This is a genomic window from Streptomyces sp. NPDC107454, from assembly GCF_055582885.1.
Genome location: NZ_JBVJPA010000017.1, coordinates 165802 through 221528, shown reverse-complemented (window position 1 = coordinate 221528; position 55727 = coordinate 165802). Strand labels below are relative to the sequence as shown.

Here is a 55727-nt window from a genome sequence, read left to right as displayed (position 1 = left end):
CGGGAAAGACCAGGGGCGGAGGAGTCACGTAGGCGGCGCGACACTTGCCTGCCGGGCACCCTCTGCCCTGGAGAGGTACACCCGTCGTTGTGGCAACTCGATGTCCGTGACGACGACGGCGATCTCCTCACCGGCCTCGAAGCCTTCTGACCGATCAGTCGCAGGCCGGCCGTGGCCCTCTCTGAAGGGGACCAGCCCAACGACTCCGTCCTCAAGGTTGACGAAGGCGCCGAAGGAAAGCACCTTTTCGACCGTCCCGCGCAGTTCCCGGCCCGCCCCGGTGTGGTCGGCGAAGGCCCGGAAGGGGTCGGGCTGCAGTGCGCGCAAGGACAGCCTGGCTTCCGCGTTGTGGGTGTCGAACTGGAGGAACTCGCACGCAACACGCTGTCCGACCTGAACGACATCGTTGGGAGCGTCGTTGTGCCGCCAGGACAGTTCGGGGATCGTGATGAACCCGACGCCGGGAAACGCGGGATGGTCGGGGCCGCCGTCCAGAGCCACGAAGACCCCATACCGTTCAATCGCCGCGACGGTGCCGGTCAGGATCTCGCCGCGGTGCAGTGACTCCAGGAACGTCCAGAGTTCCGGGCTCTCAGACTGCCAATCCATGTCGGCCACCCTGGCACACGACGCCGTGCGTTGCCCATGCCCCGATCCGCGGCGACCAGTCCATTTGAACTGACTCCCGCGACCACACGCTGTGTGAGCCGCCGACACGGCCCAGTCGGTGTGTCTGCACCGGGTGTTCTCGATGCAGCCTGCTCAGGTGGGCTTCACGAAGAACCGTCCGAGTTCCTTGAACGGGCGGCGGGATCAGCGGGGGGCAGCTGGTGCCACCAGTGACCGCATCCGCTGGAGCAGAAGCGCTCGCGGCGCCGGGCGTCCGCAATTGCGAGCAGCGCGATCAGCAGGCGGAACGCCTTACGGCGTTCGTCGACTGGGGTGAGGGCGGCGATCTTCCCCAGTTGCTGGTCGATCCGGCCGCGGGTGATCAGTACCGCAGGGGTGTGCGTCGGGCGTAGTCCGGCACGGCGGATGCTCTCCGGTCCGTCCTCGTCGACAGCGCGAGCCTGGACGCAGTGATGGCGCAGGAAAAGCAGCACCTCGGACTGTTCCTCCGGGCCGAGACCGTCGAACCACTCGATGCCTTGTGGCATCGGGCGCAGTCCCTGGGCGAGTTCGTTGAGTATGACGTCGCGTCCCATCACGACGGGCTCCCGTTGGACAGGCGGCGCTGCGCCGCGGTGATCAGGATTCTGAGCAGGACCGCCGGATCGGCCGCGGCATCGGCGTCGTCGGCCCAGCGGGTGACCTGCAGCGGGTGCGCCTGGTCGAGGGAGACACCGTCACGGGCCAGGACGAAGGCCGGCGCCGGCAGTCCTCACCCGGCGCGGGTCCTCAGGCCAGAGACAATTGACCGAGCGGCCGACCGCGGTCGGCCTGCGCCTCCAGCAGAGCGGCCACGTCCGGCCCCCTCGTGAAGACGGGGCCGTCCCAGTATGCCGGAACCACCACAGGCGTGAGGCACACATCGGTGCCGTGGACGCGCGCGGTGTCGAGGAGGGTCTGCAGCAGTTGCACACCGCCAGGTCGAGCGCGCCGAGGCATGCATGCCACGTCTCGGTCTCAGGGTCGTACGAGGCGATCGGGCGGAGCCTGTCGAGTTGCTGCTGCCCTTGAGGATCGGCGGCCGACGCTGTCCGGATGGTGGCCTCCAACACCCATGCATTGTCAATGGAGTTCGGCGAACTGGTCATGCAAAGGACGGCATACGTCGCCACTGACAGCTCACCCGAACAGACCGCCCGCCGCCACGTCGTACGAGACCGGTATGGGGGCTCAGGCTCGTACGAGCGGGCCAGCCGCGGCGAAGGCTCGGTGTGTGTGGACCGACGTCAGAGCCACATGAGGTCGGACACCGCGATCACGTCAGTGCGGCACAGCCGTAGCAGTTTCCTCACGGTCATCCTCTTCTTCATCGCCCCTCGAAGTCGGGCACGGTGATCTGCCGGACCTGAAGGCCGGCGGCCCCGGCCACCACCCGCCCCAAGTTCCGTTGCAGGGCCGGGGCCCGGGCGAGCGGGTACGACGGAGGCCTCCTGGAGGGTGGGCCGCGTGATGAGGCCCGGGACGCGGCGCATACGTACATCTCCTTGCGACACCCAGGGCAGGCCGCACCATGCAAGGGACGCCTCCCTCGGCGTCGGACCTTCCTGTCCGCGAGGGCGCGCGATCCCCTCGTGCTGAAGAACGACCGAAGGGGTGGCCACCGCTCCCGGGCCACTCGATCAACGACGGCCGGTCGCCCGGCACGGCCTCGGGCCCGCCGACCACCGGGTTCGAAGAACCGCCGTCCGGCCACTCGTCATGACGTGGGCAGAGTCCTCGCAACCGGTGAGGCATACAGCCGTCCCGCCCACCACGAAGTCGTCACGAAGCCCTGCCGACGGCACCGGCACCGACCGCGCCGAGCAGCAGCCCGTACCCTCCCGAGCTCAGGCCCAGAGAACGGCTCGCGACCAGGGGAAACAGCGACCGCAGCGCGGCGCCGCCGGGTATGAACAGCACCGTACGCAGCAGGACTCGACGGACCTGGGTCGGCAGCCTCTTCCAGAGCGTGAGAACGGCGGCGACGCCGAGGTAGGACGCGGCGTTGAAGGCGAAGACCCAGCCCGCGCCCACTGCCGCGATCACCGCTCCGCCGACTGCCGGGCCGAGGAGCGCAGGCCAGGTTCATGTTCACGGCGCCGAGCGCGGCCGCCTGTCCCAACTGGCGGCGTTCCACGAGCTCCGGCTGGATCGCCTGCCAGGCCGGGGCCATCGGAGCAGTGCCGCATCCCCGCAGGAGGGTGAGGCCGAGCAGCAGTTGGAACGTGAGCTCGTCCGTGAACGCCGGCACGGTCAGAACGGTGCATACGGCGAGCACGGCGAACTGCGCGGACAGCAGCAGGGGTGCCCATGCCGATCCATGACGTAGCGGCACACGTCCTCGAAGAGGGCGAGAGCCTCGGCGAGTTGCAAGGGCGCTCCCCCGACCCACCGCTCGGCAGCAACCTGAAACAGGCGACGTACCCCACCGTCGAGGGAACGTAACCCGCGGTCGCACTCCGTCGCAGCGTTCACGGAACCGGCCTCGGCGGCCGCCTGGAAGGACAAACCCTCCTGGGCGCTCGTGGTCGGCGCATACCAGGCGATCGACCCCGAGGTGCAGCGTTTCGGTGCGAAGCAGGCCGGGGCCACGACCGTCGAGATCGAGGACCCCGCATCGGGCCTTGTCACCGGCGCCGCACAGTGACCACGAGGACCAAGGCCGCCAGGAGCGCACCGGTGAGGAGCGCGGGTGCCGGGGACCAGGCGGCCGCCAGGACACCGACCGCGACGGCGGGAAACGGGATCCGCTCGGCCACGCTCTTTTGGTGTGGCCGCAGGTGCACCACCCAGACGGTGATCAGGAAGACGGCCGCCGGAACAGTGACCGCGGCGCCGGCGGCGGTCGCCGAGGCCCCGGTGCGACGCGTGACGTGGTCGGCGTACGCGGCCAGACCGGCGCCCTCGGCGGTCGCCGAGGTGAAGACGAGGTAGTGGCCGTAGGCCCAGAGGAATCTGCTGCGGTGGGCCTGGTGCGTCGTGGCGAGCAGGGTGTGTGCGGGTCTGGCGAAATACAGCCACCACATGGCGTAGGCCATGAGCAGGCCGCCTGCCGCCAGCGCGTACAGCGAACCGGTGCCGTGGTGCCGGTCGAAGGCGCTGCGGACGGCGACGGTGGCGGCGGCAACGGACTCGCCGAGGACGATCAGGGTGAACAGTTCGTAGCGCTCGGCGATGTGGTGCGGATGCCAGGGCGTCATCCCGGCCGACTGCGCCCAGACCGGAACGGACACCTCGGCCACGATCATCACCACGATGCCGGTCAGCCGCACCGGCACCGGGACGAAGAGCAGCCCCACCCAGCCGAGCTGACACACCGTCACCCCGGTGGCGAAGCGCAGCGCGGTCCTCCGCCGAGGGGGATCGGACAGCGCGGCGCGCAGCCAGAGCGCGGCCAACGCCGTCCGCAGTACGACGTACCCGAGCGTGATGACGTGCAGATCCCCGTCCTCGAACGCGCGGCCCACGCCGGCGGCGAGGACGAGCGAACCCGTGATCTGCACCAGCACCGTCAGCCGATAGGGGACGTCGTCCGGGTCGTAGGCGGAGGCGAACCAGGTGAAGTTCATCCACGCCCACCAGATGGTGAAGAAGACCAGTGCGAAGTGCAGCGCACCGCCGGCGTAGTCCCCCTCCGTCAGCGCCCCGTGCAGGCTCGTGGACGCCTGCGCCACCGCAATGACGAAGCAGAGGTCGAAGAAGAGTTCCAGCGAGGTGACGGACCGGTGCGGCTCGCCGGGGTTGCGGCCCACCATGGTGCGCCACCGCCTGGCACCGGGGTCCGCCTGCATGGTCGGGGCGCGGTTCAGCGGAGGGCTCCGAGGGCCGCCTCGATCGTCCGGTGGAAGGTGGGATAGGTGTAGATCATGTGCTGAAGCCGGTCGACGGGCACCTCGGCATGGACGGCCACGTTCAGTCCGTACAGCACCTCTCCGCCCACCGGCCCCGCGGAGGTCGCACCGATCAGCACGCCCCGGTCGGCGTCCTCGACGAGCTTGATGAACCCCTCGTTGCCCGGTCCGTGGATCCAGCCGCGTGTGGAGGAAGCGACGGTCACCACGCTGGTGCGCAGGCGCAGTCCCTTCTCTCGCGCCTGACGCTCGGTCAGACCCACGGCGCCGATCTCCGGATCGGTGAAGGTGACGCGGGGCAGCGCCCGGTAGTCGGCGTCGGGCCCGGGCTGCCCGAGGATGTCCCGGACGGCGATCTCCGCCTGGTACATCGACACATGGGTGAAGGCTCCCCGCCCGGTGATGTCGCCGACCGCCCACAACCCCTCCCCGGCCCGCATCTGCGCGTCCGTGGATATGACTCCCGCGGTCGGATCGAGCCCCACCGTGCCGACCGCCAGCGAGGTCAGGTCGGCGTGGCGTCCGGTGGCGACCAGAAGCCGTTCGGCACTCAGCGGTTGCTCGTTGCCCTCAAGACGCACGGTGAACTCGGTACCGTCGTGGCTGACCTGCCGCGCCCGCGCACCTGTGAAGACGGTGACACCGTCCGCGCGCAGCGCGTCCGCGGCCAGCTCCCCCGCTTCGGGCTCCTCCTGCGACAGCAGCCGGTCCTGCCCCTCGACCAGCGTGACCGCGCACTTGAAGCGGGCGAAGACCTGAGCGAGTTCGACGCCGATGGCACCCCCGCCGAGCACGAGCATGGACGCGGGCAGGTCCTTGGCCGCCATGGCGTCCCGGTTGGTCCAGTACGGGGTTCCCTCCAGTCCCGGCACCGGTGGGATCCGGGGCCGGGTGCCGGTGGCCAGTACGACACCGCGCCGGGTCTCGAAGGTGCGGTCACCGACCGTCACGCGGCGCGGCCCGGCGAGGCGACCCGTTCCCCGGACGAGCCGGCCGCCCTTCGCCGCGAAGCGGTCCGCGGCCACCTGGTCGTTCCAGTCGTCGGTGGCCTCGTCGCGGATACGTCCGGCGACCCTGGTCCAGTCCGGAGTCACGACCGCCTCGCCGGCGAGGGCGGTGACCCGGCCCGCCTCGGCGAGCAGGTTCCCGGCCCGGATCATCATCTTGCTGGGCACGCATCCCCAGTACGGACACTCGCCGCCGACGAGTTCCGCCTCGACCCCCAGCACTTCCAGTCCCGCTTCGGCCAGCGTGCCCGCGACGTACTCGCCGCCCGGCCCCAGGCCTACGACCACCACATCCGCCTGCTCGTTCGCGCTCATGCCTCTCCTCGTTCCGCCGGCTCTCCGGACACGGACTGTTCCGCTGACGCTAGAGCCGCCGGACCGCGGCCGAGGTCCACCAGCGCACGGAGGCTTGCCTGTGAGTGAACGCCGAGGACCGGCACCGAACACAGTGCGCCGGCGGGCACCACCGCATGCGCTGCTGGTCAAGCCGCCCCCCGACCGGGCACCTAGCGTCATCGGGACGCACAGCACGGCACCGCAGGAGGCAGATCACGACCACCAACTCCCCATCCGCGCACGGCAGCCGGCCCTGGCTGCGCCAGAAGGGCGAGGTGATCCAGGAGTCCGGGACCGTCAAGCAGTTCCCGGTCGCGCTGTCCTATGAGGCGCGGATGTACTCCTGCCAGCGCCTGAACAAGGTCCTGGCGGACACGCAGATCCTTTACGGCCTCTACAAGAAGCACCACTGGCTGATGCGCGGAGCGACCTTCTACCAGCTGCACCTGGTCCTGGACAAGCATGCGGGAGATCAGCTCGAAATCATCGACACCATCGCCGAACGCGTCCAGTCGCTGGGCGGGGTGGCGGTGCGAGATCCCCGGCACGCCGCCGAGATCGCCTTCGCACCGAACGGAGCGCTGCCGGGCCGGGGCGGATGATGGATCCACGGCAGAGGGAGGCCGTCGTCGCGGTGGCGGACGCGGGCGGTTTCACGGCGGCGAAAAGCCGGCTTCACACCCCTGTTCGACCGCACCACGCACCCCGTCGCTCTCGCCCCGGCCGGTGGGGCGTTCGTCCCGTCCGCACGCGCGGCACCCCTGGCCGCCGAGCCGGCACGGGAAGCGGTCGATGCCGTACAGGGGCAGCTGCGCGGGCGGAGCGAACCGGCAGATCTTCAGGAAGCCAGCCCACAACCCCGAATGTCACGCTCCGCAGGAGGTAAAGGGTAAAGATAATCTGACATACCTGATCAGCCTTCTGGTCCGAGCGGAAGGGCTTTTTGACCAGCGCCACAGCGCGCGTGCCGGGCTGGAGATCACTGGAGGATTCCGTGCGGTCGACGCCTGCGGCATTCACGGCGGTAAAGCGGCCGACCACCCATTCGTGCTGGTGGGCCAGGGCCGCAGCCACCCCCTCATCGCGCTGGGCGTAGGACGCCACCACCAGCCAGAACCGTCACCATGTTCACCGGCCTCCCGTGGACAGCTCGCAGCAGCGTGCGCAGGTTGGCCGCGGGGTCGTCCTCGTCCCAGTCGTACGGCCTCCGAGGTGGCGGGGGCAGCCCGCCCGAACCTTGCGCATCTGCTTGCCGACTCTTCGTGACCAGCGCCATTCGACGGCACCTCTCCGTGCGGTGGCCAACCGAAGTGAGCAGCGCGCCTCTGCACATCACTATGGAAGTGGCGCGTGTGCCCGTGCCGAAGCGGAGGTGTGCCATGTCGACCCGCGCAGTCCTCGTGCGTATCGCTGACGATGGGCGAATTCTCGAGTGGTCTGCCCAGGCCGGAGAACTGCTGGGCTGGTCCCAGGCGGATGCCGAGGGGCGCACCGTGGCCGGCCTGGTGCGGCAGGGCGCCGCTGGGTCCGGGGCCGTGGGGACACTGGCGGCTCTGACGGCTCTGGGAGAGGTGTCGGTACGACCCGTGCTCTCCGGTCCTTCGCTGACCTGGGAGGTACGCGAAGCAGAAGGCTCTGGTTCGACCGAGCGGGAGCTCGCCGTCTTGCAGACGTTGTTCGCTGACGCACCCATGGACTTGTACGTTCTGGACTGCGACCTACGCATCGTCAGGTCCCGGGCCGGTACGCCCGAGGCACGGCCGACCGTGAAGGAGACGCAGGCCGGCCTGGATTTCGCTTCGGTCCTCGGGCTTGAGGATCCAGCGAATGAGCGTGCGGTGGCGCGGCTGGTTCTTGCGAGCGGCGAGCCGGCGCTCCAGCGTGTCGTGCGGTCCACAGGATCGGAAGGCACGGGTCATCCCGTGGTCTACTCCCTGTCGTACCTCCGCGTCGAAGGACGTGACGGCCGAACTCAGGGCCTGGTCGCCTCGGCGCTGGACGTGACGGACCGCGCGCGGACGTTGCACCGGTTGGAGGTCTTGGAGAGGGTCCGCACAACCGTCGGGGACCGACTCGACGTCATGTCCGTGTGCCAGGAGTTGGTCGAAGCTGTCGTACCGGTGTTCTCAGGCATTGTGGTGGTCGAGGTCATCGAGGACGTATTCCGGGGCGAGGAGCCGCCGTTGGCTCCGGTGGACCATGACGTGCCTTTGCGGCGCGCCGCATTCAAAGGGCTGGTGTCGGCACACACGGTGGGCGACGTTCGCAGGCTCCCGGACGGCACGCCGTTCTCGCGCGTCCTCAACGACCTGCGTCCGCGGCTCCTCAGCGTGGCCGAAGACAGCCCCTGGCTATCGGCAGATCCGGCGCGGGCGAACGCCATCGTGCGGTCAGACGCGCACTCCCTGATCGTCGCCCCTCTCACCGTGCGCGGCCAAGCTCTGGGCGTGGTCAGCTTCTATCGGCACGGGGACGAGGAGCCCTTCGACGAGCACGACATCACGCTGACGACGGATGTCTGCGCGCACGCGGCCCTGTGTATCGACAACGCACGGCGCTACACGCGGGAACGGACCATCGCGGCAACGGTGAAGCGTCGGCTCCTGCCGCAGAAGTCGCCGGTTCCTTCCACCGTGGACGTGGCCACGATGCACATCCCCGGTCCGGGCGGCGGAGGCGCATGGTTCGACGCGATCGAACTGGCGGGCGGCCGCGTCGCGTTGGTACTCGGAGACGTGGCCGGACGAGGCGTGGCGACCGCTACCACCATGGGACAGCTCAGGACCGTCATCCACGCGCTGGCCGCACTCGACCTGGAGCCACAGGAACTGATGGCACGGCTGAGCGACACCGCCCAGCAACTGGCCGCAGAACGGGCAGCGCTGCCGGCGGGAGACCCTCTGAACCGTGAACCGCTCACGGCTGCGTGCCTGATCGCGATCTACGACTCGGTTGACCACACATGCACGCTCGTTCGCGCGGGACTCCCGCAGCCGTATCTCGTCCTTCCTGACGGCGAGTCGGAGACTGTGGCGACTCCGGGAGGTCCGGTGCTCGCCGGCACCGATCACGCCCCCTTCCCCGCCACTGAGATCACGATGCCGGCGGGGAGCACGCTTGCGGTCGGCAATGAGGACCTGTTGGCGAACTCGCCGACGCTGCGCGTACTGCTGCGGGAAGGAGCGACGCTACCCCTGGCCGAAGTCTGCGACACGCTCTCATACGCGCTGCGAGGCCGCCACGACACGGAGAAGATGCTGCTGCTGGCGCGTGCTCGAGGTCTGCCCCCGGACAGAGTGCTGACGGTTGCACTGGCCGAGGATCTGGCGGCCGTCCCAGTAGCCCGAAAGGCCGCACGCAGACAACTCGCCGCTTGGAAGATCAGCGAAGAGGAAGCCTTCACCACCGAACTCATCGTCAGTGAACTGGTTGCCAACGCGGTCCGGTACGGTGCCCCGCCGTACCGCCTGCGGCTTATCCTCGACGACCGTCTGACCTGCGAGATCCGTGACGCGGGGACAAGCGTCCCGCGCCTCAAGCATGCCCGCGCGATCGATGAAGGGGGCCGCGGCCTGTTCATCGTCGCAAGCATCGCCGACGCCTGGGGCGTCCGTTACCACGTCCAGGGCAAGACAGTGTGGGCGCAACAGGGCATGGTGACTGCGGAGCCGGCGTAGCGGGAGGAACGCGAGGGTGGACAATGGCCGACGGCGATACGCCCGCCAGTTGCCGCCGCAACGGCCAAACCACTGCGGCTCCGGTGGCGAGGGAGGACAGTGCCGGGGCGAAGGCCAGGATGGGCACCTGCTCGACATGACCGTCGGACAGGGCTGTCGCCCCTGGCCGACCGACGTCTGGCTCCTCGCGCTGACCTTGCCGGGCTCGCTGCCTTTCGGCACTCACCGTGAGGAACGGTTGTCCTGGGACGTCAGCAGGCTCGGTTGGGGGGGGGGACCCAGCACCTCCTCTTCAGCATGCGTGACGGCACCGCCCTGGTCGACGGCCTCATCGCCGCCTCCGCCCAGGACAACGGCTGGGCCGGTTTCATCCCCCACGTCGCCGTGCGGGACAGCGCCACGCTGACCCAACTCGCTCTCGGCGTCGAGGCACTGGGCGTCATCCCGAGTAAGGGCAGCAAGGACGCGGTGGAAGCCGTCGACGTACGGGAGTTCATGGCACGGGTCATGCACTTCGGTTGGCTGACCACGTCCGGTACACCGAATGGCGCCCCGCGCGGAGAGCCGGAGTCGGCGGAGCTTTCGTGGCCGGCGCAGGGGCCGCGGCCCATGGTGCACGACCGCGTCGTGACACTGCCCGTCGGGGACGGCGCTCCGTACGGCCGGGAGTGCCCCAAGGCCGGTGACGCAGAGCTGCTGGAGCAGCCGGCTCAGCGGACCGGCGGAGCTCAGTGCTGCGAGCAGGGAGCAGAGAGAGTACGGAGGGCACCGCCAAGGGGGCGGGTAGTGCGCGCCTTTCACCGGACACTGGTGCAACACGCCGCCTGGCTCTGCCTGATGCGGCTCGCTTCGGACAAGACGCGGTCGCACTACGGCGCGCTCGACGGGCCTGTCGCTGACCCGGCCGGCCCGGCATCCCTCACCTCACCCTCGTCCGGTTGATCACCGCGCTGCCGCCGCGGCCCTACGTCACAGTCTGCCGAGCATGGATCGCACTGTGTGGGCCCGTAACCTGGCCGGCATCCGGCCGATGACCGGCGTCGGGCCGATGTGCACGCTCGGTGGCCGCTACACCCGTTGCCGAAGGTTCCGGCGGCCAGGTACCCGTACGGGTGGCCGATGGTCCGGATATGACATATGGGGCATGTGTGCAAAAATGGTACGCGTGCCATTGAGTGCTGGCGGGAACTTCTTTGCTGAACCCTCGACTGGGAGGGTTCAGACAGGCGAGAGGAGTACATCATGATCGCCAAGCTGCTCGGCAGACTGTCCTTCACCCGCCACTACGGTGCGTACGGGGCCCATGAATGGGATGCGTACGCCGGCGACGACTCGGTCTGACCGCACTGTCGGCGGGCGCCTCCGCGTGCCCGCCGGCTCCCAGCCGCGCTGCCGACGATATCGACCTGGACAGGGACGAGAGTCAGGCACGATCTCATGGGCCGAATGAATGAGCCGCCGCGATTGCCGGATGGCAGCTTCGCGGCCTGGAGCCGCGACCGGCTTGCCCTGGCTCGCCGTGGCGCTGACGAGTGCGGGGACGTCTGGCAGCTGGAGCCGGGGGTCTACGTAGCCGCTACGGCCGAGCCGTGCGAAGCGGTCCTGCGCCGCGCGCAGGACTTCCCCAAGGCATCCTCACCTCTCTTCCCGCCGCTGAAGCGGTCGGGCGGAGCACCGACGTCCGAGGAGCGTGCGCGCGCTCATGCCGCCCGCATGCGTGGACTGCGCCCGCAGGCGGTTGCGGCCCGGATCGGTGAGATCGCACCCAGTGCCGCTCGATTCGCTGACGAGTGGCCCACGGGCCAGGACGTCGAGATTCTGCCCCCGGTCCGACACGCCCTGGCAGAGATCGGCGTGCGCTACCTCTTCTCCGAAGACGCTCCCACCCTGCTGCCCTTTGCCTCACAGCTCTTCCTGGCCCGGGAGGTGCTCGTACGCCCCTCGCGCTGGGTATGGCCGCGCTGGATCCCCACACCGGCACGGCGGTTCCGCACACGGCAGCAAGTCGCCTTCGTCAACGCATTGCGGCCCATCGTCCGCCGGCGCCGTTCATCGGGCCGGCTCGGTGACGACATGCTGGGACAGATGCTCCGGCCCTCCGCCCGCTACGGCCTGCTGCCGGAAGAGGCCATCATCGACACTCTCCCCGGGATCACCGTCGCCACCTTCGAGACGCCTTCCCGGGCGGCCGGATGGATCCTGCTCCACCTGGCCCGATACCCCCAGGCAGCGGGACGCGTCGCGGCCGAAGCCGCCTTGCTGCCCGCGGACCCGGCCGCGACGACCAGCACCCACCTCGACCGTCTGCAATACACCCAGGCCCTGGTGCGCGAGGTGCTGCGACTGCACCCCCCGAGCTGGCTACTGACCCGGCGCGCCACGCGAGAGACTCAGCTGGCCGGCTACACCATCGACGCCGGGTCCACCGTTCTCGTCTGCCCCTACACCGCCCAACGCGACGCACGGGAACACTCCGATCCGGACCGGTTCCAGCCCGAGCGCTGGCTCGATGATTCGGGCTCACCGGAGAAACCCGGGGTCTTCCTCTCCTTCGGCACCGGGCCGCACGGCTGCGAGGGAGCCGCTCTGGCCATGGCGATGCTGACGCTCCTGACTGCGCAGACCGCCCGCCGCTACCACTTGAGCGAGCCGCCCGGACCGGAGCCCAGCTATCAGGTCACCACCTTGGAAGGTCTCGCAACGGTCGGCTTGCGCCTGCGTGCCACTTTGCGCACCTGAGGGCAGGCCTGCTTGCGGTGACAGGCCGCCTCCACCCGCGAACAGCGAACGCTGATCAGGTTCGCGTGCCGTTCCGCACCCGCTTGGATGACCCGCTCATGGCCCCAGCTCATGATTCGCTCATCGCGTGTCGCTGGTCGAACTCGTTCGCGAGCATGCCCATCATGACGAGTTCGTGGTGCCGGCCGGCGAAGTAGACGTGTTCCCGCAAGCGCCCCTCCTCGGTGAAGCCGAGCCGACGGGTGAGCGCCAGCGATGCCTCGTTGTGGGCGAAGATCGCTCCCAGACACTTGTGATAGCGCCGCTCGGCAAACATGAAGCGCATCAGCAGCACTACGGCTTCTGACGCGTAGCCCTTGCGCCGGTGGTCAGCGCCGATCGTGACATCAAACTCGAACCAGCCTGAACGAGGGCCGGTGCGATGTGAGCCGACGGCGCCAACCAGCTCTCCCCTGGCCGTCGTTTCGACTGCCAACCGGAAGCGGTCGTCGTCGCACGTGGCAACGGCTTGCTCCTTCGCCCAGGCACGGTAGCTCTCGGCGGACCGCGGTAGATCCAGCCGGCCCACTCGCCGCGCGTCATCGTCGGCGAAGCGCGCGAACGCGGTCCAGTCGTCGGGCTCGACAGCGCGTAGGCGTACCCGTTCACCGGTCCAGGACGATGCCATGCCGTATTCGATCACGCTCCAGTACGCGCGAGACCGAGAGGCACGCCGAGGCAGGTGAGGTTCGCATGCGGTACGCCCGCACGGTCTGCCCGCGCTTACCACCGTGAACTGTCGGTTCATGAGAAGCCGGGGGCGGAGCCGGCGAAGAACCACAAGGCGGCTGTGTACCACATCAGTGCGATGGCGGCGACCAGGACGCCGCCGGCGGCCGGAAGCGCCCAACCGGGCAGTCGGCGGCTGCGTACCACCAGCACCTTGGCGACGAACGCGCCGTACAGGACGCAGCCCGTGATGGAGTGCACCGCCCCTCGGCTGCTCGTGAACTCAACGCCGTAGGCGGTGATGCAGTGGTAGGAGATGGGCAGCGAGAGCAGAAAGGCGAGGAGGCCGATGAGCCGGTGTGTGGGGTGCACCCGGTGCGGCGCGGCCCCCGCTCCCGGTAGACGCCGGTACATCCACAGCCCGAGCAGCAGTTGGACGATCGCGAGTGCCATCAGAGCGCTGCCCAGCTGCGCCTTGAGATCGTAGACACCGGCGCCGTGCCGCCCGAACAGACCGCTGGTGTAGTCGGGTGTGTGCGTGCGGCCGAACACATATACCCCCACCGCGACCGCGACCGGCAGCAAAGCAGCCAGGAAGACCGCCACCGTTCGTGCGGGCCGCCGCGTCCCCGCGCCCGTGTTCCCGGTCATCAGTCCCCGATCGATCGGGGTCGGCCTTGCTGCCGGACGCGTTGACGACGTACCGCTGTGTCGCCGGACGCCCTGGTTTCCTCAGTGTTGGTGTCACCGGCCGTCGTGTCGCCCGCGCACCAGTGCGTCCGCCTCTTGGCGTCGTCCAGGATCGCGCCGAGCTTGCTGAAGTGCACCGTGGCCGCGCCAGGGGCGGGGGCCGCGCTGTCGGGTGCGGCCGTGCCGATGGATACGGGGATGCCCGCCGCCAGCGCTCCAGAGGTGGGCCTGGCGCAGGCGGACGGGATCGTCCGGCTGGGACAGTCGCTTGCGGCAGCAAGCGGCATGACGAAAACCGCCGGCACTCTCGCCGCGGCCATTCCTTTCATGAGCGCTCCATGGTGTCGGACGGCGCATCCAGGCAGCCGCGGGATACGAGGCCGGCGGACCTCTTCTCCCAGTTGGCCCCGGGTGCTCCGGTCCTGTCCACTCCAACTGGTCCGCCCGGGCAGTCGCTGCTCCATTGATGCGGTCCCCGTTCACGCCGCTCACCGTCACGACCGGGGTGTGCCCGCGTCGGCTGTCGCTCTCCCTACCGTTGGCGGAGCGGGCCGGCTGTCACCGTCGGGATCCGGATCCGCGGTGCTCCACCGTCCCGCCAGTCCGCCGACGGACTCAACGCTCCCCACTCGGCTTCCCACTCCGCCTCCCCCTCGTGACGCTCGAAGCCCGGTAGGGCTCGAGCTCCTTGAGCTGTGCGTGGGTGTGCCGGGTTCGCCGGAGGCGCTCGGGAAGCGGCTTGCGGTAGTCGGGCAGAACGCGCTGAACGCGGAACGAGGTCTTCAGGAAGGCGCGGACCACCCACTCGCGGCGAGGACTGATCCAGCCGATCCGGTGGAGTCGGCAGACCCGCTCGCCGGCGAGGTAACGGGTCAGGTCGTTGCCGAACGCCCGTAAGGGGGCAGGGAACCAGCGCCTGGAGAAGAAGTCCATCATCGCGGTCGCCACGCGATGGCCGGAGTCCGTCTGCTCGTAAGGCCGGGACTCGAACTTCAGGGCGAACTCGATCATCGCGCTCCAGTCCACGGGAAACGCCTCGTCGGCCAAGGGGCCGGACTCGCGTTCCAGTGTGCGGAAGAGTGCCTGCGCCCAGCGGTGCCACGCGGCCTTCATGGGCTCACTCGTGCCGGGCAGGCCCAGCGAGGTCTGCAGACGGTCGCCGAACGTGGCCAGCAGCACCAGGGGGTAGACGAAGTCGTCGACATCGTCGAAGTTGCCGGGTAAGTGCGGGGTCCTGCGGGCGACGGACAGGTGGATGCGGTTCAGCCGCGCGGTGGCCCTGCGTCCCGCCGCGCTCGATACGCCGTCCACCATCCAGGCCATCAGGAAGTCGTTGCCGTCCTGGAAACGCCGGTGGGGCCTCGTCTCCAGCTTGGAGGTGTGGGCCAGGGTGGCGGATCCCCTACCGGCCTGCATCATGCGCATGGTCCCCGGATAGACCATCATCGCCAGGGCGAATTCCGGGACGCGGTGGCCGACGTAGAGCGAGATCATCCGCTCCCAGTCGGTCTCCGGGTCCATCCGGGCCAGTTCGCGGTCCACCCACCTGTATCCACGGCGCAACGTCGGTTCTCCCTGTCTCGAAGCCACGCGCTGGGCTGCCGTGGCCTCCACACGGAGCCTCGTCCCGTGGGATACGGAGCCCCATCCCGTGGGATGAGGACGCACCGCCCTCCGCCTCCCGATGCCGCCGCTCATAGTGATTTGCGTCATGCCGGTCCTGTCTTCGTCGCAGGGCCGAGCGTCATGCCTCCGGACTGGTGCGCGTGTGCCGGGTGCCGATGACGGCGAGCAGCTGAGGCCGCACCCGGTACCCGGCGAAGGGCAGCGCCGCCGTGCACCCTTCCGACCGCGCCCCACCCCTACGCCATCGCGCGCACCGCAGCCTCGGTCACGGTGGCCGCGGTCCGTACGGCGCTGGTGATGGCCTCGTCGGGGTCGAGCCCGCACAGGTCGGTGAGGGTGAAGAACGCCTCGGCGCTCACGACCACCGCGAGGTCCCGCTTGAGCTGGGCGAAGCCGTCCGGGTCCCTCGCGCCGAGCGTGTCCTCCAGAGGGAGGAGCGCATGGTCGATGAGGCCGAAGCGAATGCCCGGTCGCGTGGTCACCGTCTCGGGCCGGGTGATGGTGGCGGCGATCATCGCGCGTACCGAGCCCTGGCGGGCGAGGATGCCGCGGAGGAGGAACTCGCAGGCGAAGGTGACGCGTTCGACGGGGTCGGTGGAGTCCGCGACCGGCGCGAGCGCCTCGGCGGGGGGCGGCCAGGCGCCGGCCAGGGCCTCGCTGATCAGCGACGGCAGGTCGGGGAAGTACCGATAGGCGGTGGCCTCGGAGACGAGGGCCGCGCGGGCGATCGCGGGCATGGTCACCTCGGCGCCCGTGCCGGTGAGATCCCGGGCGGCCGCCACGATCGCCGTTCGCGTGCGCTGCTTCTGGTTGGTGCGGCCGGTGCCCGCCTGCGCCGTCATCGTGGGACTCCTCCTGTTGACTCATTCGCATTTTAGCAGCCACCCCTCGTCATGAGAGTTGACTTGCATTATGGCACTCGACTCCCTAATCTCATGAGAGTCAACTCTCACGAAGGAGAAGCGATGAGCACGGTTTCCGTGGTCGGCCCGGACGACGGCGAGACCATCCAGCTGGGCCCCACGAAGATGCGCATCCTCGAGGACGGCAGCACCACCGGGCACCGCCTCGGAATCGGGGAGATCACCATCGCCCCGCACACCCAGGGCCCGCCCCAGCACCGTCACGCCCAGCACGACGAGGGCTTCTACGTCGTCTCCGGCACCGTGCACTTCACCATCGGGGAAACGACCCACGTGGCCCCGGCCGGCACGCTCGCCATGATCCCGCCCGGCGCCCCGCACACCTTCGCCAACCTCGGCGACACGCCCGCGGTGATGCTCAACACCTTCACACCCGACCTGTACGTGCAGTACTTCCGCGACCTGCGGAACATGATCGCGGGCGGGCGGGAACTGACCCCGGAGTCGACCGTCGCGGTGATGAGCCGCTACGCCACCGTCCCCGCGACCGACTTCGCGTGACGGCAACTCCCCTCCCGACACAGCCCACTTGAGGAGCATCGCATGACCCGCAGCACCCACACGCTCACGCTCGACCAGGGCACCCTCGATGTCACCGTCGACCTCTTCGGGCAGGAGGGGCACCCCTTCCTGCTGCTGCACGGAGGCGGCGGCCCGCAGACCGTCACCCCGTTCGCCGGCCTGCTGGCCGAGCAGCGTCCGGCCAGGGTGATCACTCCTGTGCACCCCGGCTTCGACGGCACTGCCCGCCCCGAGTGGCTGACCGACGTCACGACCCTGGCCCAGGTCTATGCCCAGCTGCTCGACGAACTCGGCCTGCGGGACGTCGCCGTTGTCGGCAACTCGATCGGCGGCTGGATCGCCGCCGAACTCGCGACCCTGGGCAGCCCTCGGATCAGCAGCGTCACCCTCGTCAACGCCGTCGGCATCCCCGTCCCCGGCCACCCGATAGCCGACACCTTCTCCCTGACACCTGTCGAGCTGTCCCGCCTGTCCTTCCACGACCCCTCGAAGTTCCGCTTCGATCCCAGCAAGCTGACCGAGGCGCAGCGCGCGGTCATGGCCGCCAACCGTGCGACCCTGCAGCTGTATTCGGGGCCGCACGCCATGGCCGACCCCACCCTGACCGACCGCCTCGCCAAGATCACCCGTCCGACCCTGGTCGCGTGGGGCGCCAGTGATCAGGTCGTGGACGCCGGCTACGGACGCGCGTACGCACAGGCCATCCCCGACGCGGAGTTCCGGCTGCTGGAAGGCACCGGCCACATGCCCCAGACCGAGACGCCCGAGCAGTTCCTCCCGGTGCTCTGGGACTTCGCCGAGGCCCACGCCACCGACCGGCCGCGGCACTGACCCCGGGAAGGGCGGCCGACGTGTCTCAACCCGACCGCAGCAGACCCGCGTTGGTCCTGGCCGTCTGCTGTCTGAGCGTGCTCCTGGTCAGTCTCGACACCACCATCCTGAACGTCGCCCTGCCCTCGATACAGGAAGACCTGCACAGCTCCGTGTCGGGCCTGCAGTGGACCCTCGACGCCTACACCATCGTGCTGGCCTCGCTGCTGATCCTGGCCGGCTCCACGGCCGACCGCGTCGGGAGACGGCGCGTCTTCCTCCTCGGGCTCGTGTTGTTCACCGGCGGATCGGCGCTGTGCAGCCTGGCACCGTCGCTGGACCGGCTGATCGTGTTCCGCATGGCGCAGGCGGTGGGCGGCTGCATGCTCACCCCGGTCGCCATGGCCATCCTCGCCGACGCCTTCCCGCAACCACGGGAGCGGGCCAGGGCCATCGGCGTGTGGGGCGGGGTGGTGGGCATCAGCATGGCGGCCGGGCCGATCCTCGGCGGCGTACTGGTCCAGACGGCCGGATGGCGGTCGGTGTTCTGGCTGAACGTGCCGATCGGACTGGCCGCGCTCCTGCTCACCGCCCTGTTCGTCCCCGAGTCACGCGCGCCACGGCCCCGCCGGGTGGACCCGGTGGGCCAACTGCTGGTGATCGCCGCGCTCGGCACACTGACGTACGCCATCATCGAGGCACCGGGCCGGGGCTGGACCTCCCCCCGCCATCGTGATCTGTCTGATCACCGCGGTCGGCGCACTGGCCGCCTTCATCCCCTACGAGAAGCGACGCGACGAACCGCTGCTCGACCCGCGCCTCTTCCGCAGCGCGCCCTTCAGCGGGGCGACGGTGATGGCGGTGTGCGCCTTCACCGCACTCGGCGGCTTCCTGTTCGCCAACACCCTCTACCTGCAACAGGTGTTGGGGCTCAGCGCCCTGAGCACCGGGGTGCACCTGCTGCCGATGGCGGTGCTGTCACTGGTGTGCCCGCCCGTGGCCGGGCGGATCGTGGGCAGCCGCGGCCCGCGCGTCCCGCTGCTGCTCGCCGGGGCCGGCATCACCGCCGGCGGCCTGCTGGCCGGCGCCGCCACCCGCTCCGCCGAGCGCTCGGACATCCTGCTCTACGCGGCGTACGCACTGTTCGGACTGGGCTTCGGCTTCGTCAACGCGCCCATCACCCACACAGCGGTCTCGGGCCTGCCGCGCGCCCAAGCCGGGGTGGCCGCCGCGATCGCCGCGACCAGCCGTCAGGTCGGCGCCGCGCTGGGCATCGCGGTGACCGGCGCCGTGATCGCCGCCGGGGCACGCCCGGCCGCCTGGTGGATCATCGCCGGCTGCGGTCTGGCCGTCCTCGCCCTGGGCATCCTGACCACCGGCCCCTGGGCAGTCCGCACGGCCGCGGGAGACGATCCCTCCGAACGCGTCCGGGCACCGCGCGATCTCCTGGGCGCCCGTTGACACCCCCTGCACAGCTCATCGCGGTCAGTGACCTTCCCGCCGCGGTCTCGACGGAGAGACGGCCTGACATCCGGAGAGCACGCGCCGACAAAAGCCCTTAGTCGCACGCGAGTTGACGGCATATCGCCACAATGCCCTCCGCTATGCTCAGCCCGGAACACCGAGCGAACGAACGACGGCCGGCGGGCGCCCAGTCCACCGGGAAGGAAACGTGAGAGAGCGCGTGATACCCGGAGATGGCGATCACCAGGCGGCAACGCGTTCGGAACGAGGCTCAGGGCCGCTGATCGCCGGTCGGTATCTCCTTCACGACGTTCTCGGCAGAGGCGGGATGGGCACGGTCTGGCGCGCCCACGACCAGCTGCTGGACCGCCCGGTCGCGGCCAAGGAACTGCACATCCTCACCCAGGGCGACGAGGAGCAGCGCATACGGGTGCGCCGCGCGGTCCGTGAGGCGCGCGCGGTCGCCCGGGTGTCGCACCCCCATGTGGTGGGTGTCCACGACCTGGTCGAGTCCGAGGACCGGCTGTGGATCGTCATGGAACTCGTCGAGGGGCCCTCGCTGGCCCACCGGATCGCCGAGAGCGGGCCGCTCACGCCGCAGCGCACCGCCGCCCTGGGTGTGCAACTGCTCGACGCGCTGGAGGCCGTGCACGCGGCCGGCACCCTGCACCGTGATGTCAAGCCCGCCAACGTCCTGCTGCGCCGCGACGGCGACGCCGTCCTCACCGACTTCGGTATCGCGGCCCTGGACGACGGCGAGTTCCTGACGACCACCGGTGAACTGATCGGCTCCCTCGAGTACATGGCACCCGAGCGGGTGATGGGATCGCCGGTCGGTCCGGCCTCCGACCTGTGGTCCCTGGGCGCGACCCTCACCACGGTCTGCGGCGGGCAGTCCCCGTTCCGCAGACCGGCACGGCCCGCGACGCTGCACGCGGTGGCGTACGAGGAAGCCGTCCTGTCGGAGCGGCTCGGCCCACTTCGCCCGGTCGTCGAGGCACTGCTGCGCAAGTCCTCCGACGAGCGCCCCTCGGTGGCCACCGCGCGTTCCGCGCTGCGGCGCGTCGCGGCGGGAGAGGCGGACGCCGGGCCACTGCCCTCACCGACCGTGCGCGTGTTCCGGCCTTCTGCCGCGTCGGCCGACGCGGACACCCTGACCGGCGGCCAGGAGCGACTCGTCCCGGCCGGGGAGCCCGTACCGACGGCCCTGCACACCACGTCCCTCAAGCCCGCGCCCCGGGGGCCGTCCCGCCCGAGGGGCCCGAAGCGGCTGTGGTGGGCACTGGCCGGTACGGCGGTGCTGGCGGCGGGCGTCGGCGGCGGTCTCTTCCTCACCGGGGTGCTGCCGCTCGAGAAGGACCCCACGACGGCGACCATCCGTCAGGTCGTCCGGTCGACGACCGGCTGGCAGTCGGTGACCCGACTGACCGTCCAGCAGGGAGACCGGGTCACCGTACGGTTCGTTTCCGGGGAATGGACGGTCGACTACCGGAACAAGCCCGTGACCGGGCCGACCGGCTACGACGCGCTCACGGACCAGTCACTTGACGGGGCGAAGAGCTGCAAGATCAAGCCGGCGGCGCCGTTCGGCACCCTGCTGGCACGCCTCTCCGACAGTCAGGACGCCCCTGTCCACACCGTCGGGCGGAAACTGACCTTCCGGGCGGCTCAAGACGGCCCCCTGCAACTGGGGATCAACGACGCCGCCGGATCCTGCTCCGAGGACAACAGAGGCACGCTGACCGTAGAGGTGAGAGTCACGCACCAGCCTTGACGGGCGGCCGCCGTGCAACCTGTCTGCAACCAAGCCAGGAGTTGACTGGGCCGGACCGACCGACCCCCGCGCGAAGCGGTGGCACCGTTTCCGCGCATCAAGGCAGGGACACGCCATGGACCAGCAGAAGACGACGGACGCCGCGCCGCGCGTGGAGCTGACGCCCTCGGCCGCCGAGTTGCTGCGGCGGCTGCGGGCGGTCCACGGACCGTTGATGTTCCACCAGTCCGGCGGCTGCTGCGACGGCAGTGCGCCCATGTGCTACCCGGAGGGCGAGTTCCGCACCGGCGGCTCCGACGTGCTGCTTGCCGAGCTGGACGTCGAGGGGCTCGACGAGCCGGTGACGTTCTGGATGTCGAAGAGCCAGTACGAGCTGTGGAGCCACACACGACTGATCGTCGACGTCGTGGCGGGCCGCGGCAGCGGTTTCTCCCTGGAAGCACCCGAAGGAGTGCGTTTTCTCATCCGTTCCCGCGTCGTAGACGCCTAGGCCCCGCGCAGGTCGTCACAGTCTGCTGCAATCCCCCTGAGTCCCAAGACAGTTGACGAGACCTCAGGGGGCACCGTGACACCTCGCGACCGACGACTCAGAACAGCACTGACGGTTCTCACGGCATGGAGCGCGCTGGCCGGTGCGGCCCTGGTGGGGGCGGCACCGGCCAGCGGTGTGGAAGGCACCCACACCTGGAACGGCACGGTCGCGGACGCGAAGGCTCGCGCCGGCAAGGCCGTCGCCCCGGGCATCACGTACAGGGAGTTCGACCTCCCGGCCGCCCAGGGCGTGGCGCGCGCACACGTACTGAGCGTCGATCTGAGCAACCGTCATGTGCGCGTCGATCTCCTCCACTCCGCGGCCGTGGCCTCCCGGGCGGCCGTCTCCCGGCTGGCCGAGGCGCAGGGCGCCCTCGCCGGCGTCAACGGTGACTTCTTCGACATCTCCGAGGCCCAGCATCCTGGGGTCGAGGCCACGGGCGCGACCGTGGGTCCTGCGATCGCGAACGGCCGTACCCTGAAGGCGGCGGTCCCGGACGGGCAGCGCTTCGGCCCCGCCCTGCCGCCCGGCACCACCACGAAGAACGTGCTCGGCGTGGGCCTGGACGGCCGGGCGCGGCTGGACAGTCTGGCCCTCGACGGTTCCGTGCGCAGCTCCCCGGGGCGGTGGGCGCTCGGTGGGCTCAACCAGTACGCGCTGCCGCAGGGTTCGATCGGCGCGTTCACCTCGGCCTGGGGCGGTGTCTCGCGCAAGCGGGCCGTCTGCGGCACCGACATCGACCGCGCCGCGCCCTGCAGCGCGGACACCTACGAGGTGACGGTCCGCCGCGGCCGGGTCGTGTCGACGGCCACCGCACCCGGCGACGGTCCCATCGCGTCCGGTACCACCGTGCTGGTGGGGCGCGAGGCGGGCGCGCAGCAGTTGCGCGAACTGGTGAAGGGGCAGGCGGTCCGCATTCAGCACTGGCTCGTCGCGGCCGGCACCCGGATCCGGTACCGCTTCGCCATCGGCGGCTATCCGGTCCTCACCCACGGGCAGCCGCTGCCCGGTCTGAACAACACCACCTCGGCCGTACGGACCGCCGTGGGCATCGCGAACAAGGGGCGGCGTCTGCTTCTGCTCGCCCTCGACGGCGCCCCCGCCTACCGCGGCGGACTGACCATCGCGGAAGTGGCGCACACCATGCGGACGTTGGGCTCCGTCGACGCGTTCAGTCTGGACGGGGGCGGCTCCACGACCATGGTCGCGCGGATGCCGGGAGCGGGCGCGGTGAGCGTCCTCAACCACCCCTCCGGCGGCGCCGAACGCCCGGTCCCCAACGGCATCGGCGTGTTCTCGGGCAGCTGACACAGGGCCTGACAGGCACCTGGACCCGCACGTCAGGGGCGCAGGCTGCTCACGATGTCCGCCGTCGCGGTGAGCCCGTTCTGAATGGTCGGGCCCATGCTGGTGCTCGACAGATAGAAGCCGAGCAGTACGCAGACCACCGCGTGCGAGGGTTTCAGCGCGCCGTTGCGCAGGAAGACCACCGCGAGGATCAGGAGCAGTACCACCACAGAGATGGAAATGGCCATCGTCAACCTCCTCCGCCACGTCGACACCGCGGCTTTCGGCCGCAAGTGTCGCGTAGCGGAGGGTTCGTCCGGGCGGCTGACGTGTCCTCCGAACGTGTGATGTCTACGCCCACTCGCACACCAGCGCGTGCACCTGCTCGGGCGCGTCCGCTCGCGTGCGTCTTGCGCACACGCGTCTACTCGTGCGCGTCGAGGAAGGCTTCGAGCCCGGCGAGGTCGTCGGTGTTGAAGTAGTCGAGGTCGGCGGCCAGTAGTTCGCCCCACAGGGCCTCGCGCGCCGGGCCCGCCAGGTCGGGTGTGGCCCAGAACCGCACCTTCTGGTGGCGCCGGTGCGCCGCCGCGATGATGCCGCGCAGCTTCGCACGCTCGGCGTCGGGGAACGGACCGTCGCCCAGCCAGGTGAAGTTGAGCGTCCAGTTGTCCGAGATCAGCGGGATGAAGGAGGCCGGGGCCGCGCTGCCGAGGTCGGTGAGCCGGCCGTCGTAGAAGGCGCGCCGCACGCTCTGCGCCTCCATGGGCGTACGGGCGGCGCGGTCGCCGGAGATCACCGCGGTGATCGGCCCCGGGCGCACCCGGCCGTGCGCGTAGGTGGTGAACAGGTGCGGGTAGCGGCTCAGATGGCGGTCGAGTTCGAGGTACGTCGACGAGCCCTCGGTCTTGATGTCGATGAGGAGTTGCAGGGGCCCCCGGTATCCCCGGTAGACCGAGCCGTGGTTGGCCCTCACACGGGCGGCGAGGGGCGCGAGGTAGAGGGATTCGAGGGTGCGGGTCGGGTCGAGGTCGACCGGGTCGTGGGCGACGAGGAGTTGGTCGCCGACGAGGTAGATGTCGGCCTCGACGCTGCCGAAGCGGTGGTCGAGGGCGTCGAACAGGGGGCGCGGGTGCTCGTAGTCGTTGTGCGCGTGGGCACGCCACAGGGGGCGCGTGTGGTGCTTCTCCTCCCCCGCCAGTGCCCGCGAGGCGGGCAGGGCGACCGAGCCCGCTAGGGCGGCGCCGAGGGTGGTGAGGGCTCTGCGACGGGTGGTGAGGGCCATGCTCTGCCTCCCTGAGGGGTGCGCTACGGAACTCAGCGAGTATGCGGTCCTCGGAGGCCCAACAAACCTTGAGCTGAGGGGAGTTGGCCGGACTGCCGCTGTCCGTTCACTTCACCCGCGGTGCGCACACGCAGAGGCCCGCCCCTGGTGGGGCGGGCCTCTGGCGGATGTACGTCAGGGGGCTTGCAGGTCCACCAGTTCGGCCAGCGCGGCGCGGTGGGCTCCCGCCGTGCCGTACGCGATCGAGTCCGCCTTGGCCCGCTTCAGATAGAGGTGAACCGGGTGCTCCCAGGTCATCCCGATGCCCCCGTGCAGTTGGAGGGCCTCCTCGGCGGTGTGGACGGCGACGGGCGCCGCGTACGCCTGCGCGACGGCGACCGACACGTCGGTGTCCGCGCTGCCCGTCGCGAGCGCGTCGGCGGCACCGCGGGCGGCGGCGCGCGTGTTGACGACCTCCAGCCACAGCTGCGCGAGCCGGTGCTTGAGCGCCTGGAAGCCGCCGACGGGCCGGTTGAACTGCTTGCGTTCCTTGAGGTAGCGGACCGTCTCGGTCAAGCACCAGTCGGCGAGGCCGAGTTGCTCGGAGGCGAGCAGTCCTGCGCCGCTGCGCAGGGCCCGTCGTACGGCGGGTTCGGCGGCGCCGAGCCGACGTGCCCGCACCCCGTCGAAGGTGACCCTGGCGAGCGGCCGGGTGAGGTCGAGGGACACCTGCGGGGTGACCGTCACTGCGTCCCCGTCCACCGCGTACAGCCCGCCGTCGTCCGCCGGAACCAGCAGCACGTCGGCCACCGCCGCGTCCGCGATCCCCGTCAGCTCCCCGTGCAGGAAGCCGTTCTCGTTCCGTACGGCCCGGTGGGCGCCGCCGGGTGCCACGGACAGTGCGACGGCGAGCGCGCCGATCGTCCGTCCCGATGCCAGCGCCGTCAGCAGCGCGGCGGCCTCCTCGCCCTCGCAGGCCAGCAGCGCCTCGGTGGCGACGACGGCGCTGGTCAGATACGGCACCGGCGCGACCGCACGCCCCAACTCCTCCAGTACCACGGCGACTTCGCGGTGGGTGGCGCCCTGGCCGCCCAGCGACTCGGGTACGAGCAGGCCCGCCAGGCCCATCCCGTCCGAGAGCGCCTTCCACAGCTCGGGATCGTGCGGGGTGTCCGTCTCGGTGCGGGTGATGACGCCCGCCGTGTCGCAGTGGTCGGAGAGGAGGTCACGGACGGCGGCACGCAGCGCCTCTTCCTCCTCCGAGTACAGCAGATCGGGCTGGGCGCTCTGTGTCGTCGGCGCAGGCGTCGTTGTCGTCGTAGTCGTCGTTTTCATCGGGCGAGGTCCTTCCACGCGACGTCCTTGTCGGTGCGCGGCTCGGACGGCAGGCCCAGCACGCGTTCGGCGACGATGTTCAGCAGGACCTCGCTGGTCCCGCCCTCGATGCTGTTGCCCTTGGAGCGCAGATAGCGGTAGCCGGCGTCGCGGCCGGTGAAGTCGACCAGTTCCGGTCGGCGCATCGTCCAGTCGTCGTACAGCAGGCCCTCCTCGCCGAGGAGTTCGACCTCGAGGCCGCTGATCTCCTGGTTGAGGCGGGCGAAGCCCAGCTTCATCCCGGAGCCCTCGTGGCCGGGCTGGCCCGCGACGAGCTGCTGACGCAGCCGTTCGCCGGAGAGCCGGGCGACCTCGGCCTCCACCCACAGCTTCAGCAGCCGCTGGTGCACATCGTGGGTGCGCAGTTCGGGACGCTCGCGCCAGGTCCTGGAGACCGGGCCGATCATGCCGCCCTCGCGGGGGATGCGCATACCGCCGATGGAGACGCGCTCGTTCATGAGCGTGGTCTGCGCGACCCGCCAGCCGTCGCCGACCTCACCCAGCCGGTGCGCGTCGGGAATGCGGACGTCGGTGAGGAAGACCTCGTTGAACTCGGCCTCGCCGGTGATCTGGCGCAGCGGCCGCACCTCGACGCCCGGGTCGGTCATGTCGCAGATGAAGTACGTGATGCCGCGGTGCTTGGGCACGTCCGGGTCGGTGCGGGCGATGAGGATGGCCCAGCGGGCGACGTGGGCGCTGGAGGTCCACACCTTCTGCCCGTTGACCACCCAGCCGTCGCCCTCCCGGACGGCACGCGTACCGAGCGCGGCCAGGTCGGACCCGGCGCCGGGCTCGCTGAAGAGCTGGCACCAGACCTCCTCGCCGACCCACAACGGCCGCAGGAAGTCCCGCTTCTGTTCCTCCGTGCCGAAGCCGAGGATGGTCGGCGCGGCCATGCCGAGGCCGATGCCGATGCGCCGCGGGTCGTTGTCGGGGGCGCCGGCGGCCTCCAGTTCGGCGTCCACGACGGCCTGGAGGGTGCGCGGGGCGCCGAGCCCGCCGAGGCCCTCGGGGTAGTGCACCCAGGCGAGTCCGGCGTCGAAACGGGCCTTGAGGAAGTCGAGGCGGTCCGTGGTCGCGGGCGGGTGCGCCGCCAGCAACTCCTTCGTACGGGTGCGCAGTTCGGCTGCGTCGGTCATGCGGCTGCTCCGTTCTCGAGAGAGGGCACCACGACGACCCGGCCGGTGGTGACACCGTCGCCGACCCGCTGCACGGCGGCCGCACCGCCGCCCAGCGGCACGCGCTCGCTGACCAGGGGCTTGATGGCGCCGCGCGCGGCCAGCTCGGTGAGCTGCTCGTGGCAGTGCTGGATCAGCTTGGGGTTCTTGGTGCCGTACAGGCCCCAGTGCAGGCCGAGGATCGCGTAGTTCTTCACCAGGGCGTGGTTGAGCGCCGGGCTGGGGATCGAGCCGCTGGCGAAGCCCACGACGACGATCCGGCCCTCGAAGGCGACGACCTTGGTGGACTGGGTGTACGCCTCACCGCCGACGGGGTCGTAGATCACGTCGGCACCCCGGCCGCCGGTGGCTTCCTTCACGGCGGCGATGACGTCCTGGGTACGCCGGTCGATGACGACGTCGCAGCCCAGCTCGCGCGCCACGGCCACCTTGTCGGCGCCGCCGACCACACCGATGACGGTGGCGCCCGCCGCCTTGCCCAGCTGCACGGCCGCGCTGCCGACCCCTCCGGCGGCGGCGTGGACGAGCAGCGTCTCGCCGGCTTCGAGACGGGCCCGGCGGTGCAGACCGAACCACCCCGTCTGGTAGCCGATGTGCAGGGCCGCGGCCTCGGCGTCGTCGAGGGTGTCGGGCGCGGGCAGCAGGGCGGCCACGTCCGCGACGGCGTACTCGGCGAGACCGCCGTGCGGCAGCGCGGGGTTGGCCAGCACGCGGCGTCCGTCCTCGGTCTCACCGCAGATCTCCACACCGGGCGTGAACGGCAGTGGCGGCCTGACCTGGTAGTGCCCGCGGCACATCAGCACGTCCGGGAAGTTGATGTTCGCCGCGCGCACCTTGAGCAGGACCTGCCCCTCACCGGGCACCGGTCGCTCCACTTCCTGGAGCTGCATCACCTGGCTCGGTTCGCCGAGCTGGTGCACTTGCCATGCCTGCATGCGGGGCCTCCACGGGACTGCTCTGTCTGACCGGGCTCGATCGCATACTAAGCGGTCGCTTGCCGATCAGGGAACAGTCTTGTGCGTCACGCCCTCACGGGCGGGCCGGACGCGCCCTCACATGCATCCGCTCCCCCTGTGGCCCGAACAGGCTCAGGAACTCCACGGGCCCCTCCCCCGTCGACCCGAACCAGTGCGGCACCCGCGTGTCGAACTCGGCGGCCTCCCCCGGACCGAGCACCACATCATGATCGGCCAGCACGAGCCGCAGCCGCCCCGACATCACGTACAGCCACTCATAGCCCTCGTGGGTCCGGGGTTCCGGTTCGAGCTTGCGCTGCGGTTCGAGCACCTTGTACGCCTGGAGTCCGCCGGGCTGCCGGGTGAGCGGCCAGTGGGTGCGGCCGCCGCGCACGATCGGCTGGGCGCGGACGCGCGGGTCACGCACAGGGGGCGCGCCGACCAGCTCGTCCAGCGGTACCTCGTGGGCCCGGGCGATCGGCAGCAGGAGCTCCAGACTGGGCTTGCGCAGCCCCGACTCCAGCCGCGACAGCGTGCTCACGGAGATGCCGGTCGCCTCGGACAGACCGGCGAGTGTCGCGCCCCGCTCCTTGCGGATGCGCCGCAGCCTCGGCCCGACCTCGGCCAGCACCTCGTCCGTCCGCGCCTCGTCATCCATGCCCTTGCTCATGCCCATATTGCAGATTCGGCAAAGCAGTTTGTCAATGCCGCACCGGTCGGGCGACCGTCTGCGGTGGAGGTGGTCACCATGACCGACATGACCGAGAGGTACGAGGCCGTCGTCGTCGGAGGCGGCGCGGCCGGCCTGTCCGCCGCACTGGTCCTCGGCCGGGCGCGGCGCCGCACGCTCGTCGTCGACGCGGGCGAGCCGCGCAACGCGCCCGCCGCGCATCTGCAGGGCTATCTGACCCGGGACGGCATGCCGCCCGCCGAGTTCCTCGCCGCGGGGCGCGAGGAGATCGCGCGGTACGGCGTCGAGCTGGTCCGGGACCGGGCCGTGGACGTGTCCCGGCAGGACAGCGGCGAGTTCCTCGTGACGCTCGCGGCCGGACCGACCGTGCACGCGCGGCGGCTGATCCTCGCCACCGGACTGGCGGACGAGCTCCCGACGGTCACGGGCGTCGCCGAGCGCTTCGGGCGGGACGTGCTGCACTGCCCGTACTGCCACGGCTGGGAGGTCCGCGACCGGTCCTTCGGGGTGCTGGCCGCCACGCCGATGAGCGTCCACCAGGCGTTGATGGTCTCCCAGTGGTCGAAGGACGTCACCCTCTTCCTGCACACGGTCGCCGAGGGGGAGCTGACGGCCGACGACACGCGACGGCTCGCCGCCGCCGGGGTCGTCGTGGTGCCCGGTGAGGTCGCGGGGCTCGTCGTCGAGGCCGACCGGCTCACGGGGGTCCGGCTCACGGACGGCACCGTCCACGACCGCTCGACGCTCTTCGTGGCGCCGCGCGCGGTCCCCCGCAACGACCTGTTCGAGCGGCTGGGCGCCGAACTGCGCGAGACCCCGTTCGGCACGTACCCGGTGGTCGACGAGACGGGCCTGACGACCGTGCCCGGCGTCTGGGCTGCGGGCAACGCGGTGGGCTTCGCCGAGCAGGTCGTGAACGCCGCGGGCGCGGGCTACCGGGCGGCGGCCACGCTCAACGGCGAGCTGCTCTTCGCCGACCTCGACGCCGCCTGAGCGCTCCGCCGGAAGGGCCGGGACGCGCCGTCGATCGTCTGCGGCGCCATCGTGGCTGGCCGCGCAGTTCCCCGCGCCCCTTCAGGCCCCGGAGCTGACCGCCCGGGTGTGGACGGCGTCCCTCCGTAGCACCATGGCTCCATGCTGCTCGCCCGGCTCGCCCATGTGTCCCGGGAGGTCGCCGCCACCTCGGCGCGGTCCCGGAAGACCGCTCTGCTCGCCGAGCTGTTCCGGGACGCCGACGCGGACGACGTGCCGATCGTGATCCCGTATCTGGCGGGCCGTCTCCCACAGGGGCGGCTCGGCATCGGCTGGAAGCTGCTGAGCGGGCCTGTGCCGCCCGCGCCCGAGCCCTCGCTCACGGTGCGGGACGTGGACGCCCGGCTGACGGCGGTCGGCGCGGTCACGGGCGCCGGTTCGCAGGCGGAGCGCAGGCGGCTGATGGACGAGCTGCGGGCGGCGGCCACCGAGGACGAGCAGCGGTTCCTGTTCGGGCTGCTCACCGGTGAGGTGCGGCAGGGCGCGCTGGACGCGGTCGCGGTCGAGGGGCTCGCCGAGGCGACCGGCGCGCCCGCCGCGGACGTACGGCGGGCGGTGATGCTCGCCGGATCGCTGCAGACGGTGGCGCAGGCGCTGCTGACGGACGGCCCGGGGGCCCTGGACGACTTCCGGCTCACGGTGGGCCGCCCGGTGCTGCCCATGCTCGCCCACAGCGCCACGTCCGTGTCCGAGGCCGTGGAGAAGCTGGGCGCGTGTGCCGTCGAGGAGAAGCTCGACGGCATCCGCGTACAGCTGCACCGCGACGGCGACGACGTACGGATCTACACCCGCACCCTCGACGACATCACCGACCGGCTGCCCGAGCTCACCTCCGCCGCGATGGAGTTGAAGGGCACCCGGTTCATCCTGGACGGCGAGGTGATCGCGCTGGACGAGGACGGGCGGCCGCGCTCCTTCCAGGAGACGGCCGGGCGGGTGGGCTCGCGGGTGGATGTGGCCACGGCCGCGAAGAGCGTGCCCGTCTCCCCCGTCTTCTTCGACGCGCTGTCGGTCGACGGGCTGGATCTGCTGGATCTGCCGTTCGCCGAACGGCACGCGGAGCTGGCGCGGCTGGTGCCCGAGCCGATGCGGGTGCGGCGCGCCCTCGCCCACGGGCCCGAGGACATCCCCCCGGCACAACGATTCCTCGCCGAGACGCTGGAGCGCGGTCACGAAGGCGTGGTGGTGAAGGCCCTGGACGCCCCCTACAGCGCCGGCCGGCGCGGGGCGTCGTGGCTGAAGGTCAAACCCGTGCACACCCTCGACCTGGTGGTCCTGGCGGCCGAGTGGGGCCACGGACGGCGCACCGGCAAGCTCTCCAACCTGCACCTCGGGGCCCGCGCCGCGGACGGTTCCTTCGCGATGCTCGGCAAGACCTTCAAGGGCATGACGGACGCGATGCTGGCCTGGCAGACCGAGCGCCTCCAGGAGCTGGCCGTCGAGGACAGCGGCCACGTGGTCACCGTACGGCCCGAACTCGTCGTGGAGATCGCCTACGACGGTCTGCAGAAGTCCACCCGCTACCCGGCCGGAGTCACCCTGCGCTTCGCCCGCGTGGTGCGCTATCGCGAGGACAAGACGCCCGCGGAGGCCGACACGGTCGAGACCCTGCTCGCCGCGCACCCGGAGGTGGCCCCGTGACGGAGAAGCGCAGTGCGGGACTGCTGCTGTACCGGCGCACCGACGACGGCCCGGAGGTGCTGCTCGGCCACATGGGCGGCCCGTTCTTCGCACGGCGGGACGCCGGGGCGTGGACCGTGCCCAAGGGCGAGTACGAGCCCGACGAGACCGCCTGGGACGCGGCGCGCAGGGAGTTCCAGGAGGAGCTGGGGCTGCCGCCGCCCGACGGCGAGGCCGTCCCGCTCGGCGAGGTCAGACAGAAGAACGGCAAGGTCGTCACGGCCTGGGCGATCGAGGCGGACCTCGACCCGGCGAGCGTGGTCCCGGGCACCTTCGAGATGGAGTGGCCGCCGAAGTCGGGGCGGCGCCAGGAGTTCCCCGAGCTGGACCGGGTGGAATGGTTCGGCCTGGACCGGGCCGCGGAGCTGATCGTGCCGGCGCAGACGGCGTTTCTCGACCGGCTGGCGGAGCACTCGGACTGAGCGCGCCCTCCGCGTTGCGCCGCACCGCGCCGCGCGGGAGGGTCGGAAAACAGCCCGCTCCCAGAGAACAGCCCGCTACAGGTTCCAGAGAACAGCCCGCTTCAGGAGGTCGGCCATGCCCATCGCGACGGTGAACCCGGCGAACGGCGAGACGCTCAAGACGTACGACGCGCTCGGCGCCGAGGAGATCGAGCGCAGGCTCGCCACGGCCGAGACCACGTTCCGCGACTATCGCACCACGTCCTTCGCCGAGCGTGCACGGCTGCTGCACAGGGCGGCCGACCTCCTCGACGAGGAGCGGGACGACATCGGCCGGGTGATGACCACGGAGATGGGCAAGCCGGTCAAGCAGGCCCGCGCGGAGGCCGCCAAGTGCGCGAAGTCGATGCGCTGGTACGCCGACCACGCCGAGGAGCTGCTCGCCGACGAGAAGCCCGCCGACTCTGACGCCAAGGACTCCGGCGCCTCCCGCGTCCTGGTGCGCTACCGGCCGCTGGGCCCGGTGCTGGCCGTCATGCCGTGGAACTTCCCGCTCTGGCAGGTGGTCAGGTTCGCGGCGCCCGCCCTGATGGCGGGCAACGTCGGCCTGCTCAAGCACGCCTCGAACGTGCCGCAGACCGCCCTCTACCTGGAGGACCTGTTCCGCCGGGCGGGCTTCCCCGAGGGCTGTTTCCAGACGCTGCTGATCGGCTCGGGCGCCGTGGAGGGCATCCTGCGTGATCCCCGGGTCAAGGCGGCGACGCTGACCGGGAGTGAACCGGCGGGGCGCGCGGTGGCCTCGGTCGCCGGGGACGAGGTCAAGAAGACGGTGCTGGAGCTGGGCGGCAGCGACCCGTTCGTCGTCATGCCGTCCGCCGACGTGGACCGGGCGGCGAGGACCGCGGTGACGGCCCGGGTGCAGAACAACGGGCAGTCGTGCATCGCCGCCAAGCGGTTCATCGTGCACACGGACGTGTTCGACGCCTTCGCCGAGCGCTTCACGGCGGGCATGAAGGCGCTGAAGGTCGGCGATCCGCTGGACGAGGACACCGACATCGGCCCGCTCTCCACCGAACAGGGCCGCGGTGACCTGGAGGAACTCGTCGACGACGCAGTGGAGAACGGCGCGACCGTGCTCTGCGGCGGCGAGCGCCCCGAAGGCTTCACGGAGCACGGCTGGTACTACGCGCCGACCATCCTCACCGACATCACCCCCGAGATGCGCGTCCACCAGGAGGAGACCTTCGGGCCGGTCGCCACGCTCTACCGCGCCGCCGATCTGGACGAGGCGGTGGCGCTCGCGAACGACACGCCGTTCGGGCTGAGTTCGAACGTCTGGACGAACGACGAAACCGAGGCGGACCGGTTCGTACGCGACCTGGAGGCGGGCGGCGTGTTCTTCAACGGGATGACCGCCTCCCACCCGGCCTTCCCGTTCGGCGGGGTCGATCGGTCCGGCTACGGGCGTGAACTGTCGGGACACGGAATCCGCGAGTTCTGCAACATCACCACCGTATGGCACGGAGCGTAAGCGTTCCGCAGCTACCATCCCCCTGTGAACCGCGAAGTGACCCTGCCTCTGATCGTCGACGACCGCGGCACGTTGCAGGTGGCGGCCGCCGACGTCAGCAAACTGCTGCGCACGGTGGGCGGCCGGTGGCTGCACCTGGTGGAGGCCGGCCAGGACGGACTCGACGAGGACACGGTGGCGACGCTGACCATCGAACTCGCCAAGCTCGCCGACCGCATCGACGTGGCCTGCATCGCGCACAGCAGCGGGACGACGTCCGACTGACGGCGCGCGTCCGCCCGGTTCGCGCGCCGGGCCGACGCGCCCTCAGGTCGGCCGCTGGTCGAGTTCCCACAGGGCGTGCCAGAACTTCGCCTCGTAGCTCTGCAGCAGTCGCCCGTACCGGAGGACCTCGGTCTCCCCGATCCGCCCCGCGTCCAGCCCCGCCTGTACAGCCGTGAGCGCCTTCCGCTCCAGCTCCGGGTCGGGTGCCGCGAACAAGTCGAAGAAGCCGCACACCTCGTTGCCGAAGCCGTAGTGGCGGCGCAGGGCCTCGGCGATCACCGCGCAATAGCCGCCCCACGTCGTGAAGTTGCCGCTCAGGGCGAGCACCACGTCGGCCGGTGAGCCGTTCAGGGCCAGCCACGCGACGTACGCCGGATAGGCCTGGCAGTCCGCGAGCGGCTCGTAGGACGCCGCCCTCGCCTCGTCCACCCCGCAGGCGGCGGCGAACACATCCAGCTTGCCCTGAGCCAGAGCCTCACCCTCCGCGAGCATGGTGAAGAAGGCGGCGCTCTGCGGCTCGACGTCGGGACGCTCGACCAGATGCAGGAACGCGCGGCGGTCCGCGGCGATCACATGGCGCTGTTCCAGGGCGAGGGCGGCGAGCGTGGAACGCTGGGCCGCGCCCCGGGCGATGAGGGGCAACAGCCGGTTGGCGTGGGGGTCCGGGGCGAGCTTCCCCGTGGTGTCCTCCAGCAGTTCCCTGGCCGTGCGCACCATGGCGTACTCCTTCGGTTCGGCCGTCCCGGGGCCTCTTCCCTCGTACTCCTGCGGCCTCCCAAAAATCCCCGGAATGGAGTAACCCGACGAGAGATCCCCACGCTTCCGGGTGATCGTGGGTGGACCACCCCTGTGGGTGAACCACCCCCGAGGGTGAACCACTCTTCCGCCGGGGGACGAGAGTTCCCCGGAAGGCGAAAGAAGGCGCGCGTCATGGCGACTTTGTGCAGACCTTCGGTCTCCGTACCGGAATACGTGATCACGATGGAGGAGACGCTGGAGCTGGCTCGCTCCCGTCACGAGGACCACCCGCAACTGCCGTTGGCACTCCGACTGATCGAGAACACCGGTGTCCAAACCCGGCACATCGTGCAGCCCATCGAGGAGACGCTGAAACACCCGGGCTTCGAAGAACGCAACAAGGTCTACGAGAGTGAGGCCAAGGCCCGCGTCCCCGCCGTCATACAGCGGGCGCTGGATGACGCCGAGCTGCTCACCACCGACATCGACATGATCATCTACGTCTCGTGCACCGGGTTCATGATGCCCTCGCTCACGGCCTGGCTGATCAACACGATGGACTTCAGCAGCGACACCCGGCAAATACCCATAGCCCAGCTGGGCTGCGCGGCAGGCGGCGCCGCGATCAACCGGGCCCACGATTTCTGCACGGCGTACCCCGACGCCAACGCACTCATCGTGGCCTGCGAGTTCTGCTCGCTCTGCTACCAGCCGACCGATCTCAGCGTCGGCTCGCTGCTCTGCAACGGCCTGTTCGGCGACGGCATAGCCGCCGCCGTCGTCCGCGGCAACGGCGGCACCGGCGTCCACCTGGAGCGCAACGGCTCGTACCTGGTCCCCAAGACCGAGGACTGGATCATGTACGACGTCCGCGCCACGGGCTTCCACTTCCTGCTGGACAAGCGGGTTCCCGGAACGATGGAACCGCTCGCCCCCGCCCTCCACGCCCTCGCGCGACAGCACGACTGGGACGCCTCCGAACTGGACTTCTACATCATCCACGCGGGCGGCCCCAGGATCCTCGACGACCTCAGCAAGTTCCTCGAGGTCCCGCCGGAGGCCTTCCGCTTCAGCCGGGCCACCCTCACCGAGTACGGGAACATCGCCAGCGCCGTCGTCCTGGACGCGCTGCGCCGGCTGTTCGACGAGGGCGGCGCCGAGCACTCCGCACGCGGACTGCTCGCGGGCTTCGGCCCCGGCATCACCGCGGAGATGGCCCTGGGCCGCTGGCAGGACACCAATAACGAGACGGTGTGAACGGAAATGACCGAGAAGACGATCACCGGACCACTGCCGCCTGTCCGGCACTGGCCCGCCCTCGACCTGAAGGGCGTGGACTTCGACCCGGTCCTGACCGAGCTGATGCGCGAGGGACCGGTCACCCGGATCCAGCTGCCCAACGGCGAGGGCTGGGCCTGGCTGGTGACCCGCCACGAGGATGTGCGCAAGGTCACCAACGACCCACGGTTCGGCCGCGAGGCGGTCCTGGACCAGCAGGTCACCCGGCTCGCCCCGCACTTCATCCCGGCCCGCGGCGCGGTGGGCTTCCTGGACCCGCCCGACCACACCCGGCTGCGCCGCTCGGTGGCCGCGGCCTTCACGGCACGCGGGGTGGAGCGGGTCCGCGACAAGGCCCGGCGCACGCTCGACGAGATGGTCGACGAGCTGCTGCGGGTCGGACCGCCCGCCGATCTCACCGAGGCGGTCCTCACTCCCTTCCCCATCTCGGTCATCTGCGAACTGATGGGCGTCCCGCCCGACGACCGGCAGGGCATGCACACCTGGACGCAGCTGATCCTGTCCTCCGCGCACGGCGCCGAGGTCAGCGAGAAGGCCAAGGACGAGATGGGCGCCTACTTCAGGAAGCTCATCGGCGCCCGGAACCACAGCAGGGACGAGGACGTCACCTCGCTGCTGGGCGCCGCCGCGGGCCGGGACGAGATCGATCTGGAGGAGGCCGTCGGACTCGCCGTCCTCCTCCAGATCGGCGGCGAGGCGGTCACGAACAACAGCGGGCAGATGTTCTACCTGCTCATGACCCGCCCGGCGCTGGCCGACCGGCTGCGCACCGACCCCCGGATCCGCCCCCAGGCCATCGACGAGCTGCTGCGCTACATCCCGCACCGCAACATGGTCGGCCTGTCACGGATCGCGAGGAAGGACGTCGAGATCGGCGGCGTACTGATCCGGGCCGGCGATCCGGTCTACGTCTCGTACCTGGCCGCCAACCGCGACCCGGAGGTCTTCCCGGACCCGGAGCACATCGACTTCGAGCGCAGCCCCAACCCGCACGTGGCGTTCGGCTTCGGCCCGCACTACTGCCCGGGCGGGATGCTGGCCAGGCTGGAGTCGGAACTCCTGGTGGACGCGCTTCTGGACCGGATGCCGGGGCTGCGGCTCGCCGTCCCCCCAAGTCAGGTCCCGTTCAGGAAAGGCGCGTTGATCCGTGGCCCCGAGGCTCTGCCCGTGACGTGGTGAGCGAACGATGACCATGACCGAAGGACTCCTCGTACCACCGGGTCACGGCCGGATCGTACAAACCCCCGCCCAGCACGTGACGTTCAAGGTGACCGGCTCGCACTCGCGCACCGCGTCCACCTTCGAGGTGCTGGTACCGCCCGGCTTCGACGTGGGCGCCCATGTGCACTCGCGCAGCGAGGAGCTGTTCTACGTGCTCGAAGGCGAGCTGGACGTGCTCGCCTTCGAGCCCCGGATCCGGACCCCCGACAACTGGCAGAAGTGGGAGTCGAGTTCGGGCAACCGGGCGGTACGGGCAACCCCGGGCACGGTCATCGTCGTGCCCCCGGGCTGTCCCCACGCCTTCGCCAACCCCACCGAGACCCAGGCGAAGATGTTCTTCCAGGCCTCCCCGCCCCCGGACCACGAGCGCTACTTCGAGGAGCTGCTGGAGATCCTGGGTTCGGGCGGCCCACCCGACCACGCGGCCATCGAGGAACTGAGGGCGCGATACGACATCGAGCAGCTCACCCCTCTGAAACACCGCTAGCCACGGCGCCGCTTCTCGGGGGCGCGGGGTGACTACCGAATCGGCATCCCGGAAAGCGTCCGGGCGATCACCAACCGCTGGATCTCACTCGTACCCTCGAAAATGGTGTAAATGGCCGCATCCCGATGCATCCGCTCCACCGGATACTCGCGGGTGTAGCCATTTCCACCCAGGATCTGGATCGCCTGACCGGTGACCTTCTTCGCCGTCTCACTGGCGAACAACTTGGACATCGACCCCTCGGCCGCGGTGAACGGCTTCCCGTTGATCGCCATCCACGAAGCCCGCCACACCAGCAGACGCGCCGCATCGACCGACGTACGCATGTCGGCGAGCTGGAACGCGACACCCTGATTGTCGATGATCGGACGCCCGAACTGCTCACGCGTCATCGCATAGTCGAGGGCGACCTCGTACGCGGCGCGGGCCGTGCCCACCGCCATGGCCCCGACGGCCGGACGCGACGCCTCGAACGTGGCCATCGCGGCGTTCTTCACCCGCTCGCCGCCACCCGCCTTGGCGCGCTCCCGGGCGCGGGCCAGGCGCTCGTCCAGCTTCGCCTTGCCGCCGAGCAGGCAGGAACCGGGGATGCGAACGTTGTCGAGGACCACCTCGGCGGTGTGCGAGGCACGAATGCCGTGCTTCTTGAACTTCTGGCCCTGGGAGAGGCCCGGCGTGTTCGGCGGCACGATGAAGGAGGCGTGCCCCTTGGAGCCGAGGTCCGGGTCGACGACCGCGACGACGACATGGACATTGGCGATGCCACCGTTGGTCGCCCAGGTCTTGGTGCCGTTGAGCACCCACTCGTCCTTGGCCTCGTCATAGACGGCACGCGTGCGCATCGAGGCGACGTCGGAGCCGGCGTCGGGCTCGGAGGAGCAGAAGGCCGCGACCTTGACATCGCCCGCGTCGCCATACATCTGCGGGATCCAGGTGCCGATCTGCTCCTCGGTGCCGTTGGCGAGGACGCCCACGGCGGCGAGGCCGGTGCCGACGATCGACAGGGCGATGCCCGCGTCGCCCCAGAACAGCTCCTCCATGGCCATGGGTATGCCGAGACCGGTCGGGTCGAAGTACTGCTGGGCGTAGAAGTCCAGGGAGTAGATGCCGACCTTCGCGGCCTCCTGGATGACCGGCCAGGGAGTCTCCTCGCGCTCGTCCCACTCGGCGGCCGCGGGGCGGATCACATCGGCGGCGAACCCGTGGAGCCAGTCGCGGACCTCCCTCTGTTCGTCGTTGAGCTCCATGGTGAACTCGGCCATGTCCCCTCCAGCACTGCACTAAAGTGTTACTTGCGGTAACTGGAGTCTGTTACTGATCAGTAGTAAAAGTCAACTCCCGCGTTCCGCTCGGCTGCCCGTTCGATACGCATGGGCCGATGAGTGTTACTTTGCGCAGGCGTCACCGAATCACCACGGGTGGGGAGAGATCATGGACACCACACAGCGGACCGATCAGCAGAGGTCCGCCGACCGCCGCCGGCGCGAGCTGCTGGAGGCCGCCGACAGAGTGGTGCTCCGCGACGGCCCCGGGGCCTCGATGAACGCCATCGCCGCCGAGGCGGGCATCACCAAGCCGATCCTGTACCGCCACTTCGGCGACAAGGGTGGACTTTACGCGGCCCTGGCCAAGCGGCACACCGACGCCCTCCTCGGAGCGCTGCGGGCCGCGCTGGACGCGCCCGCGGAGCGCCGGGAGCGGGTGGAGGCCACACTCGACACGTACCTCGCGGCCATCGAGGCGCACCCTCAGGTCTACCGCTTCCTGATGCACCCCACGGAGGGCGCCTCGTCCGCCGACCAGGGCTTCGACCTGGGGAAGCACTCCGCGCCGCTGCTGCGCCGCATGGGCGAGGAGTTGGCCGAGGTCATCGAGGAACGGGTGGATCTCGGACCGGGCAGTCAGCAGCTGGCGCGGGTGTGGGGGCACGGGATCGTCGGCATGATGCATGCCGCCGGGGACTGGTGGCTCGGTGAGCAGCCCTGCTCCCGGGCCGAGTTGGTACGGAGTCTGGCCGACCTGCTGTGGGGCCGGCTGGCCGCGGCCGGCGATCGTGTCGGGGGTCCTGGGTTCTGAGGCCGGGTGCCGGCTGCGGGTTTTTCGTGGCTGGTCGCGCGGTTCCCCGCGCCCCTCAAAGCGGGGCGCTCAGGTCGGCGCCCCTCCAGGGGCGCGTGGAACCGCGCGCTCAGCCGAAAACAACGCGCAGCCGGCCGACAAAGCTCAGCGCCCCCAAGACGCCCGCGCCGCCTGCCTCATCACCCGGCGTCGGCGCCACCCACTCAGCCGGTCCACGTACAGACCACCCTCCAGGTGGTCGTACTCGTGCTGGAGGCACCGGGCGAACCACCCCGTGCCATGGACCAGCACCGGCTCCCCGTCCACCGTGAAACCCTCGACAACGGCGTGGTCGTACCGCTCCGTCCCCGCCTCCAGGCCGGGCAGGGAGAGACAGCCCTCCGGCCCGCGCAGCACCAATCCGTCCGCCTCGACGAGACGGGGGTTCACCACGTGTCCCAGATGGCGGACGTCCTCGTCGTCCGGGCAGTCGTACACGAAGACCCGCGAGGCGACGCCGATCTGGTTCGCGGCGAGGCCGACGCCCTGGGCGGCGTACATCGTCGCGAACATGTCCTCGACGAGTCGGGCGAGTTCGGGACCGAAGTCCGTGACGTCTTCACACGGTGTGTGCAGAACGGGGTCGCCGAGCAGAGTCACCGGCCGGACGCGCCCTCGGGTGCCGGGGATGGAGCCGTGTCGCATGGCGGCAAGGGTACGGTCCTCATGGGCGCGCGAATGTCGCGCGGGCACCGTGGAGGTGCCGCGATTCGGGCACGTGAGTGGATCTCGATAGGCTGAGGCCCACACGGTGCCGGGGGCAGAGGCGCGGCGCGTACGCAAGGAGGATCGAGAAACGATGTCAGGCAACTCGGACCCGCTGACGCCGCGGGCCAAGCTGGCCGTGACGGCGGGCAAGGCGGCGGCGGCCGTCTCGCGGGCCGCCGGACGCGGCAGCGGATCGGTGATCGGCGGCCGGGTGGCACTCAAGCTCGACCCCGATCTGCTGGCCAGGCTCGCCACCCACCTGGACGTGATCCTGGTGTCGGCGACCAACGGCAAGACCACGACCACCCGGCTGATCGCGGAGGCGCTGCGCGCCGCGGGCCCGGTCGTGTCCAACGCGCTGGGCGCCAACATGCCGGCCGGTATCACCTCGGCTCTCGCCGGGGGTTCGGACGCGAAGTTCGCGGTCATCGAGGTCGACGAGAAGTACCTCGCGGGTGTCGCCCGCGACACCGACCCGAAGTGCATCGCGCTGCTCAACCTCTCCCGCGACCAGCTCGACCGGGCCGCCGAGACCCGGATGATGGCCGAGCACTGGCGCGAGGGCCTGGCCGGTTCCAAGGCCGTCGTGGTCGCCAACGCCGACGACCCGCTCGTCGTGTGGGCCGCTTCCTCCTCGCCGAACGTCATGTGGGTGGCGGCCGGTCAGATGTGGAAGGACGACGCCTGGTCCTGCCCGTCCTGCGGCGGTGTGATGCAGCGCCCCGGCGACGACTGGTTCTGCGGCGACTGCGGCTTCCGCCGTCCGACGCCGACCTGGGCGCTGTCCGGGGACCACGTCCTCGACCCGCACGGCTCCGCGTGGCCGATCCACCTCCAGCTGCCCGGCCGGGCCAACAAGGCGAACGCCGCCTCGTCGGCCGCCGTCGCCGCGGTCTTCGGGGTGCCCCCGCAGGTCGCCCTGGAGCGCATGTACCAGGTGCAGGCGGTCGCCGGACGCTACGACGTGGTGCAGTTCATGCAGCGCGACCTGCGTCTGCTGCTCGCCAAGAACCCCGCGGGCTGGCTCGAGACGTTCTCCCTGATCGACCCGCCGCCGACCCCGGTCATCCTGTCCGTGAACGCGCGGGGCGCCGACGGCACCGACACCTCCTGGCTGTGGGACGTCGACTACACCCGTCTGACCGGGCACCCCATCTTCGTGCTCGGCGACCGCAAGCTCGACCTCGCCGTGCGTCTCGAGGTCGCCAACCAGTCCTTCCAGGTCTGCGAGAACCTCGACCAGGCGGTGCAGCTCGCCCCGCCCGGTCGCATCGAGGTCATCGCGAACTACACCGCATTCCAGGATTTGAGGCGTCGTGTCGGCAACTGAGCAGCCACGGAGGACCAAGAGAATGAGTGACAACAGCCTGCGCCTGGTGTGGATCTACCCGGACCTGCTGAGCACCTACGGCGACCAGGGCAACGCCCTCGTCGTGGAGCGCCGGGCCCGCCAGCGTGGTCTCGACGTCGCCCGTCTCGACGTACGCAGCGACCAGCCGATCCCGACCTCCGGCGACATCTATCTGATCGGCGGCGGCGAGGACCGGCCGCAGCGGCTCGCCGCGGAGCGTCTGCGCCGCGACGGCGGTCTGCACCGCGCGGTGGGCAACGGCGCGATCGTCTTCTCGGTCTGCGCCGGCTACCAGATCCTCGGCCACGAGTTCATCAACGACCTCGGGCAGCGTGAGCCCGGCCTCGGCCTGCTCGACGTGGTCTCGACGCGCGGCGAGGGCGAGCGGTGCGTCGGCGACGTACTCGGAGACATCGACCCGCGCCTCGGCCTGCCGCAGCTGACCGGCTTCGAGAACCACCAGGGCGTCACCCACCTCGGCCCCACCGCGCGTCCGTTCGCGCAGGTGCGGCTCGGCAAGGGCAACGGCACCGGCGACGGCACCGAGGGCGCGTACAACGACACGGTCTTCGGCACGTACATGCACGGGCCCGTGCTCGCCCGCAACCCGCAGATCGCGGACCTGCTGCTGAAGCTGGCGCTCGACGTGAACGCGCTGCCGCCGATCGACGACCGCTGGTACGAGGCGCTCCGTGGCGAGCGCATCTCCGCGGCACAGCAGCCCGCCTGAACGGTCGGCCAACAACGGACAAACGGTACGGATGTCCACAGGGCGCGCTCGAGGGATACCTCAAGCGCGCCCTAGGCGTATCCGGCACGGTGTACCCAGGTCGGGCCCGCCTGACCGGGTGTCCGCTCACTTGTGCGGCCGCGTCCACCAGGCGGACGCCCGCTACGGCACCACCCCGTCCCGCCGGTAGGGTGACCGGGATTCCAGCCGGACAGCGTGGTCCGGTACCCGGCCCACGTTGAGAAGGTATTTCGGGCTATGCGCATTGGTGTCCTCACGTCCGGCGGCGACTGCCCCGGCCTGAACGCCGTCATCCGGTCCGTCGTGCACCGCGCCGTCGTCGACCACGGCGACGAGGTCATCGGCTTCCGGGACGGCTGGAAGGGGCTTCTGGAGTGCGACTACCTGAAGCTCGACCTCGACGCGGTGAGCGGCATCCTGGCTCGCGGCGGCACGATCCTCGGCTCCTCCCGGGTCCAGCCCGCGCAGCTGCGTGACGGCGTGGAGCGGGCCAAGGGCCATGTCGAGGAGCTCGGCCTCGACGCGATCATCCCGATCGGCGGCGAGGGCACGCTGAAGGCGGCCCGGCTGCTCTCGGACAACGGCCTGCCGATCGTCGGCGTGCCGAAGACCATCGACAACGACATCGCCGTCACGGACGTGACCTTCGGCTTCGACACGGCCGTCGGCGTCGCGACCGAGGCCCTGGACCGGCTGAAGACCACCGCCGAGTCCCACCAGCGGGTGCTGATCGTGGAGGTCATGGGCCGCCACACCGGCTGGATCGCCCTGCACTCCGGCATGGCCGCGGGCGCGCACGCCATCGTCGTCCCCGAACGCCCCTTCGACATCGAGGAGTTGGCCGCGCGGGTCGGCGAGCGCTTCGAGGCGGGCAAGCGGTTCGCGATCGTCGTCGCCGCGGAGGGGGCGAAGCCTCGCCCGGGCACCATGGAGTTCGACGAGGGCGGCAAGGACGTCTACGGGCACGAGCGCTTCGCCGGCATCGCCCGGCAGCTCTCCCTGGAGCTGGAGGAGCGCCTCGGCAAGGAGGCGCGGCCGGTGATCCTCGGGCACGTCCAGCGCGGGGGGACGCCGACGGCGTACGACCGCGTGCTCGCCACGCGGTTCGGCTGGCATGCCGTGGAGGCCGCGCATCGCGGCGACTTCGGGAAGATGACCGCGCTGCGCGGGACCGACATCGTCATGGTGTCGCTCGCGGAGGCGGTGGAGAGCCTGAAGACGGTTCCTGAGGAGCGGTACGCGGAAGCGGAGTGCGTGCTCTGAGGGTTCGTTCGTGCTGCGCTGACCCCGGTCACCGTCGTGGCCGGGGTCAGTCCTACTCTGGTTCGGACAGACAGCGCACAACGTACGAATCAGGAGCCGGCGGATGGATCACAGCGGGCACGGCATGACCATGGATCTGCCGCCGTTCACGCTGGGGCGGGGGCTCGAGTGGTCCGCGGACCCGTTCTTCCTCGTCGCCTGCCTGGTGGGACTCGGCCTGTACGGCTGGGGAGTCGTGCGGCTCGCGCGGCGCGGTGACAAGTGGTCGGTCGGGCGGACCATCGCCTTCGTGCTCGGCGTGCTGACCGTGATGCTCGTGATGTGCACCAAGCTGAACGACTACGGCATGGTCATGTTCAGCGTGCACATGGTGCAGCACATGGTGATCAGCATGCTCTCGCCGATCCTGATCCTGCTCGGAGCGCCGATCACACTGGCGCTGCGCGCACTGCCGGTGGCCGCCACGCGAGGCAACAAGGGTCCGCGTGAACTGCTGCTGATGTTCCTGCACAGCCGCTACATGCGGATCATCACGCATCCCGCGTTCACGATCCCGCTGTTCATCGCGAGCCTGTACGCGCTGTACTTCTCCCCCATCTTCGACTTCCTGATGGGCTCCAAGGCCGGGCACATCGCGATGATGTGCCACTTCCTCGCCGTCGGCCTGGTCTTCTTCTGGCCGATCATGGGCGTCGACCCCGGACCGCACCGGCCGGGCTATCTGATGCGGATGCTGGAGCTGTTCGCGGGCATGCCGTTCCACGCGTTCTTCGGTATCGCGCTGATGATGGCGTCCGCGCCGATGGTGGAGACGTACAAGAACCCGCCCGCATCGCTCGGCATCGACGCGCTCTCCGACCAGAGCGCCGCGGGCGGCATCGCCTGGGCGTTCAGCGAGATCCCCTCCGTCCTCGTGCTGATCGCGCTGCTCTTCCAGTGGTACGCCTCCGAGAAGCGGCAGGCCCGCCGCACGGACCGGGCCGCCGACCGCGACGGCGACAAGGAACTCGAGGCGTACAACGCCTATCTGGCCTCACTCAACGCACGCGGCCGCTGAATTAACTTTGCAATTCACCTTGCGTGCAGGGCTTTTCGGTTCAGTAGCATGGGGGGACAACGGGGGAAACCGCAGGGGGAGCGGTCATGTCAATTCGTGTGTCCATGCAAAGGGCGGGGATTTCCGTCGCCCGAAGGCTCGCTCTACTGCTGGTTTCCGTACTGATAGTCAGCGGATGCAGCAAATCCGATCAGTTGTTCGTAGTGCGGGCCGTGGCGGCGGGGGTTTCCTCGGTGTCCCCCTTCTTCAAGGAGGACCGACAGCTCGGCACGGACATCCATCTGCCCGAGGCCCGGCCCAGCGGTGGTGTGCAGGCCAGTAACAGCCCCGGGCTGTACGGCGGGGCCCCTGACGGCAGCGGCGGAAGCGGTTCACCGGCGCCGGAACCCGGTACCGCGCCAGGCACAGGCACCGGCGTGTGGGGCGGCACCACGAAACCCGGCACCTGCGCCGTGGCGAAGTTGAAGAAATTCCTCACCGACCCCAAGAACTCGGCGAAGGCCCAGGAATGGGCGCGGGTCCTGCATATAAGCACCGATCAGATCCCGAGTTACATCGATCAACTCACACCCGTCGTACTGCGTCACGACACTCTCGTGACGAATCACGACTACAAGAACGGCAAGGCGGTTTCGTACGCCGCACTGCTGCAGGCCGGAATCGCCATTCTGGTCGACCAACAGGGACTGCCCGCGGTGAAGTGCTCCTGCGGCAATCCGCTGCTCCCCTTCGAGGGAAAGGCCTCGAAGACCGACGTGCGGTTCAAGAACGGCAACAAGAAATGGGCCGACTACCGGCAGGACCACGTCGTGGTGGTCGAGCCGCCGCCCGGGGCGCGGGAGATCCACAAGCTCCAGCTCGTCGACGTGCACAACCCCGACCGGGGGATCGCCCGCCCGGTGGGCAGCGACGGCAGCCAGGACAAGTCCTTCGACACCCAGCAGAAGCACGCCGTGCCACCGGTCACCGGCATGACCTTCGCCGAGGCGACCCGGCGGCTGACCGACGCGGGGCTGGGCATGTCGTACGCCGGTGACACCCTGCCGGCCGACGACGCCCAGGTGACGGCGTCCCGGCCGGCCGAGGGCAGCCAGGTCGCCTGGGGCACGTCGGTCGTCCTGTCGACGCCGTCCGACAGCCCGCCCGAGAGCGGCGGTGGTCCGACCACGCCGTCGGATTCCGGCACGGGCACGGGCGGCACGAGCGGAGCGGGCGGCACCAGCGGAGCGGGCTCGGATCCCGGGACGACCTCGCCCACTCCGTCCGGGGGATCGTCCGGCCCCTCCTCCGGCGGCCCGTCCGGCAGCGCGTCGGCGGGCAGTGCCTCGCCGTCCGGCAGCGGCACCGGGTCGGGTGTCCCCACGGATACGGGCACCTCCACCCCCACGAAGCCCGCCACGCCCACGGTCACCTCCACGGACACTAGCGGCGGAACGGGCGGCGGAACGACGTCGTCCCCGTCACACACCTCTCCGACCGTCTCACCCACGAGCAGTGCCCCGATCACCCCCACGGCCACTGCCCCGACCGTGCCGACGACCGAACCGACCTCGCACCAGCCGACCTCGACCAGGCCCACCGTCAGCAGCGCGCCGCCGCCGAGTGAGCCCGTGTCGAGCACACCGCCCGCCCCGGTCGACCCGGGTACGAGCGACTCCGCTCCCGGTGCGCCCACCGAGAGCGCGGCCTGACCCGCGTACGACAACGCAGAACCCGGGGGCAACCGGATGACAGCAGGATCAGCGCAGTCGGGAGTGGGCCGGATCATCGACGGCCGGTATCTGCTGCTGAAGCAGGTCGGCTCCGGCGGGATGGGCCACGTCTGGCTCGCCCACGACCAGCGGCTCGACTGTGACGTGGCGCTCAAGGAGATCAGGTTCCGCGATGTCCGGGAAGGGAGTGAGGAGCACGAGTCGCGGATCGCGCGCGCCCGCGCCGAGGCCCGGCACGCGGCGGTGCTGCGCGGCCACCCGCACGTGGTGACGGTCCACGACGTCCTGGAGCACGACGGCCTGCCGTGGATCGTCATGGAGTACGTGGCGGGCGCCGAGGACCTGCGGGCCTGGCGGGCCCGGCGCGGCCCACTCGCCCCCGACGAGTGCGCCCGGGTCGGCCTCGCGGTGCTGGACGCGCTGACCGCCGGGCACGAGCGCGGCATCATGCACCGGGACGTCAAACCGGCCAACATCCTGCTCGCCCCGGACCGCGCGGGCACCCCCGGCGCGCGCATCCTCCTCACCGACTACGGCGTCTCGGTCCAGCCGGACTCCCCCGAGACCCGCTGGACCCGTACCTCCGTCCTGGTCGGCACGGCCGGCTATCTGGCACCGGAACGGGCTCAGGGCGGGCAGCCGACCGCGGCGTCCGACCTGTTCTCGCTGGGCTGCACGCTGTACTTCGGTGTGGAGGGCCACGGCCCCTTCGACCGCGACAGCCACCTCGGCGCGCTCGCCGCGGTGGTCTCGGAGGAGGCGCCGCCCTCCCCTCGGGCCGGTGCGCTGGGGCCGATCATCGACGCGCTGCTGGTCAAGGACCCCGGCCTGCGGATCTCCGCGGAGCGGACGGCGGCGGCGCTGGCCCGGATCATCCTGCCCGAGCCCCATCCGCCGACCCAGGTCGACACCGGCTCGCAGCCCGCGTGGGCGGGGCTCGTCACCTCCGACGGGCCCGGCGGTCCGGCGCCACCGAGCCGGTCCCCGGGCGGCCCGTCCAGGGACCACGACTACGCGCCGCCCGCACACGACCAGAGCCCGTCCCCCGCCCGGGACCAGGGACCTGCCCGAGATCAGGGGCTGCCCCAGGACCAGGGGCCGGTCCAGAACCAGGGGCCGGCCCGGGATCAGGGTTTCGCGGCGCCGGGTTCGTACGTCCCCACGGCCCAGGCCTCTCCCGCGCCGGCGCACCACGCGGCGTACACACCCATGGCGCAGGCAGTCGGCACCCGTGCCGGTACCCCGACCGCGTACGCGCCGAGCCCGGGTCAGGGCTTCGGTCCGCCGACCCCGCACCCCCCGCAGCGCGGTGCCGGTTTCGGTCCGCCCAGTTATCTGGGCCCTGCCGCACCCGCCCCGGATCCCGGCGGGGGGCGCCGCAGGCGGACGGTGCTCCTCCAGGTGACCGCGGCACTGCTCCTCGCGCTGTCGCTGACGGCGGGAGTGATCTGGGGTATGGCCCGGTACGGCGGAACGCGGACGCCCATAGCCCCGTACGGCGCCCAGGTCGGGCTCTCCGCACCGCTCAAGAAGGGCGACTGCGTACTGAGCGACCCGTCCCCCGCACCGTCCTCGGGTACCCCGCGTCTGCAACTGGATCCGAGCTGCGGAGCGCTGCGCCCCGATGGGCAGGTGATGGAGCTGTACAAGGCCCGCTCCTTCGAGGAGGCCGGCAGCGACGGACCGGACCAGTGCGCGGAGCGGACGAAGGCGACCGCCGACAAACTCGCCTGGCACGTCCAGAGCCTGGCCGTGGTGCCCACCCGCGAGGGCTTCGACGCCACCGGCGGCAACGTCGCATGCCTGCTGGTCGGGAAGCACGGTCCGGTGTACGGCAGGCTCGGCGGCCTCCGCCCGTACGGGATGGCGTTCGCGGACGCGACCCAGATGCAGCAGGACGACTGCCTCGGCCATGTCCGCGGGGACGCGAGCGAATACACCCACTACGAGCTCGTCTCCTGCGACCAGGACCATGTGGGCCGGGTCTTCCGGATCACGCACCTCACGACCCTCACACCCGGCCAGAAGCCCGATGCCGAGGCGGACGCGCAATGCGCGGCCGACGCCCCGCCACAGCAACGCGGCTATCCCGCCGACACCTATGTGAGTCATGGCCTGCGCAGCACAGGACTGTGGAGGAAGGGGTACTACCTGGTGGTCTGCAGCATCGAGCGTCTGGACAAGGCCCTCATGCACGGAGGCCAATAGCACACCCGGCCCTGGCGAACCACGCCCGTTCGGGTGAAAATGGGCGCAGGCCACGGCCCGCGTCGCGGACCCCGCCGGGAGAAGGGTGTACTGCGATGCCCGGTTCGACGAAGGCGATGGGGGTGCTCACCGTCGGCGGACTCGTCATGGTGACGGCCTACACGGTGGCGCTCGGCAGCAACGGCTGGCTGTGGTTCGGCTGGGTGGTACTCGGTCTGCTCACGGTCGGCATGGTCGCCTCACGCAACGCCTGACCGCGCGCGGGTCACTGTCACTGCCTGGGCAGCGGTCCCGCCGAGTGCACCCCCGGCTGGTACTTGGGCAGCCGGGCGGTGATCTTCATGCCCGCTCCCACCGCGGTCTCGATGACGAGGCCGTACTCGTCCCCGTACACCTGGCGGAGCCGGTCGTCGACGTTGGACAGTCCGATGCCGCCGGAGGGGCTCACCTCCCCGGCGAGGATGCGGCGCAGCCGGTCGGGGTCCATTCCGGTGCCGTTGTCCTCGATCACGACCAGCGCCTCGGCGCCCGCGTCCTGGGCGGTGATGCTGATGTGGCTCTTGTTCGGCTTGTCCGCCTTGCCCTCCAGCCCGTGTTTGACGGCGTTCTCCACGAGGGGCTGGAGACAGAGGAAGGGCAGCGCGACCGGCAGCACCTCGGGGGCGATCTGCAGGGTGACCGAGAGGCGGTCGCCGAAGCGGGCTCTGACCAGCGCCAAGTAGTGGTCGATGGCGTGCAGTTCGTCGGCGAGGGTGGTGAAGTCGCCGTGCCTGCGGAACGAGTAGCGCGTGAAGTCGGCGAATTCCAGGAGCAGTTCGCGGGCGCGCTCGGGGTCGGTGCGGACGAACGAGGCGATCACCGCGAGCGAGTTGAAGATGAAGTGCGGGGAGATCTGGGCGCGCAAGGCCTTGATCTCGGCCTCGATCAGACGGGTGCGGGACTGGTCGAGGTCGGCGAGTTCCAGTTGCACGGAGACCCAGCGGGCGACCTCACCCGCGGCCCGGACGAGGACGGCGGACTCGCGGGGCGCGCAGGCGACGAGCGCTCCGTGGACGCGGTCGTCGACGGTGAGCGGTGCGACGACGGCCCAGCGCAGGGAGCAGTCGGGCTCGTCGCACTTCAGCCGGAAGGCCTCGCCGCGGCCGGTCTCCAGGGGGCTGCCGAGCCGTTCCATGATCTCGGTGCGGTGGTGCTCCCCCAGGCCGTCCCAGGCGAGGACGGTGTCCTGGTCGGTGAGGCACAGGGCGTCCGTGCCGAGCAGGGTGCGCAGTCGTCGGGCGGACTTGCCGGCGGTCTCGCCGGTGAGGCCCGCGCGCAGTGGGGGCGCGGCCAGCGAGGCGGTGTGCAGGGTCTCGAAGGTGGCGTGTTCGACGGGGGTGCCGAGGCCGCCGAGGTTCTCGGGCCGCGCGGTACGCCTGCCGAGCCAGAAACCGGCGGCGAGCAGCGGGAGCACGGCGACGCAGAGGCCCGCCAGGAATCCGCTCATGCCGTCACCGCCCCGCTCGACGATCCGCTCATGCCTTGGCCTCCCCGCGTGCGTCGGCGTCCGCACGCCTGTCTCCTCCGGCCAGTTCTTCCGGCAGGTGGAACCGGGCCAGGATCGCCGCCGTCCCGGCCGGCACCCGTCCGGCCGTGGCCAGCGACACCAGGATCATGGTGAGGAACCCGAGCGGCACCGACCAGAGCGCGGGCCACGCGAGCAGTGCGTGCAGCGCGCCCGAGCCCGGATAGCCCGCCATGGTCGCGGCGACGGCGACGAAGGCGGCGCCGCCGCCGACGAGCATTCCGGCGGCCGCGCCCGGCGGGGTCAGCCGCCGCCACCAGATGCCGAGGACGAGCAGCGGGCAGAAGGAGGACGCGGACACGGCGAAGGCGAGTCCGACGGCGTCGGCGACGGGCAGTCCGCCGACGATCACGCTCGCCGCGAGGGGTACCACCATGGCGAGTACGGTGCCCAGCCGGAAGTGGCGTACGCCGCGCGAGGGCAGCACGTCCTGGGTGAGCACCCCGGCCACCGCCATGGTCAGTCCGGACGCGGTCGACAGGAACGCCGCGAAGGCCCCGCCCGCCACGAGCGCGCCCAGGAGATCCGCGCCGAGCCCGCCGATCACGCGGTCGGGCAGCAGCAGGACGGCGGCGTCGGCGTTCCCGGTGAGGCTCAGTTCGGGGGCGTACAGGCGGCCGAGTGCCCCGTAGACGGGCGGCAGCAGGTAGAACGCGCCGATCAGGCCGAGGACGGCGACCGTGGTGCGGCGGGCCGCGACGCCGTGCGGGCTGGTGTAGAAGCGGACGACGACGTGCGGAAGTCCCATCGTGCCGAGGAAGGTGGCGAGGATCAGTCCGTACGTGGCGTACAGCGGGCGTTCCTCGCGGCCCGCCGCGAGCGAGGTCGACATGCCGCCGTTGCTGCCCCGGTCGGCGGCCGGGACGGGGTCACCCTTGGCGAAGGTCAGCCGGGTGCCGCGCTCGATGTGGTGGACGCCCGCGGGAAGTCGCAGCCGCTCGCCGTCGTAGCGGTGGCCGTCGACCTTGCCGGTGACCGTGACGCCCAGCGGGGCCGAGAGCCGCAGGTCGAGGCCGGCGTCGATGCGCACGACGCGCTGCTCGCGGAAGGTCGCGGGTTCGGCGAAGGCCTGGCGCGGGGCGCCGTCGGCCTGCCAGGCGAGGACCAGGAAGAGTGCGGGGACCAGGAGGGCGGTGAGCTTGAGCCAGTACTGGAAGGCCTGCACGAAGGTGATGCTGCGCATGCCTCCGGCGGCGACGGTGGCGACCACGACGACCGCGACGAGCACCCCGCCGAACCAGTCGGGCGCGTCGGTCAGGACGGCCAACGTCAGCCCGGCCCCTTGCAGTTGGGGCATCAGATACAGCCAGCCGACCCCGACCACGAAGGCACCGGCGAGGCGTCGCACGGCCGGTGAGCCGAGGCGTGCCTCCGCGAAGTCGGGCAGGGTGTACGCGCCGGAGCGGCGCAGCGGGGCCGCGACGAACAGGAGCAGCACGAGATAGCCGGCCGTGTAGCCGACGGGGTACCAGAGCATGTCGGGGCCCTGGACGAGGACGAGGCCCGCGATGCCGAGGAAGGAGGCGGCGGAGAGGTACTCGCCGCTGATCGCGGCCGCGTTGAGCCGGGGGCCCACGGTACGTGAGGCGACGTAGAAGTCGGAGGTCGTCCGGGAGATGCGCAAGCCGAACGCGCCGACCAGGACGGTCGCCACGACGACGAGGGCGACGGCGGGGACGGCGTAGTTCTGATTCACGGCTCAGCGGTCCTCGACCAGGCGCACGAAGTCCTTCTCGTTGCGCTCCGCGCGCCGCACGTACCAGCGGGCGAGCAGGACCAGGGGTGGGTAGACGCAGAAGCCGAGCACGGCCCACTCCAGGCTCGCGCCGTCCGGCATCGCGGCGAAGACCAGGGGCAGTGGCCCGACCAGCAGGACCAGTACGGCGAACACGACCAGTGCGGTGCGGAGTTGACTGCGCATCAGGGAGCGGACGTAGGTGTGGCCGAGCGTGGTCTGTTCGTCGATCTCGGTCCTGGGCCGGTAGTAGCCGGAGGTGCGGCGGGTGCGCCGGGGTACCCCGGTGACGACCACCCGGCGTTCGGTCGGGTCCTGCGGCACGCCGTCTCCCCCTCTCAGCTCGTGGTCCGGCGCATCAGCAGATCGCGCAGTTCGCGGGCGTGCCGACGGCTGACCTGGAGTTCGACGGAGTCGACGAGGACGCTCACGGTGCCCGCGTCCAGGCGGAGTTCGCCGATGTGGCGCAGGGCGACGAGATGGCGCCGGTGGATGCGGACGAAGCCGCGTGAGCGCCAGCGTTCCTCCAGGGTGGAGAGCGGGATGCGGACGAGATGGCTGCCCTGGGCGGTGTGCAGACGTGCGTAGTCGCCGTGTGCTTCGACGTGGGTGATGTCCTCGACGGCCACGAAGCGGGTGACGCCGCCGAGTTCGACGGATATGTGGTCCGGATCGGGCTCGTGGACGGGTATCCGCGGTGCGGTGTCCTGGAGTTGGGCGGCCCGTCGGACGGCTTCGGCCAGCCGTTCCCGCCGTACCGGCTTGAGGACGTAGTCGACGGCCTTGAGGTCGAAGGCCTGGACGGCGAAGCCCTCGTGGGCGGTGACGAACACGACGAGCGGCGGTGAGGCGAAGCCGGTGAGCAGCCGGGCGAGGTCGAGCCCGTCGAGTCCGGGCATGTGGATGTCGAGGAAGACGACGTCGATGGCTTCGGACCCGCCGGGTCCGGATTCCAGGGCCCGGTTGATCCGGCGCAGCGCCTCGGTCGCGTCGCTCGCGCCCTCGGCGCTGGAGATCCGGGGATCGGCGTTCAGGAGGTAGAGGAGTTCCTCGAGGGACGGTTGTTCGTCGTCGACGGCGAGCGCGCGCAGCATGACAGTGGAGTGTAGGAGCGATCGGCATGCCTGGACATGTGCGGGACGTGGACGTCGTCGCTGGAGATGCGGACGTTGTCGCTGGTTGCGTGGACGTTGTCGCTGGATACAGTGCCGCCATGAACAGCAAGCCCGCGATGTTCGACGAACTCGACCGCAAGATCATCACGGCCCTGATGGCCAACGCCCGGACGAGCTTCGCCGAGATCGGCACGGCGATCGGACTGTCGGCGACCGCGGTCAAGCGCCGTGTAGACCGGCTGCGCGAGACCGGTGTGATCACCGGGTTCACGGCCACGGTGAAGCCGACGGCGCTCGGCTGGCGCACCGAGGCGTACGTCGAGGTGTACTGCGAGGGCGCGGCGCCGCCCCGGCGGCTCGCGGAGGTGGTCCGCAACCATCCGGAGATCACCGCGGCCATGACGGTGACGGGCGGCGCGGACGCGCTGCTCCATGTGCGGGCCACGGATGTGGACCACTTCGAGGAGGTGCTGGAGCGGATCCGCACCGAACCCTTCATCCGGAAGACGATCAGCTACATGGTGCTGTCGCATCTGCTGCCGGAGGCCCCGGAGGCGGGCGCCACCCACGCGGCCCCACAGGATGCGCAGGACGCATCAAACCTGCGTTGACCTGAGCGATTACGCAGCGATGCTGCGCACATACGCAGCTCTCGTCGCTTGTCCCCCGTATCCCCCGTTTCCTACCTTGGAGGCACCCCCAGTCGACACCGCAGGAAGCGGAGGAACCTCTCTGTGCCCGACAGCCGTGTGCCGCGCCCTCGGCGCTTTCTCGTCTGCGAACCCAGACACTTCGCCGTGCAGTACGCGATCAATCCCTGGATGCATCCCGACGCCCACGTGGACGTCGATCTGGCCCGTGACCAGTGGGCGGCGCTGATCGGCGCCTACCGGGCCCACGGCCACACCGTGGACACCGTGGAGCCCGTGGCGGACCTCCCGGACATGGTGTTCGCGGCGAACTCCGCGCTCGTCCTGGCGGGCCGGGTCTTCGGCTCGTACTTCCACGCGCCGCAGCGCCGCCCCGAGTCCACCGCGTACGAGACCTGGTTCAAGGCGGCCGGTTTCGACGTCTACCGTCCCGAATCCGTCTGCGAGGGCGAGGGCGACCTCGTCCCGGTGGGCAGGTACGTACTGGCCGGCACCGGATTCCGTACGACCCCGGAGGCGCACCGCGAGGTGCAGGAGTTCTTCGGCGTCCCGGTGGTCAGCCTCCAACTGGTGGACCCGCGCTTCTACCATCTGGACACGGCACTCTTCGTCCTGGACGACGGGCCCGAGGCCAACATCGCGTACTACCCGGAGGCGTTCTCGCCCGGCAGTCGCGAGGTCCTGACCCGGCTCTTCCCGGACGCGGTGCTCGCGACCCGTGAGGACGCGTTCACCTTCGGCCTGAACTCCGTCTCCGACGGCCGCCACGTGTTCATCGCGCCGCGCGCCGAGGCCCTCGCCGACCGGCTCGCCCGCCACGGCTACGTCCCCGTCCCCGTCGACCTCTCCGAGTTCCACAAGGCCGGCGGTGGCATCAAGTGCTGCACCCAGGAGATCCGCTCATGACCGCTCCCGCCCGTACGCTCGCGTCCTCCGCCGCCGGTCCGCGCTCCTCCGCCGACCTGATCCGCGCCGAGGAGCCCGTCCTCGCGCACAACTACCACCCGCTTCCCGTGGTCGTCGCCCACGCGGAGGGCACCTGGGTCGAGGACGTCGAGGGCCGCCGCTACCTCGACATGCTGGCGGGCTATTCGGCCCTCAACTTCGGCCACCGCAACCCGGTGCTGATCGACGCGGCCCACCGTCAGCTGGACCGGCTGACGCTCACCTCGCGCGCCTTCCACAACGACCGGCTGGCCGAGTTCGCCGAGTCGCTGGCCGAGTTGACCGGCCTGGACATGGTCCTGCCGATGAACACGGGCGCGGAGGCGGTGGAGAGCGCCATCAAGGTGGCCCGCAAATGGGCGTACGAAGTGAAGGGCGTCGCACCGGACCGGGCGACGATCGTCGTGGCCGCGGACAACTTCCACGGCCGTACGACGACGATCGTGAGCTTCTCGACGGACGAGACGGCCCGCGCCGGCTTCGGCCCCTTCACCCCGGGCTTCCGCGTCGTCCCGTACAACGACCTCGCCGCGCTGGAGGCGGCCGTCGACGAGACGACCGCGGCCGTGCTGATCGAGCCCATCCAGGGCGAGGCGGGCGTCGTGATCCCGGACGACGGCTACCTGGCCGGTGTCCGGGAGCTGACCCGGCGCGCCGGCTGTCTGTTCATCGCGGACGAGATCCAGTCCGGTCTGGGCCGCACCGGCACCACGCTCGCCGTGGAACACGAGGAGGTCGTCCCCGACCTGCTCCTGCTGGGCAAGGCACTCGGCGGCGGCATCGTGCCGGTGTCGGCGGTGGTCGGCCGCCGGGACGTGCTCGGGGTGCTGCGGCCCGGTGAGCACGGCTCGACCTTCGGCGGCAATCCGCTGGCCGCGGCGGTCGGCTCCGCGGTCGTAGGACTCCTGGAGACCGGTGAATACCAGAGCAGGGCGGCCGAGTTGGGCGTGGTCCTGCGGGACGGTCTGACGGCGCTCGTGGGCCGGGGCGTGGAGGGCTTCCGCTCTCGCGGGCTCTGGGCGGGCGTCGACATCGACCCTGCCATCGGCACCGGGCGCGAGATCAGCGAGGGCCTGATGCGCGAGGGAGTTCTGGTCAAGGACACCCACGGATCCACGATCCGGCTGGCCCCGCCGCTGACCATCACCGGTGAGGAACTCCACTCCGCCCTGGGCGCCTTGGAGAAGGTGCTGTCACAGGGGGTCTGACACCGGCCCCGGACGCCGGCGGCGGCAGCCGACCCGGTGGGCACGCCGTGCCCCCGCCGAGATGCCGCCGCCCGTTCACCGACTGCACCGGACGGACGGCGCGGCCGCGCCGGGACGGTGCCGAGGTCACCTTCGCCGACCGTGACCCTCGGTGTCCCAGGCGACCTGCCCGGCGATGGAGACGAGCTTCGACCCGGTCACGATCGCCACCTGCCGGTACACCGGGATCTTCGGCAGTCCGCCGGGGTTCCCCAGGGTGATGGCCATGCTGTCTACCTCCTTGCCATGAGCGCCCATGAGCTCGCGTCCACCGAGCCAAGAGGCCCCCCGGTCTCCTTCGGTTACTTAGGAATCGTAGGAGAGTGGCCACTGACCTGGAAGAACGCACTTTTCGGTGACTGGGGAACCTTATGGCGACCAAGCAGTTCAGCGGCTCGCCCGAAGACGCGGACCTGAGGCGCGCGGACTCATTGGCGCGGGAGATCTTCTCCGACGTCGCCAACAAGTGGGCGTTCCTGATCATCGAGGCTCTCGGGGAAGGCACCCTACGCTTCACCGAGCTGCGCAACGAGATCGAGGGCATCAGTCACAAGATGCTCACCCAGAACCTGCGCATGCTGGAGCGCAACGGCCTCATC

General features: G+C 70.5%; 51 protein-coding genes and 5 pseudogenes (1 of these 56 running past the window's edge). 31 read left to right on the top strand and 25 right to left on the bottom strand.

Annotated elements, in window-relative coordinates:
• Positions 1 to 24: 24 nt before the first annotated feature.
• The 5 genes and pseudogenes from ACZ69M_RS38545 to ACZ69M_RS38525 form a co-directional block, all read right to left on the bottom strand.
• Entirely contained in the window at positions 25 to 609 is a 585-nt protein-coding gene (locus ACZ69M_RS38545) for a S1 RNA-binding domain-containing protein (RefSeq protein ID WP_470057415.1), read from the bottom strand.
• Positions 610 to 773: 164 nt separating this feature from the next.
• Positions 774 to 1205 carry a DUF5958 family protein gene (locus ACZ69M_RS38540; RefSeq protein ID WP_470057395.1) on the bottom strand — a complete coding sequence of 144 codons (432 nt, stop codon included), beginning with the start codon at positions 1203 to 1205 and terminating at the stop codon, positions 774 to 776.
• Between the two features lie 193 nt (positions 1206 to 1398).
• On the bottom strand, positions 1399 to 1581 hold the full coding sequence (locus ACZ69M_RS38535; RefSeq protein ID WP_470057393.1) for a hypothetical protein: 183 nt from the start codon (positions 1579 to 1581) through the stop codon (positions 1399 to 1401).
• An 849-nt stretch (positions 1582 to 2430) separates the two neighbouring features.
• Positions 2431 to 2694 carry an MFS transporter gene (locus ACZ69M_RS38530; RefSeq protein ID WP_470057391.1) on the bottom strand — a complete coding sequence of 88 codons (264 nt, stop codon included), beginning with the start codon at positions 2692 to 2694 and terminating at the stop codon, positions 2431 to 2433.
• Positions 2695 to 2779: 85 nt separating this feature from the next.
• Positions 2780 to 2899: pseudogene (locus ACZ69M_RS38525) on the bottom strand (MFS transporter); the annotation flags it as partial.
• Positions 2900 to 2973: 74 nt separating this feature from the next.
• On the opposite strand from ACZ69M_RS38525, the pseudogene ACZ69M_RS38520 reads away from it, so the two are divergent.
• A pseudogene (locus ACZ69M_RS38520) lies at positions 2974 to 3256 on the top strand (alpha/beta hydrolase); the annotation flags it as partial.
• Positions 3257 to 3275: 19 nt separating this feature from the next.
• On the opposite strand, the gene ACZ69M_RS38515 reads toward ACZ69M_RS38520, so the two are convergent.
• Together ACZ69M_RS38515 and ACZ69M_RS38510 are read right to left on the bottom strand one after the other, a co-directional pair.
• On the bottom strand, positions 3276 to 4403 hold the full coding sequence (locus ACZ69M_RS38515; protein WP_470057389.1) for a low temperature requirement protein A: 1128 nt from the start codon (positions 4401 to 4403) through the stop codon (positions 3276 to 3278).
• Between the two features lie 50 nt (positions 4404 to 4453).
• Positions 4454 to 5821 carry a dihydrolipoyl dehydrogenase family protein gene (locus tag ACZ69M_RS38510; RefSeq protein ID WP_470057387.1) on the bottom strand — a complete coding sequence of 456 codons (1368 nt, stop codon included), beginning with the start codon at positions 5819 to 5821 and terminating at the stop codon, positions 4454 to 4456.
• A gap of 233 nt (positions 5822 to 6054) precedes the next feature.
• On the opposite strand from ACZ69M_RS38510, the pseudogene ACZ69M_RS38505 reads away from it, so the two are divergent.
• From ACZ69M_RS38505 to ACZ69M_RS38490, 4 genes and pseudogenes are all read left to right on the top strand, one after another.
• Positions 6055 to 6414 (top strand): annotated as a pseudogene (locus ACZ69M_RS38505) (Dps family protein); the annotation flags it as partial.
• Between the two features lie 807 nt (positions 6415 to 7221).
• The gene (locus tag ACZ69M_RS38500; protein ID WP_470057385.1) at positions 7222 to 9519 is read left to right on the top strand and encodes an ATP-binding SpoIIE family protein phosphatase; all 2298 of its coding nucleotides are present in this window, start codon (positions 7222 to 7224) and stop codon (positions 9517 to 9519) included.
• 297 nt (positions 9520 to 9816) lie between these two features.
• Entirely contained in the window at positions 9817 to 10461 is a 645-nt protein-coding gene (locus ACZ69M_RS38495; RefSeq protein ID WP_470057383.1) for an RraA family protein, read from the top strand.
• A gap of 522 nt (positions 10462 to 10983) precedes the next feature.
• Complete coding sequence (locus tag ACZ69M_RS38490) at positions 10984 to 12258, top strand: cytochrome P450 (RefSeq protein ID WP_470057381.1); 1275 nt, start codon at positions 10984 to 10986, stop codon at positions 12256 to 12258.
• A 109-nt stretch (positions 12259 to 12367) separates the two neighbouring features.
• Here ACZ69M_RS38490 and ACZ69M_RS38485 read toward each other — a convergent pair whose 3' ends face one another.
• From ACZ69M_RS38485 to ACZ69M_RS38470, 4 genes are all read right to left on the bottom strand, one after another.
• Complete coding sequence (locus ACZ69M_RS38485) at positions 12368 to 12940, bottom strand: GNAT family N-acetyltransferase (RefSeq protein ID WP_470057379.1); 573 nt, start codon at positions 12938 to 12940, stop codon at positions 12368 to 12370.
• A 101-nt stretch (positions 12941 to 13041) separates the two neighbouring features.
• A complete protein-coding gene (locus ACZ69M_RS38480) occupies positions 13042 to 13617 on the bottom strand; it encodes a DUF6529 family protein (protein WP_470057377.1) in 576 nt (191 codons plus the stop codon).
• A 654-nt stretch (positions 13618 to 14271) separates the two neighbouring features.
• Positions 14272 to 15198 (bottom strand): DUF2236 domain-containing protein, encoded by a 927-nt coding sequence (locus ACZ69M_RS38475; protein WP_470057375.1) that lies wholly within the window; start codon positions 15196 to 15198, stop codon positions 14272 to 14274.
• Between the two features lie 320 nt (positions 15199 to 15518).
• Positions 15519 to 16124: a TetR/AcrR family transcriptional regulator gene (locus ACZ69M_RS38470; RefSeq protein ID WP_470057373.1), complete on the bottom strand. Its 606-nt coding sequence runs from the start codon at positions 16122 to 16124 to the stop codon at positions 15519 to 15521.
• A gap of 123 nt (positions 16125 to 16247) precedes the next feature.
• Here ACZ69M_RS38470 and ACZ69M_RS38465 point away from each other — a divergent pair, with 123 nt between their 5' ends.
• The 6 genes and pseudogenes from ACZ69M_RS38465 to ACZ69M_RS38440 all read left to right on the top strand — a co-directional run bounded on the left by ACZ69M_RS38465 (position 16248) and on the right by ACZ69M_RS38440 (position 22615).
• Positions 16248 to 16706, top strand: a complete 459-nt coding sequence (locus ACZ69M_RS38465; protein WP_470057371.1) for a cupin domain-containing protein — start codon at positions 16248 to 16250, stop codon at positions 16704 to 16706.
• 42 nt (positions 16707 to 16748) lie between these two features.
• The gene (locus ACZ69M_RS38460) at positions 16749 to 17558 is read left to right on the top strand and encodes an alpha/beta fold hydrolase (protein ID WP_470057369.1); all 810 of its coding nucleotides are present in this window, start codon (positions 16749 to 16751) and stop codon (positions 17556 to 17558) included.
• Between the two features lie 20 nt (positions 17559 to 17578).
• Positions 17579 to 18998 (top strand): annotated as a pseudogene (locus tag ACZ69M_RS38455) (DHA2 family efflux MFS transporter permease subunit).
• Between the two features lie 211 nt (positions 18999 to 19209).
• Positions 19210 to 20775: a protein kinase domain-containing protein gene (locus ACZ69M_RS38450; RefSeq protein ID WP_470057367.1), complete on the top strand. Its 1566-nt coding sequence runs from the start codon at positions 19210 to 19212 to the stop codon at positions 20773 to 20775.
• 115 nt (positions 20776 to 20890) lie between these two features.
• Positions 20891 to 21265 (top strand): DUF779 domain-containing protein, encoded by a 375-nt coding sequence (locus tag ACZ69M_RS38445; RefSeq protein WP_470057365.1) that lies wholly within the window; start codon positions 20891 to 20893, stop codon positions 21263 to 21265.
• A 75-nt stretch (positions 21266 to 21340) separates the two neighbouring features.
• Positions 21341 to 22615 carry a phosphodiester glycosidase family protein gene (locus ACZ69M_RS38440; protein ID WP_470057363.1) on the top strand — a complete coding sequence of 425 codons (1275 nt, stop codon included), beginning with the start codon at positions 21341 to 21343 and terminating at the stop codon, positions 22613 to 22615.
• A 32-nt stretch (positions 22616 to 22647) separates the two neighbouring features.
• Here ACZ69M_RS38440 and ACZ69M_RS38435 read toward each other — a convergent pair whose 3' ends face one another.
• The 6 genes from ACZ69M_RS38435 to ACZ69M_RS38410 all read right to left on the bottom strand — a co-directional run bounded on the left by ACZ69M_RS38435 (position 22648) and on the right by ACZ69M_RS38410 (position 28033).
• Positions 22648 to 22842 (bottom strand): hypothetical protein, encoded by a 195-nt coding sequence (locus tag ACZ69M_RS38435; RefSeq protein ID WP_403686159.1) that lies wholly within the window; start codon positions 22840 to 22842, stop codon positions 22648 to 22650.
• Between the two features lie 176 nt (positions 22843 to 23018).
• Positions 23019 to 23876 carry a phosphatidylinositol-specific phospholipase C/glycerophosphodiester phosphodiesterase family protein gene (locus ACZ69M_RS38430; RefSeq protein WP_470057361.1) on the bottom strand — a complete coding sequence of 286 codons (858 nt, stop codon included), beginning with the start codon at positions 23874 to 23876 and terminating at the stop codon, positions 23019 to 23021.
• Positions 23877 to 24050: 174 nt separating this feature from the next.
• Positions 24051 to 25190, bottom strand: coding sequence for an acyl-CoA dehydrogenase family protein (locus ACZ69M_RS38425; protein WP_470057359.1), 1140 nt, complete (start codon positions 25188 to 25190; stop codon positions 24051 to 24053).
• On the bottom strand, positions 25187 to 26368 hold the full coding sequence (locus tag ACZ69M_RS38420; protein ID WP_470057357.1) for an acyl-CoA dehydrogenase family protein: 1182 nt from the start codon (positions 26366 to 26368) through the stop codon (positions 25187 to 25189). The genes ACZ69M_RS38425 and ACZ69M_RS38420 overlap by 4 nt, the downstream gene beginning before the upstream one ends.
• Positions 26365 to 27342, bottom strand: coding sequence for an NADPH:quinone oxidoreductase family protein (locus ACZ69M_RS38415; RefSeq protein WP_470057355.1), 978 nt, complete (start codon positions 27340 to 27342; stop codon positions 26365 to 26367). Before ACZ69M_RS38415 ends, ACZ69M_RS38420 begins: the two co-directional genes overlap by 4 nt.
• Before the next feature lie 94 nt (positions 27343 to 27436).
• A complete protein-coding gene (locus ACZ69M_RS38410) occupies positions 27437 to 28033 on the bottom strand; it encodes a helix-turn-helix domain-containing protein (RefSeq protein ID WP_470057353.1) in 597 nt (198 codons plus the stop codon).
• An 87-nt stretch (positions 28034 to 28120) separates the two neighbouring features.
• On the opposite strand from ACZ69M_RS38410, the gene ACZ69M_RS38405 reads away from it, so the two are divergent.
• The 5 genes from ACZ69M_RS38405 (at position 28121) to ACZ69M_RS38385 (ending at position 32962) form a co-directional block, all read left to right on the top strand.
• Complete coding sequence (locus ACZ69M_RS38405) at positions 28121 to 29047, top strand: NAD(P)/FAD-dependent oxidoreductase (protein WP_470057413.1); 927 nt, start codon at positions 28121 to 28123, stop codon at positions 29045 to 29047.
• Between the two features lie 141 nt (positions 29048 to 29188).
• Positions 29189 to 30727 (top strand): ATP-dependent DNA ligase, encoded by a 1539-nt coding sequence (locus ACZ69M_RS38400; RefSeq protein WP_470057351.1) that lies wholly within the window; start codon positions 29189 to 29191, stop codon positions 30725 to 30727.
• Positions 30724 to 31188: an NUDIX hydrolase gene (locus ACZ69M_RS38395; protein ID WP_470057349.1), complete on the top strand. Its 465-nt coding sequence runs from the start codon at positions 30724 to 30726 to the stop codon at positions 31186 to 31188. Before ACZ69M_RS38400 ends, ACZ69M_RS38395 begins: the two co-directional genes overlap by 4 nt.
• 115 nt (positions 31189 to 31303) lie before the next feature.
• Complete coding sequence (locus ACZ69M_RS38390) at positions 31304 to 32698, top strand: NADP-dependent succinic semialdehyde dehydrogenase (RefSeq protein WP_470057348.1); 1395 nt, start codon at positions 31304 to 31306, stop codon at positions 32696 to 32698.
• A gap of 24 nt (positions 32699 to 32722) precedes the next feature.
• Positions 32723 to 32962, top strand: a complete 240-nt coding sequence (locus tag ACZ69M_RS38385; RefSeq protein WP_054228947.1) for a DUF6213 family protein — start codon at positions 32723 to 32725, stop codon at positions 32960 to 32962.
• A 42-nt stretch (positions 32963 to 33004) separates the two neighbouring features.
• On the opposite strand, the gene ACZ69M_RS38380 is transcribed toward ACZ69M_RS38385, so the two are convergent.
• Positions 33005 to 33679 (bottom strand): transcriptional regulator, encoded by a 675-nt coding sequence (locus tag ACZ69M_RS38380; RefSeq protein ID WP_470057346.1) that lies wholly within the window; start codon positions 33677 to 33679, stop codon positions 33005 to 33007.
• On the opposite strand from ACZ69M_RS38380, the gene ACZ69M_RS38375 reads away from it, so the two are divergent.
• The 3 genes from ACZ69M_RS38375 to ACZ69M_RS38365 are packed head-to-tail and all read left to right on the top strand — an operon-like array spanning position 33617 to position 36707.
• Complete coding sequence (locus ACZ69M_RS38375) at positions 33617 to 34957, top strand: type III polyketide synthase (RefSeq protein WP_470057344.1); 1341 nt, start codon at positions 33617 to 33619, stop codon at positions 34955 to 34957. The genes ACZ69M_RS38380 and ACZ69M_RS38375 overlap by 63 nt on opposite strands.
• A gap of 6 nt (positions 34958 to 34963) precedes the next feature.
• Positions 34964 to 36178: a cytochrome P450 gene (locus ACZ69M_RS38370; protein WP_470057342.1), complete on the top strand. Its 1215-nt coding sequence runs from the start codon at positions 34964 to 34966 to the stop codon at positions 36176 to 36178.
• A 7-nt stretch (positions 36179 to 36185) separates the two neighbouring features.
• The gene (locus ACZ69M_RS38365) at positions 36186 to 36707 is read left to right on the top strand and encodes a cupin domain-containing protein (RefSeq protein WP_403686145.1); all 522 of its coding nucleotides are present in this window, start codon (positions 36186 to 36188) and stop codon (positions 36705 to 36707) included.
• A gap of 32 nt (positions 36708 to 36739) precedes the next feature.
• Here ACZ69M_RS38365 and ACZ69M_RS38360 read toward each other — a convergent pair whose 3' ends face one another.
• Complete coding sequence (locus ACZ69M_RS38360; protein ID WP_470057339.1) at positions 36740 to 37969, bottom strand: acyl-CoA dehydrogenase family protein; 1230 nt, start codon at positions 37967 to 37969, stop codon at positions 36740 to 36742.
• Between the two features lie 169 nt (positions 37970 to 38138).
• Between ACZ69M_RS38360 and ACZ69M_RS38355 the strand changes: the two genes are divergently transcribed.
• Positions 38139 to 38783: a TetR/AcrR family transcriptional regulator gene (locus tag ACZ69M_RS38355; protein WP_054228952.1), complete on the top strand. Its 645-nt coding sequence runs from the start codon at positions 38139 to 38141 to the stop codon at positions 38781 to 38783.
• 144 nt (positions 38784 to 38927) lie between these two features.
• On the opposite strand, the gene def is transcribed toward ACZ69M_RS38355, so the two are convergent.
• Positions 38928 to 39467, bottom strand: coding sequence for a peptide deformylase (gene def / locus ACZ69M_RS38350; RefSeq protein ID WP_470057337.1), 540 nt, complete (start codon positions 39465 to 39467; stop codon positions 38928 to 38930).
• 154 nt (positions 39468 to 39621) lie between these two features.
• Here def and ACZ69M_RS38345 point away from each other — a divergent pair, with 154 nt between their 5' ends.
• From ACZ69M_RS38345 to ACZ69M_RS38315, 7 genes are all read left to right on the top strand, one after another.
• On the top strand, positions 39622 to 40860 hold the full coding sequence (locus tag ACZ69M_RS38345) for a MurT ligase domain-containing protein (protein WP_054228954.1): 1239 nt from the start codon (positions 39622 to 39624) through the stop codon (positions 40858 to 40860).
• Positions 40861 to 40882: 22 nt separating this feature from the next.
• Positions 40883 to 41611 carry a type 1 glutamine amidotransferase gene (locus tag ACZ69M_RS38340; protein WP_352046723.1) on the top strand — a complete coding sequence of 243 codons (729 nt, stop codon included), beginning with the start codon at positions 40883 to 40885 and terminating at the stop codon, positions 41609 to 41611.
• Between the two features lie 258 nt (positions 41612 to 41869).
• Positions 41870 to 42895: a 6-phosphofructokinase gene (locus ACZ69M_RS38335; protein WP_054228956.1), complete on the top strand. Its 1026-nt coding sequence runs from the start codon at positions 41870 to 41872 to the stop codon at positions 42893 to 42895.
• Between the two features lie 103 nt (positions 42896 to 42998).
• Positions 42999 to 43952: a cytochrome c oxidase assembly protein gene (locus ACZ69M_RS38330; protein WP_470057334.1), complete on the top strand. Its 954-nt coding sequence runs from the start codon at positions 42999 to 43001 to the stop codon at positions 43950 to 43952.
• Positions 43953 to 44185: 233 nt separating this feature from the next.
• Positions 44186 to 45643, top strand: a complete 1458-nt coding sequence (locus ACZ69M_RS38325; protein ID WP_470057332.1) for a DUF6777 domain-containing protein — start codon at positions 44186 to 44188, stop codon at positions 45641 to 45643.
• A gap of 36 nt (positions 45644 to 45679) precedes the next feature.
• Positions 45680 to 47872 carry a serine/threonine-protein kinase gene (locus tag ACZ69M_RS38320; RefSeq protein ID WP_470057330.1) on the top strand — a complete coding sequence of 731 codons (2193 nt, stop codon included), beginning with the start codon at positions 45680 to 45682 and terminating at the stop codon, positions 47870 to 47872.
• Between the two features lie 95 nt (positions 47873 to 47967).
• The gene (locus ACZ69M_RS38315; RefSeq protein ID WP_352046719.1) at positions 47968 to 48126 is read left to right on the top strand and encodes a hypothetical protein; all 159 of its coding nucleotides are present in this window, start codon (positions 47968 to 47970) and stop codon (positions 48124 to 48126) included.
• 17 nt (positions 48127 to 48143) lie between these two features.
• On the opposite strand, the gene ACZ69M_RS38310 is transcribed toward ACZ69M_RS38315, so the two are convergent.
• Genes ACZ69M_RS38310 through ACZ69M_RS38295 form a run of 4 tightly spaced genes read right to left on the bottom strand, consistent with a single transcriptional unit; the run spans position 48144 to position 52265 of the window.
• A complete protein-coding gene (locus tag ACZ69M_RS38310) occupies positions 48144 to 49358 on the bottom strand; it encodes a sensor histidine kinase (RefSeq protein ID WP_470057327.1) in 1215 nt (404 codons plus the stop codon).
• A 28-nt stretch (positions 49359 to 49386) separates the two neighbouring features.
• Positions 49387 to 51132 (bottom strand): sodium/solute symporter, encoded by a 1746-nt coding sequence (locus ACZ69M_RS38305; RefSeq protein WP_470057325.1) that lies wholly within the window; start codon positions 51130 to 51132, stop codon positions 49387 to 49389.
• A 3-nt stretch (positions 51133 to 51135) separates the two neighbouring features.
• A complete protein-coding gene (locus ACZ69M_RS38300) occupies positions 51136 to 51495 on the bottom strand; it encodes a hypothetical protein (protein ID WP_352046716.1) in 360 nt (119 codons plus the stop codon).
• A 14-nt stretch (positions 51496 to 51509) separates the two neighbouring features.
• Positions 51510 to 52265: a LytR/AlgR family response regulator transcription factor gene (locus ACZ69M_RS38295; protein WP_470057323.1), complete on the bottom strand. Its 756-nt coding sequence runs from the start codon at positions 52263 to 52265 to the stop codon at positions 51510 to 51512.
• Between the two features lie 119 nt (positions 52266 to 52384).
• Between ACZ69M_RS38295 and ACZ69M_RS38290 the strand changes: the two genes are divergently transcribed.
• The 3 genes from ACZ69M_RS38290 to rocD all read left to right on the top strand — a co-directional run bounded on the left by ACZ69M_RS38290 (position 52385) and on the right by rocD (position 55089).
• Positions 52385 to 52897, top strand: coding sequence for an Lrp/AsnC family transcriptional regulator (locus ACZ69M_RS38290; RefSeq protein ID WP_266580697.1), 513 nt, complete (start codon positions 52385 to 52387; stop codon positions 52895 to 52897).
• Between the two features lie 123 nt (positions 52898 to 53020).
• Positions 53021 to 53842 carry a dimethylargininase gene (ddaH, locus tag ACZ69M_RS38285; RefSeq protein ID WP_352046715.1) on the top strand — a complete coding sequence of 274 codons (822 nt, stop codon included), beginning with the start codon at positions 53021 to 53023 and terminating at the stop codon, positions 53840 to 53842.
• Positions 53839 to 55089, top strand: a complete 1251-nt coding sequence (gene rocD, locus ACZ69M_RS38280; RefSeq protein WP_470057320.1) for an ornithine--oxo-acid transaminase — start codon at positions 53839 to 53841, stop codon at positions 55087 to 55089. Before ddaH ends, rocD begins: the two co-directional genes overlap by 4 nt.
• Before the next feature lie 122 nt (positions 55090 to 55211).
• Here the strand turns inward: rocD and ACZ69M_RS38275 are convergent.
• Positions 55212 to 55356: pseudogene (locus tag ACZ69M_RS38275) on the bottom strand (RidA family protein); the annotation flags it as partial.
• 143 nt (positions 55357 to 55499) lie between these two features.
• On the opposite strand from ACZ69M_RS38275, the gene ACZ69M_RS38270 reads away from it, so the two are divergent.
• Positions 55500 to 55727: the 5' portion of a winged helix-turn-helix transcriptional regulator gene (locus ACZ69M_RS38270; RefSeq protein WP_470057318.1), read on the top strand. Its footprint extends 153 nt past the window's final position; 228 of the gene's 381 nt are visible here — the first part of the coding sequence; the start codon lies at positions 55500 to 55502; its stop codon lies off the right edge, out of view.

What these genes read in the sequence shown, in the direction of transcription:
- ACZ69M_RS38545 (WP_470057415.1), bottom strand. Translation starts at nt 609, where the DNA reads ATGGATTGGCAGTCTGAGAGCCCGGAACTCTGGACGTTCCTGGAGTCA.
- ACZ69M_RS38540 (WP_470057395.1), bottom strand. Translation starts at nt 1,205, where the DNA reads ATGGGACGCGACGTCATACTCAACGAACTCGCCCAGGGACTGCGCCCG.
- ACZ69M_RS38515 (WP_470057389.1), bottom strand. Translation starts at nt 4,403, where the DNA reads ATGGTGGGCCGCAACCCCGGCGAGCCGCACCGGTCCGTCACCTCGCTG.
- ACZ69M_RS38510 (WP_470057387.1), bottom strand. Translation starts at nt 5,821, where the DNA reads ATGAGCGCGAACGAGCAGGCGGATGTGGTGGTCGTAGGCCTGGGGCCG.
- ACZ69M_RS38500 (WP_470057385.1), top strand. Translation starts at nt 7,222, where the DNA reads ATGTCGACCCGCGCAGTCCTCGTGCGTATCGCTGACGATGGGCGAATT.
- ACZ69M_RS38495 (WP_470057383.1), top strand. Translation starts at nt 9,817, where the DNA reads ATGCGTGACGGCACCGCCCTGGTCGACGGCCTCATCGCCGCCTCCGCC.
- ACZ69M_RS38480 (WP_470057377.1), bottom strand. Translation starts at nt 13,617, where the DNA reads ATGACCGGGAACACGGGCGCGGGGACGCGGCGGCCCGCACGAACGGTG.
- ACZ69M_RS38470 (WP_470057373.1), bottom strand. Translation starts at nt 16,124, where the DNA reads ATGACGGCGCAGGCGGGCACCGGCCGCACCAACCAGAAGCAGCGCACG.
- ACZ69M_RS38465 (WP_470057371.1), top strand. Translation starts at nt 16,248, where the DNA reads ATGAGCACGGTTTCCGTGGTCGGCCCGGACGACGGCGAGACCATCCAG.
- ACZ69M_RS38460 (WP_470057369.1), top strand. Translation starts at nt 16,749, where the DNA reads ATGACCCGCAGCACCCACACGCTCACGCTCGACCAGGGCACCCTCGAT.
- ACZ69M_RS38445 (WP_470057365.1), top strand. Translation starts at nt 20,891, where the DNA reads ATGGACCAGCAGAAGACGACGGACGCCGCGCCGCGCGTGGAGCTGACG.
- ACZ69M_RS38435 (WP_403686159.1), bottom strand. Translation starts at nt 22,842, where the DNA reads ATGGCCATTTCCATCTCTGTGGTGGTACTGCTCCTGATCCTCGCGGTG.
- ACZ69M_RS38430 (WP_470057361.1), bottom strand. Translation starts at nt 23,876, where the DNA reads ATGGCCCTCACCACCCGTCGCAGAGCCCTCACCACCCTCGGCGCCGCC.
- ACZ69M_RS38425 (WP_470057359.1), bottom strand. Translation starts at nt 25,190, where the DNA reads ATGAAAACGACGACTACGACGACAACGACGCCTGCGCCGACGACACAG.
- ACZ69M_RS38420 (WP_470057357.1), bottom strand. Translation starts at nt 26,368, where the DNA reads ATGACCGACGCAGCCGAACTGCGCACCCGTACGAAGGAGTTGCTGGCG.
- ACZ69M_RS38415 (WP_470057355.1), bottom strand. Translation starts at nt 27,342, where the DNA reads ATGCAGGCATGGCAAGTGCACCAGCTCGGCGAACCGAGCCAGGTGATG.
- ACZ69M_RS38410 (WP_470057353.1), bottom strand. Translation starts at nt 28,033, where the DNA reads ATGAGCAAGGGCATGGATGACGAGGCGCGGACGGACGAGGTGCTGGCC.
- ACZ69M_RS38405 (WP_470057413.1), top strand. Translation starts at nt 28,121, where the DNA reads ATGACCGAGAGGTACGAGGCCGTCGTCGTCGGAGGCGGCGCGGCCGGC.
- ACZ69M_RS38400 (WP_470057351.1), top strand. Translation starts at nt 29,189, where the DNA reads ATGCTGCTCGCCCGGCTCGCCCATGTGTCCCGGGAGGTCGCCGCCACC.
- ACZ69M_RS38390 (WP_470057348.1), top strand. Translation starts at nt 31,304, where the DNA reads ATGCCCATCGCGACGGTGAACCCGGCGAACGGCGAGACGCTCAAGACG.
- ACZ69M_RS38380 (WP_470057346.1), bottom strand. Translation starts at nt 33,679, where the DNA reads ATGGTGCGCACGGCCAGGGAACTGCTGGAGGACACCACGGGGAAGCTC.
- ACZ69M_RS38370 (WP_470057342.1), top strand. Translation starts at nt 34,964, where the DNA reads ATGACCGAGAAGACGATCACCGGACCACTGCCGCCTGTCCGGCACTGG.
- ACZ69M_RS38365 (WP_403686145.1), top strand. Translation starts at nt 36,186, where the DNA reads ATGACCATGACCGAAGGACTCCTCGTACCACCGGGTCACGGCCGGATC.
- ACZ69M_RS38360 (WP_470057339.1), bottom strand. Translation starts at nt 37,969, where the DNA reads ATGGCCGAGTTCACCATGGAGCTCAACGACGAACAGAGGGAGGTCCGC.
- ACZ69M_RS38355 (WP_054228952.1), top strand. Translation starts at nt 38,139, where the DNA reads ATGGACACCACACAGCGGACCGATCAGCAGAGGTCCGCCGACCGCCGC.
- def (WP_470057337.1), bottom strand. Translation starts at nt 39,467, where the DNA reads ATGCGACACGGCTCCATCCCCGGCACCCGAGGGCGCGTCCGGCCGGTG.
- ACZ69M_RS38345 (WP_054228954.1), top strand. Translation starts at nt 39,622, where the DNA reads ATGTCAGGCAACTCGGACCCGCTGACGCCGCGGGCCAAGCTGGCCGTG.
- ACZ69M_RS38340 (WP_352046723.1), top strand. Translation starts at nt 40,883, where the DNA reads ATGAGTGACAACAGCCTGCGCCTGGTGTGGATCTACCCGGACCTGCTG.
- ACZ69M_RS38335 (WP_054228956.1), top strand. Translation starts at nt 41,870, where the DNA reads ATGCGCATTGGTGTCCTCACGTCCGGCGGCGACTGCCCCGGCCTGAAC.
- ACZ69M_RS38330 (WP_470057334.1), top strand. Translation starts at nt 42,999, where the DNA reads ATGGATCACAGCGGGCACGGCATGACCATGGATCTGCCGCCGTTCACG.
- ACZ69M_RS38320 (WP_470057330.1), top strand. Translation starts at nt 45,680, where the DNA reads ATGACAGCAGGATCAGCGCAGTCGGGAGTGGGCCGGATCATCGACGGC.
- ACZ69M_RS38315 (WP_352046719.1), top strand. Translation starts at nt 47,968, where the DNA reads ATGCCCGGTTCGACGAAGGCGATGGGGGTGCTCACCGTCGGCGGACTC.
- ACZ69M_RS38310 (WP_470057327.1), bottom strand. Translation starts at nt 49,358, where the DNA reads ATGAGCGGATTCCTGGCGGGCCTCTGCGTCGCCGTGCTCCCGCTGCTC.
- ACZ69M_RS38295 (WP_470057323.1), bottom strand. Translation starts at nt 52,265, where the DNA reads ATGCTGCGCGCGCTCGCCGTCGACGACGAACAACCGTCCCTCGAGGAA.
- ACZ69M_RS38290 (WP_266580697.1), top strand. Translation starts at nt 52,385, where the DNA reads ATGAACAGCAAGCCCGCGATGTTCGACGAACTCGACCGCAAGATCATC.
- rocD (WP_470057320.1), top strand. Translation starts at nt 53,839, where the DNA reads ATGACCGCTCCCGCCCGTACGCTCGCGTCCTCCGCCGCCGGTCCGCGC.